The organism is Alteromonas profundi, assembly GCF_010500865.1.
Lineage (GTDB): Bacteria > Pseudomonadota > Gammaproteobacteria > Enterobacterales > Alteromonadaceae > Alteromonas > Alteromonas profundi.
The window spans coordinates 115,343-159,615 of the sequence record NZ_JAAAWN010000009.1 but is presented as its reverse complement, the minus strand read 5'-3'; the positions used below and the strand labels follow the sequence as shown (position 1 = coordinate 159,615).

37 protein-coding genes and 1 pseudogene (1 of these 38 cut by a window edge) are annotated in these 44,273 nt (G+C 43.9%); 26 read left to right on the top strand and 12 right to left on the bottom strand.

Annotation, left to right across the window (positions count from 1 at the left end):
- From GTH32_RS08995 to GTH32_RS08985, 3 genes are all read left to right on the top strand, one after another.
- Positions 1 to 301 (top strand): group II intron maturase-specific domain-containing protein (locus tag GTH32_RS08995; RefSeq protein WP_281360029.1); only part of this gene is annotated, 301 nt, incomplete at its 5' end.
- Between the two features lie 137 nt (positions 302 to 438).
- Positions 439 to 1,299, top strand: coding sequence for a 23S rRNA pseudouridine(2604) synthase RluF (rluF, locus tag GTH32_RS08990; RefSeq protein ID WP_163084903.1), 861 nt, complete (start codon positions 439 to 441; stop codon positions 1,297 to 1,299).
- 245 nt (positions 1,300 to 1,544) lie between these two features.
- Positions 1,545 to 3,878 carry a bifunctional diguanylate cyclase/phosphodiesterase gene (locus GTH32_RS08985; RefSeq protein WP_163084901.1) on the top strand — a complete coding sequence of 778 codons (2,334 nt, stop codon included), beginning with the start codon at positions 1,545 to 1,547 and terminating at the stop codon, positions 3,876 to 3,878.
- 162 nt (positions 3,879 to 4,040) lie between these two features.
- Here the strand turns inward: GTH32_RS08985 and GTH32_RS08980 are convergent, their stop codons facing one another.
- From GTH32_RS08980 to GTH32_RS08970, 3 genes are all read right to left on the bottom strand, one after another.
- Positions 4,041 to 5,384, bottom strand: a complete 1,344-nt coding sequence (locus tag GTH32_RS08980) for a DEAD/DEAH box helicase (RefSeq protein ID WP_163084899.1) — start codon at positions 5,382 to 5,384, stop codon at positions 4,041 to 4,043.
- Between the two features lie 90 nt (positions 5,385 to 5,474).
- Positions 5,475 to 6,131: a CoA transferase subunit B gene (locus GTH32_RS08975; protein WP_163084897.1), complete on the bottom strand. Its 657-nt coding sequence runs from the start codon at positions 6,129 to 6,131 to the stop codon at positions 5,475 to 5,477.
- On the bottom strand, positions 6,131 to 6,838 hold the full coding sequence (locus tag GTH32_RS08970; protein ID WP_163084895.1) for a CoA transferase subunit A: 708 nt from the start codon (positions 6,836 to 6,838) through the stop codon (positions 6,131 to 6,133). Before GTH32_RS08970 ends, GTH32_RS08975 begins: the two co-directional genes overlap by 1 nt.
- 106 nt (positions 6,839 to 6,944) lie before the next feature.
- Between GTH32_RS08970 and GTH32_RS08965 the strand changes: the two genes are divergently transcribed.
- Positions 6,945 to 7,829, top strand: coding sequence for a LysR family transcriptional regulator (locus GTH32_RS08965; RefSeq protein WP_163084893.1), 885 nt, complete (start codon positions 6,945 to 6,947; stop codon positions 7,827 to 7,829).
- Between the two features lie 77 nt (positions 7,830 to 7,906).
- Here GTH32_RS08965 and GTH32_RS08960 read toward each other — a convergent pair whose 3' ends face one another.
- From GTH32_RS08960 to GTH32_RS08945, 4 genes are all read right to left on the bottom strand, one after another.
- Positions 7,907 to 9,028 (bottom strand): YcbK family protein, encoded by a 1,122-nt coding sequence (locus tag GTH32_RS08960; RefSeq protein ID WP_246223195.1) that lies wholly within the window; start codon positions 9,026 to 9,028, stop codon positions 7,907 to 7,909.
- Between the two features lie 16 nt (positions 9,029 to 9,044).
- Positions 9,045 to 10,385, bottom strand: coding sequence for a L,D-transpeptidase family protein (locus GTH32_RS08955; protein ID WP_163084891.1), 1,341 nt, complete (start codon positions 10,383 to 10,385; stop codon positions 9,045 to 9,047).
- Between the two features lie 332 nt (positions 10,386 to 10,717).
- Positions 10,718 to 11,473 (bottom strand): hypothetical protein, encoded by a 756-nt coding sequence (locus GTH32_RS08950; RefSeq protein ID WP_163084889.1) that lies wholly within the window; start codon positions 11,471 to 11,473, stop codon positions 10,718 to 10,720.
- 79 nt (positions 11,474 to 11,552) lie between these two features.
- Positions 11,553 to 12,254, bottom strand: coding sequence for a sensor histidine kinase (locus GTH32_RS08945; protein WP_163084887.1), 702 nt, complete (start codon positions 12,252 to 12,254; stop codon positions 11,553 to 11,555).
- A gap of 245 nt (positions 12,255 to 12,499) precedes the next feature.
- On the opposite strand from GTH32_RS08945, the gene cysB reads away from it, so the two are divergent.
- Complete coding sequence (gene cysB, locus GTH32_RS08940; RefSeq protein ID WP_163084886.1) at positions 12,500 to 13,474, top strand: HTH-type transcriptional regulator CysB; 975 nt, start codon at positions 12,500 to 12,502, stop codon at positions 13,472 to 13,474.
- Positions 13,475 to 13,545: 71 nt separating this feature from the next.
- Here cysB and GTH32_RS08935 read toward each other — a convergent pair whose 3' ends face one another.
- Positions 13,546 to 14,919 (bottom strand): L-serine ammonia-lyase, encoded by a 1,374-nt coding sequence (locus GTH32_RS08935; RefSeq protein WP_163084885.1) that lies wholly within the window; start codon positions 14,917 to 14,919, stop codon positions 13,546 to 13,548.
- A gap of 164 nt (positions 14,920 to 15,083) precedes the next feature.
- On the opposite strand from GTH32_RS08935, the pseudogene GTH32_RS19495 reads away from it, so the two are divergent.
- The 5 genes and pseudogenes from GTH32_RS19495 to GTH32_RS08910 form a co-directional block, all read left to right on the top strand.
- Positions 15,084 to 15,233: pseudogene (locus GTH32_RS19495) on the top strand (IS66 family transposase); the annotation flags it as partial.
- Positions 15,234 to 15,387: 154 nt separating this feature from the next.
- Positions 15,388 to 15,762 (top strand): RHS repeat-associated core domain-containing protein, encoded by a 375-nt coding sequence (locus tag GTH32_RS19490; RefSeq protein ID WP_343033416.1) that lies wholly within the window; start codon positions 15,388 to 15,390, stop codon positions 15,760 to 15,762.
- 161 nt (positions 15,763 to 15,923) lie between these two features.
- Entirely contained in the window at positions 15,924 to 16,253 is a 330-nt protein-coding gene (locus GTH32_RS08920; protein ID WP_163084884.1) for a type II toxin-antitoxin system PrlF family antitoxin, read from the top strand.
- 20 nt (positions 16,254 to 16,273) lie between these two features.
- Positions 16,274 to 16,729, top strand: coding sequence for a type II toxin-antitoxin system YhaV family toxin (locus GTH32_RS08915; protein ID WP_163084918.1), 456 nt, complete (start codon positions 16,274 to 16,276; stop codon positions 16,727 to 16,729).
- Between the two features lie 58 nt (positions 16,730 to 16,787).
- Positions 16,788 to 17,306: a colicin E5-related ribonuclease gene (locus tag GTH32_RS08910; protein ID WP_203565424.1), complete on the top strand. Its 519-nt coding sequence runs from the start codon at positions 16,788 to 16,790 to the stop codon at positions 17,304 to 17,306.
- Between the two features lie 595 nt (positions 17,307 to 17,901).
- Here GTH32_RS08910 and GTH32_RS08905 read toward each other — a convergent pair.
- Positions 17,902 to 18,474: a CoA pyrophosphatase gene (locus GTH32_RS08905; RefSeq protein WP_163084883.1), complete on the bottom strand. Its 573-nt coding sequence runs from the start codon at positions 18,472 to 18,474 to the stop codon at positions 17,902 to 17,904.
- A gap of 5 nt (positions 18,475 to 18,479) precedes the next feature.
- Entirely contained in the window at positions 18,480 to 19,895 is a 1,416-nt protein-coding gene (gene pabB, locus GTH32_RS08900) for an aminodeoxychorismate synthase component I (RefSeq protein ID WP_163084882.1), read from the bottom strand.
- A gap of 180 nt (positions 19,896 to 20,075) precedes the next feature.
- Between pabB and GTH32_RS08895 the strand changes: the two genes are divergently transcribed.
- Together GTH32_RS08895 and GTH32_RS08890 are read left to right on the top strand one after the other, a co-directional pair.
- Positions 20,076 to 21,605, top strand: a complete 1,530-nt coding sequence (locus tag GTH32_RS08895) for a fumarate hydratase (RefSeq protein WP_163084881.1) — start codon at positions 20,076 to 20,078, stop codon at positions 21,603 to 21,605.
- A gap of 83 nt (positions 21,606 to 21,688) precedes the next feature.
- Positions 21,689 to 23,077 (top strand): DNA recombination protein RmuC, encoded by a 1,389-nt coding sequence (locus GTH32_RS08890; protein ID WP_163084880.1) that lies wholly within the window; start codon positions 21,689 to 21,691, stop codon positions 23,075 to 23,077.
- Here the strand turns inward: GTH32_RS08890 and GTH32_RS08885 are convergent.
- Positions 23,056 to 24,276 (bottom strand): GGDEF domain-containing protein, encoded by a 1,221-nt coding sequence (locus GTH32_RS08885; RefSeq protein WP_163084879.1) that lies wholly within the window; start codon positions 24,274 to 24,276, stop codon positions 23,056 to 23,058. The two genes, GTH32_RS08890 and GTH32_RS08885, sit on opposite strands and share 22 nt — an antisense overlap.
- A 226-nt stretch (positions 24,277 to 24,502) precedes the next feature.
- Positions 24,503 to 28,468 (bottom strand): S8 family serine peptidase, encoded by a 3,966-nt coding sequence (locus tag GTH32_RS08880; RefSeq protein ID WP_163084878.1) that lies wholly within the window; start codon positions 28,466 to 28,468, stop codon positions 24,503 to 24,505.
- Positions 28,469 to 29,001: 533 nt separating this feature from the next.
- Here GTH32_RS08880 and GTH32_RS08875 point away from each other — a divergent pair.
- The 14 genes from GTH32_RS08875 to GTH32_RS08810 form a co-directional block, all read left to right on the top strand.
- Positions 29,002 to 30,189: a thiamine pyrophosphate-dependent enzyme gene (locus tag GTH32_RS08875; RefSeq protein WP_163084877.1), complete on the top strand. Its 1,188-nt coding sequence runs from the start codon at positions 29,002 to 29,004 to the stop codon at positions 30,187 to 30,189.
- Entirely contained in the window at positions 30,189 to 31,166 is a 978-nt protein-coding gene (locus GTH32_RS08870; protein ID WP_163084876.1) for an alpha-ketoacid dehydrogenase subunit beta, read from the top strand. Before GTH32_RS08875 ends, GTH32_RS08870 begins: the two co-directional genes overlap by 1 nt.
- Positions 31,167 to 31,180: 14 nt before the next feature.
- Complete coding sequence (locus GTH32_RS08865) at positions 31,181 to 32,839, top strand: dihydrolipoyllysine-residue acetyltransferase (protein ID WP_163084875.1); 1,659 nt, start codon at positions 31,181 to 31,183, stop codon at positions 32,837 to 32,839.
- A gap of 109 nt (positions 32,840 to 32,948) precedes the next feature.
- Positions 32,949 to 33,800 (top strand): 23S rRNA (adenine(2030)-N(6))-methyltransferase RlmJ, encoded by an 852-nt coding sequence (locus tag GTH32_RS08860; protein ID WP_163084874.1) that lies wholly within the window; start codon positions 32,949 to 32,951, stop codon positions 33,798 to 33,800.
- Positions 33,801 to 33,802: 2 nt separating this feature from the next.
- Positions 33,803 to 35,656: a protein kinase domain-containing protein gene (locus tag GTH32_RS08855; RefSeq protein ID WP_163084873.1), complete on the top strand. Its 1,854-nt coding sequence runs from the start codon at positions 33,803 to 33,805 to the stop codon at positions 35,654 to 35,656.
- A complete protein-coding gene (locus tag GTH32_RS08850) occupies positions 35,649 to 36,521 on the top strand; it encodes an acyl-CoA thioesterase domain-containing protein (protein WP_163084872.1) in 873 nt (290 codons plus the stop codon). The genes GTH32_RS08855 and GTH32_RS08850 overlap by 8 nt, the downstream gene beginning before the upstream one ends.
- Before the next feature lie 4 nt (positions 36,522 to 36,525).
- Positions 36,526 to 37,047 carry a gamma carbonic anhydrase family protein gene (locus GTH32_RS08845; RefSeq protein ID WP_163084871.1) on the top strand — a complete coding sequence of 174 codons (522 nt, stop codon included), beginning with the start codon at positions 36,526 to 36,528 and terminating at the stop codon, positions 37,045 to 37,047.
- 516 nt (positions 37,048 to 37,563) lie between these two features.
- The gene (locus GTH32_RS08840) at positions 37,564 to 38,685 is read left to right on the top strand and encodes a pyridoxal-phosphate-dependent aminotransferase family protein (protein WP_246223193.1); all 1,122 of its coding nucleotides are present in this window, start codon (positions 37,564 to 37,566) and stop codon (positions 38,683 to 38,685) included.
- 198 nt (positions 38,686 to 38,883) lie between these two features.
- Positions 38,884 to 39,576: an SIMPL domain-containing protein gene (locus GTH32_RS08835; protein ID WP_163084870.1), complete on the top strand. Its 693-nt coding sequence runs from the start codon at positions 38,884 to 38,886 to the stop codon at positions 39,574 to 39,576.
- A 12-nt stretch (positions 39,577 to 39,588) separates the two neighbouring features.
- Positions 39,589 to 40,050, top strand: a complete 462-nt coding sequence (locus GTH32_RS08830; RefSeq protein WP_163084869.1) for a GAF domain-containing protein — start codon at positions 39,589 to 39,591, stop codon at positions 40,048 to 40,050.
- Complete coding sequence (locus GTH32_RS08825) at positions 40,047 to 40,337, top strand: hypothetical protein (protein ID WP_163084868.1); 291 nt, start codon at positions 40,047 to 40,049, stop codon at positions 40,335 to 40,337. The genes GTH32_RS08830 and GTH32_RS08825 overlap by 4 nt, the downstream gene beginning before the upstream one ends.
- Before the next feature lie 17 nt (positions 40,338 to 40,354).
- On the top strand, positions 40,355 to 41,023 hold the full coding sequence (gene proQ, locus GTH32_RS08820) for an RNA chaperone ProQ (RefSeq protein WP_163084867.1): 669 nt from the start codon (positions 40,355 to 40,357) through the stop codon (positions 41,021 to 41,023).
- A gap of 2 nt (positions 41,024 to 41,025) precedes the next feature.
- Positions 41,026 to 43,068: a carboxy terminal-processing peptidase gene (gene prc / locus GTH32_RS08815; RefSeq protein WP_163084866.1), complete on the top strand. Its 2,043-nt coding sequence runs from the start codon at positions 41,026 to 41,028 to the stop codon at positions 43,066 to 43,068.
- Positions 43,069 to 43,152: 84 nt separating this feature from the next.
- Positions 43,153 to 44,273 carry the 5' portion of a sodium-dependent transporter gene (locus GTH32_RS08810; protein ID WP_163084865.1) on the top strand. Its footprint extends 214 nt past the window's final position, so 1,121 of the gene's 1,335 nt are visible here — the first part of the coding sequence; its start codon is at positions 43,153 to 43,155; its stop codon lies beyond the right edge, outside the window.

Here is a 44,273-nt window from a genome sequence, read left to right as displayed (position 1 = left end):
GTTTAGTCACTACTTCAAGATAGCCAATGCGAGCAGGGCATTTAAGCAAATAGCGAGCTGGCTAAGGCGCCGCTTGCGCAGCATCCAACTTAAGTTATGGAAGAAGGCGAGCCGCCTCCATCGCTGGTTAAGACAGCATGGTTATAAAGGTAAGTTCGCTCACATCAACATGACGAGTTGGTGCAGTGCGCGAAGTCCCTTAGCAAGCTACGCGATGCCAAACAGTTGGTTCGATGAACTCGGACTAATGAACTTGGAAAATGTTGCAACGGGATATGTGTTCAGCAATTACGCTAAATAGCTATGTACATGAGCCGTATACGAGGCCCGTATGTACGGTTCTGTGAGAGGGATGAGGCGGTAACGCCTCACCCTACTCGATATGTCAAATTTTCGTAAAATAGACGTCACCGATAAACACACAATACTAGGTAATACATGAGCGCAGAAAGCGGTAAGCGACTAAACAAGTACATTAGTGACACCGGATTATGCTCTCGCCGAGAAGCCGACAAGCTAATAGAGCAAAAACGGGTTACCGTGAACAATAAACCGCCCGAGTTGGGTACCAAAATTGGCCCTAACGACGAAGTGCGGGTAGACGGGAAGCGCGTGAACGCCGTGGCAAAGGATAAGTCCGATCGTGTTTACATCGTCTATAACAAACCAATCGGCATTACGTGTACTACCGAGCGTCATGTAAGAGGCAACATCATTGACGCCATAAAACATAAACAGCGCATTTTTCCAATAGGTCGTTTAGATAAACCCTCGGAAGGGTTAATCCTGTTAACCAGCGATGGTGACATCGTGAATAAAATTTTACGCGCTGAGAATGCTCACGATAAAGAATACGAAGTCACTGTTAACCAACCTATTAGCGAGCGTTTTTTACAACGTATGGCGCGCGGTGTGCCTATTCTTGGCACGGTAACAAAGCCATGTACAGTAAAGGCGAGAGGAAAGTTTTCCTTTACCATAATTTTAACCCAGGGCCTAAACCGCCAAATTCGTCGTATGTGTGAATTTTTAGGCTATGAAGTAACCAAGCTTAAGCGCACCCGTATTATGCATTTGTCGCTAGATAAATTACCCCCTGGTCAGTGGCGAAACCTCACAGAAAAAGAGTTATCTACGCTAAACGAAGCCGTGAGAACATCTTCTAAGACGGCTACAATAGACGAAACGAGCGCATTAAATAAAAACCCAGCGGTGCAAACACAACCGGCGAAGGAAAAGCTGTCTTTACAGCGCAGAGGGAAAGGTCATCAAGGTACTAATAAATTTAGCAAAAAGTGACAATATTACATTTAGTTACATTTAAATAAAGTAAGCATCTTGTGTGCCCCACGGATTTATTTTATTGCTAATAACAGGTGAAGTGTAAGGGTAAAAAGTGATATTGGAAAAAGCGCCAGGCATAGATTGTTTAGCAAATATGATTTATGCTTTCGAGTAAATTTAACGCGCAAATATTGCCACCACACTATACTTACTATCCATGGAATGAAACGTTGTAAGCGCTGATAAATAGGAACCTTGAGTTGAAAACGGCCGTAGTACATTATAACGAGGAAGCAAGGTTACGCGTTCTGCGTCGCTTAAACATATTAGATACGCCTAGCGAAGAGCGTTTTGATAGGATTACGCGCCTTGCGGCGCAATTGTTTAACTGTGAGCACGCTGGAATTAGTTTTTTCGATGCGAAGCGTCAGTGGTTTAAATCGCAAGTTAATATTACCACCACAGAAATCCCACACGTTGAGGCTATTTTCCCGCATATTTTTGAATGTGACGATGTGTGCATTATAGAAGATGCGCAGCGTAATCCAGAGGTTTTTCATAACCCATTTGTAATAGATGCCCCTTATATTCGCTTTTACGCGGGTATCAATATTGTTATTGATGGTCAGACAGTGGGCGCCTTAAGTGTATTCGATCCTGCCCCAAGCACGATAAACGAGGCGCAAAAATCCAGTTTACGGGATTTAGCTAAATTAGTAGAAAGCGAGCTAAAAAATGCTGAACTGACAAAGTTATCGTCTGAATTGCAATACAACCAGTCTCGCTTAGAAGAAGGGCAAAAGCTCACTCATTTACGCAGCGATATACTTGAAAAAATCGTCCAGTTTAAATCTCTTTCCTCGGTGTTAGACGACATGGTGCATGCCATTGAAGTTGAATACTTACACCAAAAATGCGCCATATTGTTATTAGAGGGCAACCACCTGCGTTTAGGCGCAGCGCCCTCGCTACCTGATTTCTATAATGAAGCGATAGATGGGCTTGAGATTGGTATAGGGAAGGGGTCATGTGGCACCACGGCCTTTACTAATGAACGCACGATTGTCGAAGATATTTCATGTCACCCTTATTGGGCCGCGTGGCGAGATATTGCCCTAAATGCAAGCTTACGTGCGTGCTGGTCACAGCCTATTCAAGGTGCTAACGGTGAGGTTTTAGGTACTTTCGCTATTTATCATGAACAACCCGCTATTCCGACCCGTGACGAACTTGTGCGCATCCAGCAACTCGCGCATATGGCGAGCATTGCTATTGAGCGCGAAAGGGCGAATGAAATTATATGGCGTCAAGCCAATTTTGATGGCCTCACAGAACTGCCTAACCGTAGCTTAATGGAAGCGCATTTAAAGCAAGCTATTTACGCTGCCGAGCGCACCAAAACTAAAGTCGTCGTGATGTTTTTAGATCTCGATAACTTTAAAGATATCAACGATACCCTAGGCCATGATACCGGCGACGAACTGCTTGTTGAATGCGCCAGACGAATAGAAGCGTGTCTAGGCGACAACGCTAAAGTGTCAAGGCTTGGCGGCGATGAGTTTGTGGTCGTTCTAGATAACCTTACTGAGTTTACCAGCGTCGAAAAAGTGGTTCAAAAAATGCTGGCCACATTATCTGAACCTTATTCGCTAAAAAGAGATAAGGTTCATACCTCTGCCAGCATCGGTATTACTGTTTATCCTGACGATGCAAAAGATATTACCAGTTTGCTCAAAAATGCCGATCAAGCGATGTACGGCGCCAAAGCGCTGGGGAAAAATAGTTTTCACTACTATACCAAAAGCATGCGCGACAAAGCGTTAAAGCGAATGACGTTATTAAAGGACTTGCGCTATGCTATTGGTCACCAGCAATTGTTTGTAGAGTATCAACCTATCGTTGATTTAGCCACGTCGAAGATAACCAAAGCGGAAGCATTAGTACGCTGGCAACATCCTAAGGACGGGCTTATTCGTCCTGATGAGTTTATCCCTATTTCCGAAGAGTCAGGGCTAATTGTCGATATTAGCAATTGGGTATTCCGCCAAGTTTGCGCAGATGTAGTCCACTGGCGCAAACAGTATTCAGCCGATTTGCAAATTAGTATTAACACTTCTCCAGTTCATTATGCTGATCAAGACTCGTGTATTACTAATTGGATCGACTATATGGAATCGCATCAGGTTCCAGCAGAAGCTATCTTATTAGAAATTACCGAAGGCCTTCTGATGTCGGGCGACGATAGCGTATCAAACAAACTGTTCCATTTTAAAAAGAATGGGGTAGGGATAGCATTAGACGACTTTGGTACCGGCTATTCTTCTATCTCTTATCTTAAAAAGTATCCTACCGACTACTTAAAAATAGACAAAGGGTTTGTTCAGTCAGTCACTGAAGTCACTAACGATAAAGTGTTGTGCGAAGCCATTATTGTAATGGCACAAAAGCTAGGGATTAATGTAGTGGCCGAAGGTATTGAAACAAAAGGTCAGTATGACATGCTTAAAAACATGGGCTGTCAATTTGGTCAAGGGTATTTATTTTCTAAGCCTTTAGGTAAGCAAGCGTTTAACGCGCTGTTGTCTCAGCAATAATGTGTAATGGGGCTTGCCCAACGGTTTGAACTGGCGATGATGCACGGCCTACACTAATAGGAAATGTAGGCCGACGTGCTAATTGTTACAGCAAAGACGATGAATAAGTATACGGTTGAGACGACAAATAACACTTAGCTATCTGCCATTAACGACACCCATTTATTCTTCAGACTGTGATTCATCATCGTCTGTGTGCGTCATACGGGGTTTACGCTTGATGGGGGCCATACCAATATCTTGCCCCGTCATGGTATCTACACGCTTAACTTTCTTTGCCGCTTGATTTGACGGGCCGTTATGCTTTTCGCCATTTTTTGCTTTATTGTCTTTAGGCTTTAATTTTGCGGGCTTTAAGCCTTTAAACTGCGCCGGATGAGCGCTATGCGCTTCACAAGCTAGTGCGTATTGCAGGTGCTCTTTTAAGGCGGTAAAGCTTTTCCAATCTCGTGGCCCTATTAATGAAAAGGCCTCGCCCTTTTGCCCTGCACGCCCTGTGCGGCCAATACGATGGATATATTCATCGGCATTTTTGGGTAAATCAAAGTTTATCACCAAGCCAACTTTGGAAAGATCTAGACCCCGAGAAGCCACATCTGTGGTCACTAACACTGAATACTGACCACGAGCGAATTCGCTCATAATGGCAGCGCGTTTGTTTTGGGGTAAATCGCCCCGTAGTGCGATGGCTTCTAAATTATCTTCGTTTAATAAGGCGGTTAGCCTATCGGTATCTTCTCGTGTGGCGGTAAATACAATAGCTTGGTTATAACTACGCTGCTTAATTTCATGGCAAAGTAGCGTGTCTTTGTGGGCTACATTATCGGCGAAGTAGCATTGCTGATTTATGTCGCCATGTTCTGCTGTGGCGCTGCCAACGCTAACCCGAACAGCAGACTTGGTTAGTTTGCCCGTCATATGATTAAGCTCAACGCTATCTAATGTGGCAGAAAACAACATAGTTTGACGTTTTCTGTGGTTGGCAAACTCATTAATCATTGATAGCTGGGGAGCGAAACCTAAATCCAACATACGATCCGCTTCATCAAATATCAGCAGTTCTAAACCATTTAAGAACACACTTTTATCACCAAGATGATCGGCAATACGTCCAGCGGTGCCGACAATAATGTGTGGGTTGCGTCTTAATGCCTTCACTTGATCATTATAGTTTTCGCCGCCTACTACTAAAGAGCAGCTTAAATTTAACCCCGTACAAAGCGTTTTAGCTTCAATGAAAACCTGTTTGGCAAGTTCACGGGTAGGGGCAAGAATTAACGCACGGGGATCTTGGCGGCTTAACGCTTTTTGTGACATCAAACGGTTTATAGCCGGCACGAGAAACGCAAAGGTTTTACCTGACCCTGTTTTAGATGACGCAATGATATCTTTACCTTGAAGGGCAGGTAATATGGTTCTTTCCTGGATCTCAGTCAACTCGGTAATATTTTTATTTTCGAGTTTGGTAATGATTTTATGATGAACGGGTAAGTCGGTAACTAACAAGATAGGGCCTCGTGATTAATAGCAAGCGCTATTATCCCTTAAACCTCGTTATTATGAAAGCGCGGTATCGCTTACCGCGCCTATATCCTATTACACCACCATTTCAGCAACCGTTTCAGGCACAATAAGTTTACCTTTGGTTTTCTGTTTAATCTCTTCTACAGACACCCCTGGCGCACGCTCTCGCAGAATAAAGGCGCCGTCAGATACTTCAAGTACCGCTAAATCGGTTATAATTCGGGTAATACAATTCACGCCCGTTAGCGGTAAAGTGCACGCGTCTAGCAACTTAGAATTTCCATGTTTATCGGTGTGGGTCATAGTAACGATAATATTCTTAGCCCCCGCTACAAGGTCCATTGCGCCGCCCATACCCTTAACAAGTTTGCCCGGAATCATCCAAGAAGCAATATTGCCATTTACATCCACTTCAAAGGCACCGAGCACGGTGAAATCTACATGACCACCTCTGATCATGGCAAAACTTTCAGCCGAATCAAAAATAGATGCCCCTGTAATCGCCGTTACCGTTTCTTTACCCGCATTTATCATATCAGGGTCAAGTTCCGCTTCTGTGGGATAGCGTCCCATGCCCAGAAGGCCATTTTCAGACTGCAACATAACGCTAATGTCATCGGGTACGTAATTAGCCGCAAGGGTAGGTATGCCGATACCTAAATTAACATAATCGCCATCCTTAAACTCTTGCGCCACTCGCATAGCAATTTGGTCTCTTGTTAACGCCATTATACATTCTCCTTTGCCACGACCCGACGCTCAATTCGTTTTTCAAATGTCCCCTTGATGACACGGTTTACATAAATACCTGGGGTATGTATTTCGCTCGGTGCAATCTCGCCAGGCTCAACAATTTCCTCCGCTTCAACCACGGTTATTTTGCCTGCTGTCGCGGCCATTGGATTAAAATTTTGCGCTGTGTGGCGATAAACACAATTACCAAAACGGTCGGCCTTCCATGCTTTAACAATAGCGAAGTCACCGGTTATCGATTCTTCTAAAATGTACGGTCTATCGTTAAATACCTTAACTTCTTTGCCTTCGCCTACTGGCGTACCATAACCGGTAGCTGTGTAGAAGGCAGGTATACCTGCGCCACCCGCTCGCATTTTTTCAGCAAGTGTACCTTGCGGGGTAAGCTCCACCTCAAGCTCACCGTTTAACAGCTGCCTTTCAAACAACGCATTTTCACCCACATAGGATGACACCATTTTTCTAATTTGCTTATCTTCGAGTAAAATACCTAAACCAAAACCATCCACACCGCAGTTATTCGATACTATGGTTAATTCCTTCACCGCCATGGTTTTTATATGTGAAATGAGCCCCTCTGGGATACCACATAGCCCAAAACCGCCCGCAATAATGGTCATACCATCCTCTAAACCCTGTAAGGCGCTCGCGTAATCTGTTACTACCTTGTCGAAACCCGACATAACATCTTCTCCGATCCACTTTTATTGTTAATAAAAAGTATCGCCAATGTAACTTGTTATGTAAAATTGAATTTAGTATGCAACTAATAAGTTTTATTTATTAATAATGAATATCTCGTACCGCCATCTCCAAGTGTTTATTCATATTGCCCACTCGGCGACGTTTGCAGAAGCTGCATTAAAGCTTCATATCACTCAGCCTGCGCTTTCCTCATCGATACAAAAAATGGAAGAACAATTAGGCGGAAAGCTGTTTTCAAGAAGCACTCGGCGGGTAGAGTTAACCCGTGAAGGGGAGGCACTATTGCCCAATGCTATCCGGATTATGCGGGATTGGGAGGAGACTTTTGGTGACATTCAAAATTTATTTGCGATGGCGAAAGGGCGTCTAACAATTGCGGCTATGCCGTCTTTTGCTGAAAGCTATCTACCCACACTACTATCTCGTTACCACACTATGGCACCAAATATAAATTTGCGCATTCTTGATGTTGTAATGGAACAGGTAATCAATGATGTGAGCAATGGCCGCGCGGAAATAGGGTTCACTTTTGAGCCTCAGCGTAAAGACGGCTTAACCTTTGAAGCGCTGTTTGACGATGAGTTCATGCTCGTCGTCAATCCCGCTCATCCGCTTGCTAAAAAGCACTCTATCGACTGGGCTTCTTGCATCGCCTATCCGTTTGTAATGATGAATAGAGGCTCGGCAGTACGACAATGGACTGAACGGCAACTTGAACACTATGGCGAGCCGATTATTGTGGCTGAGACTGGGCAGTTAGCTACGCTGGGCCAATTAATTAACCAAGGGCTGGGCATTTCTATTATGCCGTCGCTTTGTCGTTCACATATGGAAAATATTGGTTTGGTGTGTATGTCGTTTAACGATGATATTTTGATGAAGCGAGTGGGAATTGTAAAGCAATCAAAACGGGATCTATCGGTCGCTGCCCAGAAGCTATGGGAAGAAGCCTTGGCTCGCCCCCTCTGATCAAAATAACTTGATAGAGAGGAAGAGCCCTGCTTATCAAATACGAATTGGTTCACAGGTGTAACAGAGATAGGGGTTTAAGGCTTGCGCCAGCGGGCTTTAACGCCCCGCGTATCTATATGAATGAATGCGCCTCTATGAGATTTTGGCCCGTATACGCCAAGACCACCGATAAGGCCTTTATATACGCTTCGTTTATTTAACTCGCTTATCATTTTGGCCATCACATCGGCGTCTTTTATCGTGTGGTTTCCATCCCCGTTCAAATCATCCATGCGGTAATTTCCGTCGTTGTCTACAAAAATATCTGCGGCGTCACCATATACGTGTCGGCTAAATTTAACGTTACCAATAGCACGGTTATATTGCGGGGTACGGTAACCGCTCATAACTACCATGTTATCCACGGGTATATCATTTAAATTCAATTCGCGCCGAAGCATTTCAAGTTTCAGCATTAAGGGGCTACGTAGATAAACAAACTTAGGGAAACGCGTACCTTGTTTGCTGGTAAATTCCTTTAATTTAAAATGGGGAGACAAGTTAAGTTCCATATTGTCTTCATTAACTTCAATAAACCCTTCTGGCTCTATATACATATCCTTATTCTTAATTTCACTTTCTTTAGGGTAGGGGCCAATGTGATAGTACTTAAGTCGGCCACCCTCAACTTCATCTGCGGGGGTCATAATAAAGGCGTTAATCACCATTTCGACGTTCCCTTTGTCATCCCGTACTTCTAAACGCTTTTCCCCGGGGTTCTGTGGTGCAGTCCAATTCCATGTGCCTTTTTCAGCATGGGCTACCGACTGGTTATCAGCGAACAGTGCATACTGGGTGTTGGGCTGGGGGTAAATAACCTCTAGCTCAGTGGTTTCCCCCGGTAGCACAAACATTGAAAATACGCGATAAGGCGAAACAATATCGCCAATTTTCATGTTAATACCCGCGTCAGGTAACGCTGAATAGTTTTCAACAATCACTGGTTCGTGTGGGGCTGGGCTCACTTGGTTTCGCTTATCTGGGTGTGATACCTGGGTATTTTTGACCCCTTGAAGTTTGTCTTGCCCGTGACAGGCACCGACCACGCTAAGGCCTGCGCCAAACACCATTACCTTTATAAACGTTGAAAGCACGTTGGGTTTCGCGTTAAAAAAGAAACCTTTTGCAGTTAATCTATGGGTTAGGGAGCGTTTCATAATGCCGTCCTTATCGTTATAGCGATGCCACTTGAGCGATAGAATTGAGTTCTGCTTCGTCACGTTGGTATATATCGTCGCGAAAGTTTATTTTCCCCTTTTCGTCAGCCCAAGCTGTCCAATAGACCAGATGGATTGGTAGTGGGTCATCCAAATGAAAGGTTTTTGACTTTTGCATTTCACGGGCCATGCTTACCTGTTTAACTAGGCTACTTCCACGTTGGATCTCAGCGATAATTTCAACCAGAGAAAAGGGGTCTTCAAGTCGGATGCACCCATGGGAGGCAGCCCGCATGGGCTGATTAAACCAACCCTGATTAGGCGTATCGTGGACGTACACCGCATGGGGATTGGGAAATAGATACTTTACTTTTCCTAAAGGGTTGTTGTCGTTCGGAAGCTTTACTAAAAAGTGCTCGAATTCATAAGGTTTAATAGACGCCCAGTCAATGGTTGAAGGATCGATAAGTTCATCATCCACAAAACTGTTTTTTCGGATAACAATATTATTTTTCGTAAGATAGTCAGGATCGGCAGCAACTTTAGGCGCTATTTCCCTCGTAGCAATAGAAAGCGGTATACGCCACTCTGGATTAACCACAAACTTTTCTATTTTGTCGCTAAAAGAAGGGGTTTTCCAACTCGGTCGTCCTACAACAACCCCTTTGCTTGCTTTCACTTCGCCATTATCAATAAAACGCAGGCGGTATTCAGGAATGTTTACCAGCACAAAAGATTCACCAAGCTTAGATTTAAAATCTTGAATACGCGCAATATTTAACGCCAGTTTGTCACGCTTTTGTGCTGCACTAATATTCATCGCCGCTAACGTTTTTGTGCCCACCACACCATCAACTTTTAGGCCATGACGACGTTGAAAATCTTTCACTACTTTTTCAACCTCAGACGTGTATTCACATACTGCTTGCGTGTTTTCGTTAGTAACATTACAGCTGTTTACTAGTTCGGGGTATTCAAATAGAAGACGCGTGATAATTTTCGTCACTGCTTCTCCTTTATCCCCTTTGCGAAAAGCCCCCTCAAGGAAGATGGGCTGCCAGCCACCTTTTGCAGCGATGTTTGCATAACGCAACTTCGCTTCTCGAAGTTGCGCTATATGGCTTTCAATATGGGCGTATTGATAAGAGGAAATGGCGGATTGTGCTTGTGAGGCCAGCGAGGTTGCTGCTGGTGATGAGGCAGTAGGATCGGCATTGGCCCCCAACATTGGCAAGCTCAGGCCGGCAGCCATCATAACGTTTTTTGCTAACTTCGATAGCGAGGTGCGTTTAATTGTTTCATTCTTAGGCAGCGTGTAAGCGCTAAGATTTTCAAACATTTTTTGCATCTTATCCATGGCTCATAATCCTTATCAGTCTTGATACTAACGAGGGAGCAAAACTGGTGCCAGCGCAATAACAAAAAATAAGCTATTGAAATTATTGCATTATTTAAGTTTGCACCAATAAAAGAGCGGACGAGAAAAAACCACTAATGTGTAGCATTTAGCACAGGGCGGTAATTTTGAAATGTGAAAAATGAACAGCGAAAGGCGCAAAAATTACAAAACTTATGGAAAGAAGCCTCCTCTAAGTATTTGAATTAATGACACAGATGAAGGCTATAGATATATTTAAGAGGAGATAGAGAACGCCTTTTATAGGTGTACGAAGGGGCGAAGAAAAAGCGTTACCACTTCTTCTTAGGAGCAAACAACTCATCTAGTTCGTCCCGTTCTTCCTCTTGCTTTTTCGCTCGGTCTTTAGCGTTAACATTTTTAAGGTTACTTTGAATTTCCTCTAACCATTCGTTTATTGACGCTAAACGCCCTTGAGCGTATTCGTCTTTTTGTGCCTGGTTTTCTAATGCCGTTTTCGCTTTCTCATAGTACTGTCTTGCCGAACCTAACATATTTGTTTGGTGCGCCGAACGACCGCGCTTAATTAAGGTTTCAACATTTACCTTTATTTGTAAGCGTTCTAATTGTTTTTCTTCTTCAATAAAGGTTTTAGAATCTATTTTTCCGCGACTATGCTCTGAGCGAAGCAAGACACGTAGCTTCTTCACGGCCTGTATGTATTGAATAATTTGCTTGTCGTTGTCTGGAAGTACGAATTCGTTTATTTGGCCCGTATTGTCAGTCGCATCATTACTTTGTTGCTCTAAATCGCTAATGCGCTGTTTTATTTCTGGTGTACTGTTTAGTTCGTAAATTACTTTTAGCGCATTTAACACACGGTTGTGCAAAATCTTTGTGAGTCGAGGAGAGGTGGGGATATTCGCCGCCGCCATAATAACGATTTCAGCTTCTTCTACAATGGCCCGTTGTTTTGCAAGTTCAGCACGTCGTTCAGCGTTTATTTTTTCACGCTGTTGCTGTATCGCGTTAATAAAAATTGCTGCGATAAGTAATACGACTATGAGAATTATTATTGTCACGTACATGCGCGTAGTTCCATTTATAACTGAGTTTATTTCATCTACCTAATACCGCGAGCTATCCGCACGCTGCGATTGGCCAATATTACGGTATTTTTACTTCAAATACACTTCCACCTAGACATCCTCCATTAGAAAGAGAAATGCTACCTCGTTCATCGCCCTGCGAATGTGCATCGGCAATAAGACGAGCAAAGAATAAACCTAACCCAGTGCGGCCTTGGCTTAGCTGAAAGTCTGCCAAATCTTCATGGCTTTTTTCTAACATGGCGGGCGGATAACCGCTCCCATCGTCTTCAATTTTTATGCTTAAAATATCGCCCTCAGTAATGGCACTTATATGAATTTTTGCCGTACCATAACGAAGCGCGTTTACCAGTACATCGTTAACTAACAAATAGATAAGTTCTCTGTCTAAATACCAACTAAGTTCAGGTGCTACACAAACCGTAACGTCAATCCGTTTTTGTTCAACGTAGAGTCGATTTGAATCAACCACATCAGACAGTAAATCTGCCACAAAACATTCGTCAACATTAATCGGCAAGCGCTCTAATTCGGCGCGATAAAGCGAAAGAATTTGAACTAAATTTGTATTAAGCCGCGACGCTTCATAATGCACGTTAGCTACTTGCTCACGGGCCTCACTATTGTGGGAAGGCAATTCGCGGGCAAGATTTTCGATTGACTGTATAAGTAGAAAAAGTGAATTTTTCATATCGTGGACAGCAGCAGCCAGTACCGAAGAAAAGTCTACCGGTGAACTGAGTTTATTTTTTACAGTCATTTTTCTATGAGCCTTGCATTTTTATTAGTGGGGCATAGCAATATACGAGAGATATTGTAAGTCCTCTAAATAAAACAAATACTTGGTATCTTATAAGAGGTTAGTATCACTTATTTCGCCACTAAATGCCCACTATTTTCACGATTATTATGGCCTTTTTGTAATAGCAGGTAGCAAAAATCAGTGGTTTTGGTTATAACGGTAGGGGTATAGTAGTGGGCTAACAACGAGGAACGGTGTTTTACATGAAATTACAACAGTTACGGTACATAGTTGAAGTACTCAATAATAATTTGAATGTCTCTGCTACGGCAGAAAGCTTATATACTTCACAGCCAGGTATCAGCAAGCAAGTTCGTATGTTAGAAGATGAACTAGGCGTTCAAATTTTTGGCCGTAGCGGAAAACACCTCACCCATGTAACTGATGCCGGGCAAGACGTTATCAATATTTCTCGCGAAATTTTAGCAAAAGTGGAAAGCATTAAAGCGGTAGCACGTGAGCATACGTTACCCGACCAAGGTAAACTTAATATTGCCACTACCCATACGCAGGCCCGCTATGCATTGCCTGATGTCATTCAAGGGTTTATGACAAAGTACCCTAAAGTTTCACTGCATATGCATCAAGGCACTCCTTCGCAAATTAGTGACTTAGCAGCAAAAGGCGAAGCTGATTTTGCTATAGCCACCGAAGCGCTTCACCTATACAACGACCTTGTAATGCTTCCATGCTATCACTGGAACCGCAGTGTTATCGTTAATAAAGACCACCCACTGTCTAAAAAGGGAAAAATTGATATTAGCGATATCGCCAAATATCCATTGGTTACTTATGTGTTTGGTTTTACCGGGCGCTCTGAACTCGATCATGCCTTTGAACGGGCTAACTTAACGCCAAAAATTGTTTTTACCGCTACGGATGCTGATGTTATTAAAACTTACGTACGCTTAGGCGTGGGAATAGGCGTTATTGCGTCGATGGCAGTGAATGAAGAACTTGATGACGATTTGGTAAAAATAGACGCTAGCCATCTTTTTGAATACAGCACGACAAAAATAGGCTTTCGTAAGGGCTCATTTCTGCGTAGCTACATGTTTGATTTTATTGAGCGGTTTGCGCCTCACTTAACAAAAGATAAGGTTGAGAAGGCAATGATGCTCAAAAATAACGACGAAGTAGAAAGAATGTTCAAGGGCGTAACCTTGCCAGTGAAGTAGCAAAACGTCACCGTGTTTTGCACGTTATTAAGCATTAAATACAAGGACGGCTTGCCCGTCCTTGTTCACATCTAACATTCGATAATGTTTACCGCTAACCCCCCGCGGGCAGTTTCTTTATATTTTGTCTTCATATCGTTACCGGTATCGCGCATGGTTTTTATTACTTTATCTAAAGATACTTTGTGCTCACCGGTACCGCGTAACGCTAAACGCGAAGCATTAATTGCTTTTATTGCCCCCATCGCATTTCGCTCAATGCAAGGCACTTGAACAAGACCGCCCACCGGATCGCAGGTTAGCCCTAAATTGTGTTCCATGCCAATTTCAGCTGCGTTTTCAACCGCTAATACAGTTCCCCCCATAATTTCAGCAAGGGCACCCGCGGCCATTGAGCAGGCAACACCAACTTCGCCTTGACACCCCACCTCAGCACCTGAAATGGACGCGTTTTCTTTATAAAGAATACCAATTGCACCAGCGGTTAACAGGAACCGGCTTGCAACTTCTTCATCTACAGGGCGGATAAACTTATCTACGTATTGAAGTACCGCAGGCAGAATACCGGCTGCGCCATTCGTTGGAGCTGTTACCACACGTCCGCCTGCGGCGTTTTCTTCATTTACCGCTAGCGCAAAAAGATTTACCCAATCCATGGTTTGCATAGGATCGTTAGTGTGTTCTGTTTGTAAGCGTCGATACAAAGCTGGCGCACGTCTGATAACTTTTAACCCGCCGGGCAAAATACCTTCGCTTTCAATGCCTCGCTGAATGCATGCCTTCATTGCTAACCAAATTTCGTGAAGTTTTTGTTTGACTTCGTGGGTGGGTCTAAACGTGGCTTCGTTTTTCAACATAATTCCGCTAATGCTCAACCCATTGTTTTTACACTGGGCAAGCAGGTCAGCAGCGGTTTTAAATGGAAAAGGAACGTTAGCTTGTACCGCAGCGGCATGAGTTTTCGCTGCGTCAAACTCTTCATCCTTGATGATGAAGCCGCCCCCAATGCTATAGTACGTTTGCTCTGCAACTAACTCATCACCTGCATAGGCATAAAACGTGAGGGCGTTAGCATGTTTAGGCAGTGTTTTTCTGCGATGGAAAATAATCGCGTTTTTATTGGGAAAGGGAATGACGTTTTCGCCATTTAGCGCTAACTGTTCACTGTTTTTAATTTCTTCTAGTAGCGGCTCAATTTTATCAACATCCACCGATTCAGGGTGTTCGCCACACAAACCTAAAATCACCGCTTTGCCCGTTCCATGTCCAATACCAGTTTGGCCTAGCGAGCCGAACAATTCTACTTTAACCCTGCTGATGGTAGAAAATTGCGTGCTATCTGCTGCTAGATTGTGTGCAAATTCGGCTGCTGCACGCATAGGGCCCACCGTGTGGGAGCTTGAGGGGCCTATGCCTACGCTGAACATATCAAAAACACTAATCATAAGGTTACATATAGTTAATCAACAATAGGGTGATGATGCATGTAGATGGACAAAGTCTCAATACAAAAATGCTAATCTTAAAATTAGAAATGCTAATGAGATGTAAAGCTTGTTTATTTTTTGGGCCGCCATCGATAAAATAACTATTGCCGTAGAGTCCAGCGCGCTACATCACCAAGCAAGAAAAAAGCTTACCTTTAATCAATCAGCTTTACACATGGCTAACTAAACCAGTCCAGCAAGTGCTACCGAAAACCAAATTAGACGAAGCAATACAATACAACTTGAACCAATGGGAAAAACTCGCGCGGTATTAACACCTTATCTCTATACAATAGCGGTCTGCCCAATACTAAAAAGAGTAATGGTAATGTAGCAGTGCACAACCAATACCATTGGGATAGCAACGTAAAGCGCAATAGGTATGGACCTTAAGGTGCCGCATGAGGAAGTTCTCCTGACGACGAAATTGGTTACACAGGGCATAAGCAAGATACCGATATCGGGTTGATTTATATGCAGGCACGATACTATGATCCAGTTATCGGTCGTTTCTATTCCAATGACCCTATTGGATTCCGTGATGTGCATAGCTTTAACCGTTACGCTTATGCGAATAATAAGCCATATAAGTATACAGAGCCTGATGGTCGAGATGCAGTTTCGGTTCAGATTGAGTATAACCTACCTTCAGCTATTTCTATGCTAAATACTTCTAGCTTTGTAACTGACACTCTGGGCGTGACAATTCCAGAGGGCTTCAATGTAAGTGCCACGGTTTCTTTTCCGGGCTTATCAGATAATGGAAAATGGGGACTTGGAGGTAGTTTCAATGCAGTATGAATCGCGCACCAAGCTTGCTGAGGTTTATGGTAAGTCCCATCCTTCCGCGTTAAGCAACATGAGTATTTTCAAGCTAACACAGAGTAGGTAATGCATTTGCATTACCTCTTCATTCATACTAAAATCAAAACTAATGACAGAAGTAAAAGGTAGAGGTTGTTATGGCACAAGTTGCTTTAGAAACTGAATCAACATTGACAGACCGTTTTCAAACCACCGTGCCTAGTCCTGTTCGTAAGGCATTGCACTTAGGTAAGAAAGACAAAATTAAATACGCGATACAGTCTGATGGCAGTGTTGTTATTTCGCGTGTAGCAGCGCAAGAAAGTGACCCTGTGCTTGGGGAATTCTTATCGTTCATAGCACGTGATATGCAGGCTCACCCAGAGAGGCTAGAACCGTTATCAGCAAGTATGCGTGAAAGCGTTGATGCGTTAGTTCAAGGTGTTGAGATTGACTTAGATGCTCCGTTGTTGGATGAGGACGAGTAAGTTTGCAAAAAACGATACCAATGGTCGTAAATAGTTGGACACTTTACACTCATCCATTGTTTAAAGAGCAGTACCTTAGTCTTAAATCACAAGTTGAGGCTTCACGTAAGAAAGATTCAAAAGGCTACCTTAAAAAGAATGCCACGAAACGATTAGCTGCTATTCAAAGGCTAATCTTCGAATTAATACCACATGACCCTACCAGCGCTGAATTTCGCCAAGGAAATACATTAGGTGATGATAACAAGCACTGGTTTAGGGCAAAGTTCTTCCAACAATACCGTTTGTTTTTTCGTTATCACCTAGAGTCGAAGGTCATCGTGTATGCTTGGGTTAATGACGAGAAAAATAAACGAGCATACGGTAGCAAGACCGATGCTTACAAAGTGTTCGAAAAGATGTTAGCGTCTGGTCATCCTCCTGAGGGATGGGAAGATCTTTTAAAAGCAGCCAAGGACGAATTGCTCTCTCCATAAGCGAACCGATTGTTTTTCCACAAGAAAGTAGTCTGGATCGTATTTCCGATTATTTTATATGCAGGCACGATACTATGATCCAGTCATAGGTCGTTTTTATTCGAATGATCCTGTTGATGCCGCATTTTTCATTTCGCAAGGAAAGATACAAGGGTTTAACAGGTACGCTTATGCTGCTAATAACCCTTATAAGTATGTTGACCCTGATGGTAAGAATTGGGCTTTAGCTGCTGTTGCAGGTACATTTGTTTGTGGTCCTGTCTGTGGTGGGATTGCTGGATTGGCAGTAGGATCAGGTGGCTCATATCTAACTATACAAGCGATTAATCATTTTAATGAGTCATCAGACGGTAATGTTAAAATTGACGATAAAATCAAAGATCAATTGGGTGACAGAGGTTGGACAGAAGATGAAGTGAATGACTTGGTTGGTAACACCGAGCCAACAGGTGAGTCTACTGATAATAGAAGACCAAATAAGACTCCTGATGGAAAAGGTAGAAATGATCCCGCATTTGTTTACGGTTCAAAGGATGGTGGATCACACTGCGTTTATTGTTTCTTTGCAAAAGGTTGAAGAATAAATTGAGTAATAGTTTTTGAATCCAAAGCCTCGCACTCGCGGGGCTTTGTTTTTTGCTGGCTATTGGAATTTTGTTTTCAAGGCTATTTGAGCGCCTCAATGAAAAAATCCGTTTGGTGCCAAATTCAATTGGGTGATCTGCGCAGGGGAAAAGCCGTGCCGATTTTGATGTACTGATATAGCTGCCCGGTGAAAATCGGTAAGTCTCAACTTCTTCGCAAGTGCCCCAGAGGATTTTGCCGATCAATTCCTCATCATCAAAAACAGAAACAATGTACCAATCTTTAACCGTAGTACATCATGATGTAAGCCCTGTGACAATTTACGATGATAATAGAAAGAATTCAGTTTAAAACATACTGAAAGCATGGATCTAATCCGTAGTTTTTTACCTGAAATTAGCACTGGTGATAGACCGCTGTTAAGCTAACAGTCGGCAGATTACGGATATTGCAACCTATTAAGTTCACGTTTATTAATTATGGTTTTTGGTCGATTTAAATCTATCTCTAATAGAATCATGCGATAGATTTAAAGACGCTGTGGCGTTACTGGTAGCTGGGAACATAAAAGCGAGAAAGCCCCATAACTAGGGATGAATATGATGAGAAAGGTTTCGTAATATGGCAGCGGTAGCGCCCCAGATCATTTTGTCCTGCCAAGGAATAAAATAAATAGGAAAGGATGCATTACCGCGGTGAGATGTGTGAATGAGGTGGTTTTTCCGGTTAAGTACATGAGCTAAAGGGACCTCAAAGGCACTTTCTACTTCATTAGCGTCTAAAACAACTTGAAAATTAGGTTTAACAAAGCCAATAACAGGCGCAATATTATAGCGACTTATTGTCCGATACGAAGGAAGCATTCCTACTACCTCCACATTTTCGTAGGGTAAACCAATTTCTTCATTTGCTTCTCGTAGGGCGGCGTCAAACACGTTGTTATCTACCTCATCTACTGCGCCCCCTGGGAAACTAATTTGTCCAGGATGATGACGAAGATGATGAGCACGCTCGGTCAATAAAACCGATAGTTTGTTGCCATAGTCGAGCAAAGGGATAAGCACAGCGGCGGGCCTTCCTGCCGCCGTTAGCGGGAAATCGGGCTCTCTGTAAGGTTGCCTTAAATGATGGAACTGTGCTAAAAACTCACTTCGGGTCACGCTATTTATCCAAACTTATCTTCGAGTACCGGCAATATTTTAGATACCTTATCTAGGGTTTCTTGATATTCTTCATGGGCCTTTGAATCTAACACAATACCCCCGCCAGCCCAGCAATGCAGTTGGTTGTTTTCAGCCAATAGTGTGCGAATACAAATGCTAGAGTCAAGATCGCTACGACTGCCCATATAAAAAATACTGCCACAATAAATATTGCGCCTGTGAACTTCTAATTCATCAATAATTTCCATTGCGCGAATTTTCGGGGCCCCCGTAATTGAACCACCAGGGAAAGCGGAAGCCAACAAATCAAGCGGTGTAGCATTATCGTTAAGTTCGCCTACAACAGTACTTACAAGATGATGTACCGCTTCATAACTTTCTAACGCAAAAAGATGGGGCACGTCTACTGAATGAGGCTTGCAGTGCTTCGATATATCGTTGCGCAGCAAATCTACAATCATAAGATTTTCCGCTCTGTCTTTTTGCGCACTCAACAGCGCAGCGGCGCTTTCCGCGTCAGCGGCCGGATCAGTAAAGCGTGGGCGCGTGCCCTTTATGGGCTTTGTTTCCACCCGGCCCTCAGATACTTTTATAAATCTTTCCGGAGAAATACTAATAACTGTACTTTGGGGTAACTGAATATAGGCTGAAAAGGGCGCTTGATTGGCGTTTCGTAACGCCACATAAGCATCCCACACGTCACCGTTAAATTTTGCACTGAAGCGTTGCGCCATATTAACTTGGTAACAATCGCCTGCAATTAAGTATTTATTGATAGCATCGAGGCGTTGCGAATATTCAGCTGGGGATAAGTTAGACTGCCAGCCACATGTGAGGGCAAAGGGGACATGCTTATCCCGTCTAGCGTGGTTTTCTGCATCTAGGTTGGGAACATGAGTGCCGTCGGTGGAGCAATAGAATATCTCACCTGTGTGAGAATCTTCGATAAGTGAATGAAGATAGAGGCCTACTGCAAAATCTGGGGTTGCATAGTCATCTATGGCATTTGTCGGCAGCGCTTCATAATAGCGGCCAGTATCGTAACCAGCCATGCCCGCTACCCCTACCAAAAACGGTAATTGTTCACTTAAGCTATGGTTTTGCTTACTAATAGTTAGTTCAGCTACTTCACTATGAAGATACGCATTGGTTGCTTCAAAGGGGGAGAGGGGTAAACGTGTTGTATTGCCTGAGGTCATACATTGTAAGTGAGTTTCACCTCTTTTAGCGGTAATAACCTTAGCCGGCGACCACAACATTATATTAAAACGGCCATCACTTTTTGTGGAACCACATGTATCAAGCAGCATGGACCATGGTTGATTTGCAATACGTGCAAATATATCAACAAGACCGACGCCTTTCTCGCGCGGCTTATAATGGCTTATGGTGATAGTTAGGGGATTTGCGGGGGCCATGCTAATTTCGACTCTACACTCGCTATTCTAATTACAACAATTACAACGCAAACTAAACTACAACACCGCCTGTAATGCGCTAAAGACTGGTGGTTTTCCGTGGTGCGTTGCACTTAGATGCGCTAGTATACGCTTTTTTAGCAAGCTAAGACCACGAAAGCCAAATAAAAAGAGGATGTCATGACCGTTATCCGTCAACAAGACTTCATTGACAGCATTGAAGATTCCCTACAATTCATTTCTTATTATCACCCCATCGACTATGTAAAAGCCGTTGAAGAAGCGTATAACCGAGAGCAGAGCCAAGCGGCAAAAGATGCTATGGCTCAAATTCTTATTAATTCTAGAATGTCGGCCGAAGGTAAGCGCCCTTTATGTCAAGACACAGGTATCGTTACCTGCTTTGTAAAAGTGGGAATGGGCGTTACTTGGGATAAAACCGATATGACAGTGCAGGAAATGGTTGATGAGGGGACTCGTCGTGCTTACCTGAACCCTGACAACCCCCTACGGGCATCTATTGTTGCAGACCCTGCTGGCGCGCGTAAAAACACCAAAGATAATACGCCCGCTGTTGTACATATAGACATGGTGCCAGGTGATAAAATTGAAGTCATGATTGCGGCAAAAGGCGGTGGCTCTGAAAATAAATCTAAAATGGTAATGCTAAATCCAAGCGATGATATTGCTGAATGGGTAGTAAAAACGCTTCCCACAATGGGGGCTGGTTGGTGCCCGCCAGGCATGCTGGGCATAGGCATTGGCGGCACAGCAGAAAAAGCTGCCGTGTTGGCGAAAGAAAGCCTAATGGACCCTGTGGATATCCAAGAGTTAATGGAGCGTGGCGCAGAGACGACCGATGAAAAGCTTCGTTTAGATATCTTTGATAAAGTAAATCGTCTTGGCATTGGTGCGCAAGGTTTAGGTGGGTTAACCACTGTGGTAGATGTGAAAATTAAATCATTACCAACCCATGCTGCTTCTAAGCCAGTTGCGATGATCCCTAACTGTGCAGCCACCCGTCACGCGCACTTCTATTTAGATGGTTCTGGGCCTGCTGAACTTACGCCGCCTAAATTAGAAGACTGGCCTGAAGTTACGTGGGAAGTGGGTGAAAACACCCGTCGCGTAAATCTTGATGATGTCACTAAAGAAGACATTCAAGAATGGAAGGTTGGGGAAACCGTATTGCTATCGGGTAAAATGCTCACAGGCCGTGATGCGGCCCACAAGCGCATTCAAACCATGATGGCCAATGGTGAAGGGCTACCCGAGGGTGTTGATTTAACGAACCGCTTTATCTACTACGTTGGGCCGGTAGATGCCGTGGGTGATGAAGTAGTGGGCCCAGCGGGGCCAACTACAGCAACCCGTATGGACAAATTTACTGATATGATGCTAGAAGAAACTGGCCTTATTGGAATGATAGGTAAAGCTGAACGCGGCCCTGCGACGGTTGAATCTATTGCGAAACACAAGGCAGTATACTTAATGGCGGTAGGTGGCGCGGCCTACTTAGTATCTAAAGCAATTAAGAAGTCGCGGGTTGTAGCGTTTGAAGATTTAGGCATGGAAGCTATCTATGAATTTGAAGTAGAAGATATGCCTGTGACGGTTGCGGTTGATAGTACAGGTGCTAATGCACATAAAACCGGCCCGGCGATTTGGAAAGCAAAAATTGAAGATTTAGACGCAACCTTGTCTAAATAATCATAATTTCGTTGTAAAAACAGGTGCCAATGGCACCTGTTTTTGTTTATAGTGCTGTATAAAATAACAGTGCAGCGATCCTTATGATATTTGACGTTTCCAATCCCTATATTCTTGTAACCTTTTCGGGCTTTATCTTCCTTTTATGCGCATTATTTATCCAAACCAGAAACGTAGCAAGACTACGCCAGCGACTTAATGAGTGCGAAGCCACGATTGAGCAAAGTAAGCAGCGTGAGATTACGCAGCAACATCACATTGGTGTGCTTAACGAAAAGGCAGCCCAATACAATAGACTGGTGGAAGAAAAAAACGCCCTTAACGAGACCTATCAAGCACTGCAGCAAAGTTACACCAAAGTGGTGGCCAAAAGTGAAGCGCAAAGCGCGCGACTCGATGCACTAATGCAAAACCATGAAGAGAAGATGGCATTGATGAACAGTGCTGAACAACGCTTACAATCCCAATTTGAAAATCTTGCAAATAAAATATTTGAAGAAAAAAACGCCTCCTATCACACCCAGAGTAAGCAAAATATCGAAGCAGTATTAGCCCCCTTTAAAACCCAATTAGAAGGTTTTAAGCAGCAAATCTCTGAACAACATATTCGTGAAGGGAAGGAAAGAGCGTCGCTTAAAACAGAGATTTTAGGTTTAAAAGAGCTCAATCAGAAGATAACGCAAGAAGCCGCTGCACTCACCAATGCGCTAAAGGGCGACAATAAGAAGCAGGGTAATTGGGGTGAAGTGATATTAGAGCGAATACTAAAAGAATCGGGGCTTCGAGAAGGGCACGAATTTGAAACCCAGGTTTCGGCACAGTCTGAACACGGTAAGCGTTTACAACCTGACGTCGTGGTACATTTGCCCAACGATAAAGATGTCATTATTGATGCGAAGGTAAGTTTGTCAGCCTATGAGCGCTATTATAATGAAGATGACAGTGAGTTACGTAAGCAATATTTACGAGAGCATGTAAATTCCATAAAGGGCCATATTAAGGGGCTGGGTGCCAAAGATTATCAAGCCATTGCTAGTCTTAGAACCCTAGATTATGTGCTGTTATTTATCCCTATTGAAGCCGCGTTTTTATTGGCTATAGAAGAAGAGCCCGACTTAGTTTCATTGGCGCTAAACCAAAATATTATGCTGGTTAGCCCCACTAATCTGCTTGTGGCGCTAAGAACAATTAATAATATTTGGCAATACGAATATCAACATCAAAACGCACAGCACATAGCCGAGCAGGCAGCCAAACTTTACGACAAATTCGTTGGCTTTGTGGGTGATGTTGAAAAACTCGGTAAATCTATAGATACCGCACATGCTCACTATGAAGGGGCAATTAGCAAATTAACAAGCGGGCGCGGTAATATAGTTCGGCAGCTTGAAAAGTTCAGAGAGATGGGAGTACAGCCTAATAAGCGACTTTCTAATACTGGGCTTAAGAACTACGCAAAGGAAGCAGAGTAGGCGATGGTTCTATTTCTTCCACTTCGCTTAGCGTGATAGAGCGCGCGGTCAGCCCGAGAAAGTAACTGATCGATACTTGTGGCGTTCATGGCAGTTTCACACCCTATGCTTAACGTTAATGGGGCTACACCCTCTCGCCAAGGGGTTTGGGCAAAGTGTTGGCAAATGGCTGAAGCCCGTTCCAGCGCAGTTTCGTGGCAAGTATTGGTTAAAATAATAATAAACTCTTCACCGCCGAAGCGCGCGCAATAATCATCCTCTCTTACTAACTGTGCAAGGTTTTTCGAAACAAAGGTTAGCGCGGCATCGCCAGCGTCATGGCCGAATTCGTCGTTAATGTGCTTGAAATGGTCAACATCTACCATAAGTACGCTGAAATTAGCCTCAGGCTGTGCTTTGTTCTTCGCGTTCACTTTTTTCAGCTCCCGTTGTAGCTGAAATTTACGCCACTCAATTTGCAGCATTTTTTTAATAGCACGGCGATTGAGTAACCCTGTTAATTGGTCATGTTCAGCAAGAAAAGTAATCTTTAATACTAAACGCATAATAGCCGCGGTCATGGCGGTAGCGTTAATCAACACCACTAATCCCACTGCCACCCATAAATACACATCAAGCCCTATGTCAAGGGCGCAATAGGAATGACTTTCCATTGAAAAATGGGCGATATATGCAGCGCTTGAAAAAAACACGACAGCGATAAACACATAGTCGGGAAGGCTCAATAAAAAAGACGACACGTGACTAAATTCTTTTCTCAACTCTAACTGTTTTATACGGGTTCCATTATAAAACACCGCCGCGGTTAAACAGGCCACTAAGGCAAGAACAATAGGCAAAGAACGGGGGTTATAGCTTGCAATAAAGATAGCAATAGCGGCAAAAATAAAGGTTAACCATAACGCACTTTTATTGCGTTGATGACGAAACAATATTCGCACGCCACTTTGATATAAAAGTGCAAAGAAAAACAGCGCTAAGTGACTGACAAGCCAAGTTATCTCACCTGTGAAAGGGGTAAGCCATTGATAGCCGAAAAAGTAACAAAAAATAACCCCGTTCGCCAACGCAAAACGCTTACTGGCAAGGCGGTAGAGCCGTAGGGGGGTAGCCATTAATGACCAGGTTAATGTTGCTACTCCTGCAAGAAGCGCTATTACATTAAGTAACTTAACACTAGGTACTAAAAGCAAATCCATCGTAATTTCCGTGTAAGAAAGCCTGAGTCAGTCCATAACCAAACGAGTATGTAAAATTTGTGTGAAAACATATTACTTTTGCATAACATTTACACGTTGTCTATACATTGTGCAATTTCATGCACGTTTTTGTGAAGCTATACTTCTATTTTCGCCCCCCTTATATAAGAAGGCCGCTTAAAGTTAAGCGGCCTTTTTTCTTCGTTTTGTTAAAAAGCTATATGTCTTAGCTAGCTTTACGTCTGCGTAAGAACGCAAATGGCGTTAGCAATAATGCTAACCAACCCATAGAGCCACCATTCTTATCTTTCACCTGAATATTCACTGTCTCTGTTGTGGTATCGATACCATCAGTAGCGGTAACGACAAGAGAAATTGACGGTGAGGTTTCATGGCTAGGCGCGGTGCCTGAATAGCTTGTAGTCTGCATACCTTCAATAGTGATGGTTACATCATCACCATCTGCATCAGTCGCCGACGCAGTAATAGAGTAATCTTCACCTTCATCCACAGAGGACGGAGCAGACACGCTAATTACCGGAGCGTCTTGAACGCCTGCTACAGCCACATTTACAGTAGCCTCGCCGATAACGTCACCACCAGAGGTTTCCTCACCAACAACAACAGTTTCAGTGGCTACGGTATATTTAAAGCTGTCCTCACCGAAGAAATCTGGGTTAGGTGAGTAGGTAACAGTACCGTCTTCACTTACCTCGACACTACCGTTAGCTGGTTCTTGAGAAATAACGATAGAAGCAGGGTCTAACGGTTCTTTATCAATAGTAATGGGTGTGAAGCTTCGGTAGTTACCCGACAGCGACGACATAGTGAAGCTATTGATAATAAGGCTGTCTTCATCGTTAGCCAGAACGTTGGCGTTGATGCTGGCATCTTCATTCACGCTAAGCATATCATCCATATATTCGCTAACTGGCAATACTGTACCTTCATAGCTAATAGACAGTTCTTCACCTGCGGTAGAACCAAGTACGAACTCATCCCCTTCAACAGGTAGTGTACCTTGCAGGCCGTTTTCAGTCAGTGCACCTAAGGTAACCCCTACTGAGCCGGCGATATTTTCGGCCCCCGATACTGTCACATATTCTGGGTCACTCATCTCTCCATATACATAGTAGAAGTCTTGCGTAGTGTAATCGTACCAAATTTGGAAGTTAAAGCTGGTACCAGGGATATCCCATAACTGCGCATCCGCCCATTCGATTACAAGTAACGTACCACCACCTAATAGAGCAGCGTACATATTACCAGCACCTGCATCACCGGCATCGGTGCCGGCCAAATCGAAATCTGTCCAGTATGGCGCAAGAATATTATTGGGCTCACTACGGTTAGGTAGCAACTCAGCGAATGGTGTAGATACGCTTCCTGATGAAGTACCCATGGAAATAAAGCCGTTGGAGGAAATTTGCATCGACGTATATGTCGTTCCAAGGTATTCCATTGCCGGCAAGCCAGTAAGGGTAATAGAAGTATCGTCACAAGTGGCACTACACGTTAATGGCGTTACGCCTAGCAGCGCCATGGGCAAGTACCCACCGGTAAGCGTTGTCGATATTGTCGCGTCTTCGGTTAGTGACATTGTTGCTGTATTAAGTGCGCCTTCCCAATATAAACTATTACTTTCGGCATCGTAACTAACCGGCTGTTGATTACCGTTTTTAGTCGCTGAGATTGACGCAGGGTTAATTTCGTACTTATTATCAATTTCGCCAGTAATACTGATCATGCCAGTGAGGTCTTGGTTACTTGCATACGCCTCAGTAACCACTGTTTCACCTTCACTTGCCACGCTAGCGCTTACCGCAGTATTAAATAACGTAGGGTCATCACTACTGATTGGATATATTGCAATGGGGATGAAATAATCGGTAGTTGTATCATCACCGTCTGTCCAGTTAATTCCTCCAAACGACCATTCTCCCGTCGAAGCGGTAGTAACATCTACTGAAACTGTAATTTCCGCAGAAGCACCGGCGGCTAGCGTAGCCATGTCAGGCGTTACCGACGCAGAAATAGCCGGGTCGTTAAACATTGCAGTAGCATCAACAGACACATCTGCATCACTGGTGTTCGTTACAGTAATTGACATGTCACAGGTAAGGAAACAGTCAGCTTCAACCATAGACAAGTCACTGTAGGTAAGCTCAACTGTGCTCGCACGAGGTAAATCTAAGCGACCCGCTCCCATATCAAAATTATCTGCAGGGGTTAGCGCATCTTCTTTTAACACATCGCGAATAGAAGAGGTAACCAACGCACTTTTAATTTGATCGGCTGTCCAGTCAGGGTGCATTTGTTTAATTAATGCAGCCGCGCCAGCTACGTGAGGCGACGCCATAGAGGTACCACTTTTGAACGAGAAGTTCTCATCTATATTCCCTGGCGCATCTGGAGATTCACCAGAAAAGATATTATTACCAGGGGCAGCAATATTAGGCTTTAAGAACGTAGGGTCGCCATTCGGCCCACGAGAACTGAAATCGGCCATAATATCAGCTAAATCTGGCGACGTAGTGCGAACGATTTCTGAACCAATGGTTACATTTACCGGTTCATCAGATTCTGCCGCAAGGTTGGCAAGTGCAATACCAGGGGTAGCCGGTAGCATTAACGAAGGAATTGTTTGATCAGGGCTTAAGCCGCCCATTAAAATAGGCGCTTCACCACGACCTTCTGAATTGAAAACCAATACTGCAGTGGCACCAGCATCTTGTGCGTTTTGTACCTTATCTACAAATCCACATGTACCACGACTAATTAACGCAATAGCCCCGTTGAAAACTGTGTTATCTGCATAGGCTGAACAACCTTCGAAGTTATCTGCATCAATTTCGCCGGCATAAATAACCGGTGCGGTAATGGCTGATTCTATAACTACAGCAGTGTTGCCCACAGAAAATAGGGCGGGAATACTGCCAATAGTGGTGTCACCTTCAATGGTAACTTCGTTGGCAAATAAACGGTCTGTGGTAGTGGCAGCAACCGTAAGTACGTCATCAGAGCAACCCGGGCACCCGATGCTGGTTTCTACTGGGCCGTCATTGCCCGCAGCAAAAACGGTAACAACACCCGCATCTTTCATTGCTGCAAATACGTCTTCATACACCGAGCCTTCGGGACTGCCGCCTGGGCCGCCGCCCCAGGAGTTATTAACAATGTCCGCGCCATCAAGCAATGAAGCTTCTAACATAGACAATAGCATAGAGGAGGCGCCACTTGATGAGGTCGGATCGGCCGGTGTTGCAAATAGGCCTTTATAAACCATTAGTTGTGCCGCGGGTGCTACACCTGAAATTTCAGCCGTCGCGCCATCTCGCTCTGCTGTCACGCCATAGTTACCTACAGCAGTTCCCGCCACGTGAGTACCGTGACCATTAAAGCCAAGAGGGCTATCATATTCGCCTTCAACTACGTCAAAGCCAGCCACGATTTCGGCGCTTCTGGCAACAATTAGTTTGTTATTACAAAAATCAGCAACTTCAGAACAGTAATCGTCGGTAGGCAGGGTATCTGGGTCAGGCGCTTCAAAATTTTCGCCACTAAACAATAGGTTTTCTGGGCGAATACCGCTATCTACAACCGCTACTCTAACACCTGCGCCAGCGTTTTCCTTTCCGCCTAATTGTTCCCATGTCTCAATAGCACCAATTAGATCAAGGCTTGCATCCATTTGTGCGTGGTGAATAGTATCAGGGTAAACCGCTTTTACGTTTGAAAGTGAGGACAGCTTATCTAATGCCGTTTTTGAGATTAAACCGGCGATACCGTTAAATGATGCCGTATAAGACATATCCGCTGCGAACGAAGGGTCAAACGATTGTATAGTTGAAATTAATGATTGCTGTTGCGCTTTCAAAAACGCGCCATATTCCTTCGCCGCACTAGACTGGAAATTAACTTTTTTAGATTTTTGCGCAGCCATGCTGCTCATACTTGGGTTAACACCACTAAACTGCGCCATAGGGGCGTCTTGCAATTGTATGATGACACGCACCTGATCGTTAGAAACTTCAATTGCATTCGCTAAGATATTCTTCTTATCAAAGGCTGCTTCTATCGCATTGTGCTGCTCTACAGAATGCCCGCTGAGTTGCGTATTAACTGCATATGCACCAAAAGCAGAGCCCGCTAATGATGCCGCAATTACCGTACTTAATAGCGTTTTTTTCATATTTTGTTCTCTTGTTAAAGTTCCCTGGAACCCCGTGAATAATTATTTAAATTTCCTTTTACTCTTTTTGCCATAGTAATAAGGAAGAGTGATTTTTCGGGGCTGTTTCTATTTCTAGCACAATTTTTTAGGCTTTGTAATGTCTTATAATGAATTAAATGTAATACACAATTTGTTACATTTAGACACACTTTACTATTTAAATAGTGCGTTTATTTCTATTCAACAATTCGTGTTCAAAATTAACCCTATTTTTGGTAATTTAATTACATGATTAGGTTTAAATTAAGCGTAGTATAGCGGTTACATAAGAATGAAAAGACAAACCTTTTATACGCTTAAATTTAGCATGTCATTAACATAAACGTTCGGTTTTAGGACGCCTATCTCGGTAAGAAACAGAAGTTAGAATATTTATCACGAAAGCCCAGAGTTCTCGACACTAAATAGCAAGGTCACGCCCCTACATTTCTACTAGCATAGTTATTACATAGTTTTGAAAGAAACCGTCACAATGTTTCGGGGAGAAAAACGTGAAAGACAGAAATCATCTGGCTCAAGTTAAAACAATAAATAGAGTCAATATTATCGAAAATGGGATTATTGATATTCCCATGCTGCAAATTCTTGATGAAAATGGAGCCTTGGTAGATGAGGCGACTATCCCAGAAATATCAAAGGAAGTAGCATTAAAAATTTACGACACTATGGAATATATTCGGGTATTAGATGACCGAATGATTGCAGCGCAGCGTCAAGGTAGAATTAGCTTTTATTTAGCCAGTACGGGCGAAGAGGCTGCAGCAGTGGCAAGTGCCGCGGCGTTGGGTGATGACGATTTAATTATGTCGCAATACCGCGAACAAGGTGCACTCGCGTATCGGGGATACACCACCGATCAATTCATGAACCAGATGTTTAGCAATAAAGCTGACCCTAACAAGGGCAGGCAAATGCCCATTCATTATGGCGATAAAGCGCTTAACTTTATGACCATTTCGTCTCCTCTTGGTACCCAAATTCCCCAAGCATCAGGCTACGCATATGGCCAAAAGATGGCCGGTAAAGATGCCATTACTATTTGTTATTTTGGCGAAGGCGCAGCTTCTGAAGGCGACTTTCATGCAGGTTTAAATATGGCTGCGGTACTCAACTGCCCGGTTATTTTCTTTTGCCGCAATAACGGCTACGCCATTTCAACGCCTTCGGAAGAGCAGTTCGCCGGGGACGGTATTGCCTCTCGTGGATTAGGCTATGGTGTTAAAACTATACGCGTAGATGGTAACGATCCATTAGCCGTGTATGGTGCAACGCAAGAAGCAAGGAAAATAGCCATTACACAAAAATGCCCTGTATTAATTGAGGCCATGACATACCGTTTAGCCGCCCATTCTACCTCTGATGATCCAACCGGGTATCGTTCTAAAGATGAAGAAGATAAGTGGCGTGCGAAAGACCCAATCGTTCGATTAGCAAAATGGCTCGATAGTAAAGGGTGGTTTGACGAAGCGAAGAACAAACAAAAAGTAGAACAAGCTCGTCTTGATGTACTTGCATCTATGAAAAAGTGCGAAAAAACAGATATCTGCGATGTGGATGAAATTGTCACCGACGTGTATCACGAGCTTCCTTGGCACTTAAAAGAGCAACTTGATGGCCTTAAACAACATATAAAAAAATACCCCGAAAAGTACCCTAAGACGTCAGGGAGAGTAAAGTAATGGCTAAGATGAACTTACTTCAGGCAATAAATAATGCGCTGATCACTGCAATGACAGAGAACGAAAAAGTAATGACATTTGGTGAAGACGTTGGCCATTTTGGTGGCGTCTTTCGTGCGACCAGTCATTTACAAGAAAAGTTTGGAAAAGGACGCTGTTTTAATACGCCATTAACCGAACAGGGTATTATTGGGTTTGCCAATGGACTAGCAGCCCAGGGCTCCGTACCCGTGGCTGAGATTCAGTTTGGCGATTATATTTTCCCCGCCTTCGACCAAATTGTTAACGAAACCGCAAAATGGCGCTATCGTTCTGGTGGCCAGTTCGATGTGGGTAGTCTAACTATTCGTACACCATACGGCGGCGGTATTGCCGGCGGTTTATACCATAGCCAATCCCCTGAAGCCTTTTTTGCCCATTGCCCGGGTCTTAAAATTGTTGTTCCTCGCGATCCGTATCAAGCCAAAGGACTTTTACTTGCTTCCATTCGTGATAAAGACCCGGTTCTATTTATGGAGCCAAAACGTCTCTACCGGGCTTCTGTCGCTGATGTTCCAGAAGAAGATTACGAACTTCCGCTTGGCAAAGCAGACCTAGTACAGCAGGGAAGTGACATCACATTACTCGGGTGGGGCGCCCAAATAGAGGTACTCCAAAAGGCTGCTGAAATGGCCCTTAATGACGGCGTTTCGTGTGAAATTATCGACTTACGTAGCATTTTGCCTTGGGATGCACACACCGTTGCCGCTTCTGTTATGAAAACCGGGCGTTTATTGATAAACCATGAAGCACCACAAACAGGCGGCTTCGCTAGCGAGATTGCGGCTACTATACAAGATAAGTGCTTTTTATATTTAGAGGCGCCTATTGCACGGGTGTGTGGTTTAGATACACCTTACCCACTTGCCCATGAAAAGGAATATATGCCAGACGAAACCAAAACGTACGAAGCGATTAAACGTACGCTGCATTATTAAAGGGGAATATAAAAATGTCGATTGAGTTTATTTTACCCGATATTGGTGAAGGTATCGTTGAGTGTGAACTATTGGAATGGTTGGTGAAAGAAGGTGACACCATTGAGGAAGATCAACCCGTTGCCGAAGTCATGACCGATAAAGCGACCGTACAGATCCCTGCCATGCATGCCGGTACTGTGACAAAGTTGTTCTACAATGAAGGGGATATTGCCAAAGTGCATGCCCCATTGTTTGAAATGCAAGTAGCAGGCGAAACGAATTTTAGTGAGAGTACGGACAAACCTGTTCCTACGCAAAAAGAAGAAGCGTCACTTTCACTTCCCAACGCATCTACCAACACCCACGTTGAAGACTTTATCCTACCAGATATCGGAGAGGGGATTGTGGAATGCGAAATAGTAAAATGGAATGTTCAGCAGGGCGAAGAAATAGTAGAAGATCAGAGTGTGGTTGAAGTCATGACCGATAAAGCCGTGGTGGAAATACCTGCCAAACACTCTGGTATTGTGCACACCTTGTATTATAAGCAAGGGGATATTGCAAAAGTGCATAGCCCATTATTTGCGCTTGAAAGGGCAGGTGAAGGTGCAGAACAAAGCCACAACAACGATAGTACAACCACAAAGCAAAACCCGGTTAAAAAGGGCGACGCTAATAGCGACAAAAGTAATGCGAGAATCGATACCGGAAAATGGCAAGAGGGAAGCTTTGAAGCCCCCGTTAGTATACCCGGAAAAGTACTTGCAAGCCCTGCGGTGCGGCGTATCGCCCAAGAGCACTCCATAGAACTAGCAAGCGTGAAAGGGTCGGGGAAAAAAGGGCGTATTCTTAAAAAAGACTTAGCCGAGTTGACACAAAAAACCGCTCATCAATCAACGAATGATGTGCGTAACAAGCAGGCGACAAACGTAGAGATCGCGCAATCGCAAGCCCTTTGGTCCCCGTCTTTTGCGGGAGAAAGCGGCAAGACAAGAACGGAAAAAGTGCGCGGCATTCAAGCGGCAATGGCAAAACAAATGTCGGTCTCTGTTTTCACTATTCCCCACTTTAGTGTAAGTGATGAGCTTGAAATGGATAACCTAATAGCGCTAAGGAAAACCCTAAAGCCAGCGTTTGAAGCACAGGATGTAAAGCTTAGCTTTATGCCGTTTTTCATTAAGGCCATGTCACTTGCACTCAATGAGTTTCCTATTATAAATAGCCAATTAAACGACGATGCAGATGAAATTACCTATTTTCACGATCATAATATTGGTTTCGCAGTAGACTCAAAAATCGGTTTGTTAGTACCGAATATTAAACAGGTTCAACACTGTTCACTATTTGATATTGCGCAGCAAATGCAAACGATTATTGAACAAGCGCGAAACGGCCGGGTAGGCAATGAACACCTGAAAGGCGGTACCATTAGCATCTCTAATATAGGTGCCATTGGGGGTATCAATGCCGCGCCAGTTATCAATAAGCCAGAAGCCGCCATTGTTGCCCTTGGTAAAAGCCAACGCCTTCCGCGTTTTGACGAAAAGGGAGAGGTAATAGCGAAAAATATTATGATGATTAATTGGTCTGGTGACCATAGAATTATTGACGGCGCTACCATGGTGAAATTCAATAATTTGTGGATGTCATATCTTCAGCAGCCGGAAAAAATGCTGATGTACTTGAAATAGTAAGCAACCCCTGATGCTGAACTTGTCACGCCTACGCGTCAGGGGTTAATATGGCACATTGTTAACACTAATTAATAAGCGGACTATCCGCTTTAGAAAATGGTAAATTGTGCTTAGTTATCAACATGCTTTTCACGCTGGCAATCATGCCGATGTCATTAAACACCTATCCTGGATGGGTGTACTTAATCACTTAAAAAAGAAAAACAAACCTTTCACCTTATTCGATACGCACAGTGGGGCAGGCGAATATGATTTAGGCGACGAACTGGCGAGCAAAAATAAAGAGTTTGAATCCGGCGTGGTGAAGATAGCCTCAGTAGCCACTACTGATGATTTGCTCAGTGAATACATTGCCCTTTGTCAGTCATTTCTAGCAGAGAATAAGTACATGGGCTCGCCGCTTTTAAGTGCGATGTTAAAGCGGGATATGGATAGTGCGCATTTAATGGAATTGCACCCAGGGGAATATGAAAAGCTATGCCGGGCTATTAACCCTCGTAAATTTAGCGCTTGTCATCTTCATCATCGTGATGGGTTTGAAGGGCTAAAAGCATTAACGCCACCGAAACCCAACCGTGGGGCCATACTCATCGACCCCCCTTATGAACGTATTGAAGAATACACAGACGTTGTGAACGCTATTGAACGCGTACTAGGAAGGTGGAAACAAGCACATATAGTACTGTGGTACCCTTTATTGTCGGCACGGGCTGAGAAAAAGGCCGAAGCAAGCCTAGTCATGCGCGAACAGCTGGCCGAACTGGGTATACCGTGTTTTAAGGCCGAACTCGAAGTTGTGGAAAACACCCCTGATAGCGGTATGTATGGTTCTGGTGTGTTTGTATTAAACCCGCCTTGGCAACTGGACGTTAACGTATCGAAGGCAATAACGGAGATTGTTCCTTACCTTGGCGATAACGCGCACTTTTCCCTTGATTGGGTGGTTGACGACCAATAGCCATGTCTGATCCTACTGGCATCAAACACTTTTATATTCCCGAAGAGCAGTCTATCTATCTGCTCTCTCACGCCGATGCCAAAAAGCTCAAAGATTGGGTGGCTTTGTGTAGCGAACAGCTGGTTAGCCTAGGCTATCGCGACCCTATTTTACTGGGAAAAGGCGCCTTTGGTTTTGCTTTTTCAGGTATAGCGCCAAATGGCGACGCCCACGTATTTAAGTTTTCCCGTATAAACCTTCCACAACATGTTCAAGATCGATTGGAAGAAGAGGGCTTTATGCTTTCTCACGTAAAGCACCCTTATGTGCCTGCATTTATCGAATTTCAGCAAATTGGTAAACAGTCTATCTTAGTGATGGAGCGAGCGGAGGGCGCGGATCTTGAAAAGGTAAGCCTCAAATATGGCCCATTGCCACCGCGTATTGTTATCAAAATAGCCGTTCAACTTGGGGAATTACTTCAAGCGCTACGCGACTTCACTTTCCAAGGCGTAGAAAAACCCATTGTTCATGGTGATATTAAGCCGTCTAATTTAGTGTGGGATGAAGATAGCGAAACTATTGGGCTCATTGATTGGGGGTCGTCGGTTTTTGCACAAATAGACGCCAGCGGTCAATTTGTCGGTAATAACGTAATGGATCTTATGTCCGGCGAATTGCAGCAAACTAACGCTCGACTCGGTGACGTATATTTTATTGGTGAAGAGCAGCTAAATGGCGCGTTATCGTCTCCGCGTTTCGATGAACAGGGTATGGCCAGTACCTTATACGCGCTAGCTTCTGGCCAATCTTGTCGTTATGGGCATAAGGTGATACGCCCTTCGTCCTTAGGTTTACCTAAAATGCTGGCGGATATTTTAGAATACATGTTAAGCGACTGTGCAGATAAACGCAGACAGGGCGGCGACTATTTTCTTAAACACTTACACGTATTACGGCAAATGGTGTTTGCCCCAGATAAACCATGGGAATACCAGGCAGCTATTCCCACCTGGGTTATCGACGACGACGTAGATATAGAAACGGTAGTATACAGTTCAAGAAAATCGTATCTACGCCAACAAATCAACTTACAAGATTCGCCGTTACGTTATATTGATGATGCGCAGTTCGACCGCTACTATAAAAACTTTCTAGAGGGAATGGGTGACACCGAAAAAGCCTTTGTGTCTGCTATTAGTCGTCTAGGCCATTATCCTGTGGTAGGCGGTATGGCAATTCGCTGGGAACCTAACGGAGTTTATGTCGACTCCAGCCTGAATTTATACGATCCCAATCTAAAGCCGGCCTTTGATCTTGCAGTTAATAATGTAATTAATCTTGCCCGTGCTATTCATAAAGCGGGGGTATTTAAGTGCTGTATGTTTAACGCTAAAAATACCCTTCATATAGAACGTTTGTCACAATCCCAGCCTTTTGAACCGAAAAGCGACTGCGTTATTCCATTTGAGCTCTCTCGCATATCTGTGCCAGAAGATCAAAGCCGTACCCATTCTTATTTTGAAGATGGCGATGATCCAGATGAATTGCTAAAACTACCTGAGGCGATGATCAGTATCATAAAATCACTAAACGCGATACATCACACTGGCTGTATTATTTTTGAAGCGCTACCCACCCACCTTAAGATACATAGTTACTATACTCTTCTAGATCATAGTAAGAAGCATGAATTTACTTCGCTTTTAAAACAGTTAGTGGCAGAAATACCCACTATTTCTGGCTTAGGTATTTCCGGCTTTATGAAATTACCGTATAAAGATACACGCTTTTTCGAACACAGGGCCTATGTTCCTGAAAAGTATTACCCAAGAAACCCAAGAGCCAATCAACAAGAGAAAGAACAGTATGTCTGAAGTTAAATTATCATCCCTTTTTCATTTAGAAACCGTAGAGCAGGGCCTCTATCGGGGAGAAAGTTGGGATTTAGGCTTCCGCGCATTGTTTGGCGGTCAGGTGTTAGGGCAAGCATTAGCAGCCGCTTATGAAACGGTTGAAAGCAATCGCGTTGTACACTCATTTCACACTTATTTTTTATTGCCCGGCGATGCAAAAAAACCTGTGGTATACGATGTTGAAGTCGTGCGTGACGGACGTAGCTTTTCAGCTCGCCGGGTGAAAGCGATTCAAGATGGCCGCAATATATTCTATATGACTGCGTCATTTCAGGTGCCAGAAGACGGTATGCACCATCAAGCCCCTGAGATGCCCGATGTACCTTTGCCGCAAGACGTGCAGTCAGACATTGAATTTTACGAAGCTAACTTTGATAAAATAGCCCGGCCTATGCGAGAAGCACTTAGCTACCACAGACCTGTCGACATCCGCACTATAGATGCTGCTAACTCTTATCAAGCGAGCAAACGGCCCCCCACGCGCTATATTTGGATGCGCGCGCGAAACAATCAACTTAGCGATCAACTCTCGCTGCACCAAGCAGCCCTTGCATATGCCTCAGACTATCATTTTCTCAGCACGTCGCTGCAACCCCACGGTATTGCAGTAACCGATAAATCGCTGCGTATCGCGACCATCGATCATGCTATGTGGTTTCACCGCCCCGTGAATTTTAATGAATGGCTGCTGTATGCAATGGAGAGTCCGTTCAGTGGCGGAGCCCGTGGAATTGTGAAAGGGCAGATTTTTAACCAGCAAGGCGAGCTTATAGCCTCTACAATGCAGGAAGGTTTAATGCGTCAAGTGGGCGAAAAAAAGGAGTGACGATATGCACTATCAACTAGGCACCTTAGCACCTACGTTGCATCAAGATAGCTTTATTGCGCCTGGTGCACATGTCATCGGTGATGTCACACTAAAGGCGCAAAGTAGCGTGTGGTTTAACGTGGTTATCCGCGGTGATATGGATGGCATAACCGTAGGCGAACGCAGTAATGTGCAAGATGGGAGTGTGTTACATACAGATACCGGCATCGCTCTAACGATAGGCACTGGGGTTACCGTGGGACACAAAGCAATGCTGCACGGCTGTACAATTGGTGATTTCTCACTAATTGGTATTAATGCGGTGGTACTTAACGGCGCGAAAATTGGTAAATACTGTATTATAGGCGCCAATGCACTTATCACTGAGAATATGGAAATTCCAGATTATAGCTTGGTGGTGGGCTCCCCGGGTAAGGTTATACGCCAGTTAGATGTAAGTGTAGAAGCCAAATTAGAAGCATCGGCTGCACACTACGTGGCTAACGCGCAGAACTACGCAAAGCAATTAATCCCCTTAGGCTAACAATCGCGCTACACGTTCGTGAATAATTTGGCGGTCTGCACGTTAAAAATAACAGGACCCACTCACTTTTATGAGCAACGCACATAAAAAATGCCCAGAACCAAAGTTCTGGGCCTAGGGGAATGGCTCATTGCTGAGCCGTGCGCTAACTGAGAAACAGTTTCAGCAAGAAACTGTTAAGAAACCTTTCAACTTATCGATATTATAGTGCACCTTTGTTTATTTTATAAACAGTTTTTTAGGTAAAAATGGCTTTTCGCCCACCGGTTTTTTTAATTCTGACTAAAACCACTTTAATTTCAATACGATTCTAGCTGGTCAGATGTTTGCAGATTGGCGTAATTAATGCGCATAAGCAGTAGCGTTTATATGTTAGCGAGGCATATTTGCAAAACACCATTCTGAATGTATTTTCTTTTTCATATTCATTTTATTTATATTCAAAACAGCCGGTTGTACCTTGTGGTTAAGACTGTAAGAATGCAGAAAACCCCAAACGCAGTGAACGAGGATTTCATGACTAAGCTTTCTACTTTTTTGCCCCCTGAAAGAACCTTAATGGGGCCCGGCCCATCCGATGTGCCGCCGAGAATTTTAAACGCCATGGCACGCCCGACGCTTGGCCATTTAGATCCTTTATTCATCGGATTAATGGATGAAACGAAAAAACTGCTCCAATATGCATTTCAAACACAGAATCCGCTAACGATGCCGGTATCTGCCCCAGGCTCTGCAGGAATGGAGGCGTGCTTCGTTAATTTGATTGAACCAGGCGATAAGGTGTTGGTGTGTATTAATGGCGTATTTGGCAACCGAATGGTTGAAAACGTCGAGCGCTGCGGCGGTAAGGCTATTGTTATCAAAGACGAATGGGGGACCCAAACCGATTTAAATAAAGTTGAAGATGCGCTTAAAGCCCAGCCTGATATTAAGATACTGGCGTTTGTTCACGCGGAAACCTCAACCGGCGTTAGAAACGAAGCCAAGACGCTTTGTGAGCTTGCTGCAAAGCATGATTGTTTGACCATAGTAGATGCGGTAACGTCACTTGGCGGCATCGAACTTAAGGTGGATGAGTGGGGCATAGATGCGGTGTATTCGGGCTCACAAAAATGTTTAAGCTGTGTTCCTGGCATCTCGCCTGTTTCGTTTAGCGAACGCGCTGTAAAGGTTATCCAAAATCGCAGTACAAAGGTACAAAGTTGGTTTTTAGATATGAATTTAATTGTGGGGTATTGGGGGGCAGGCAACAAGCGTGCGTATCACCATACAGCGCCGGTTAACAGCATGTATGCTATGTACGAGTCGCTATTGATGCTCAAAGAAGAGGGATTAGAAAACGCTTGGCAGCGGCATCAAACAGGTCACAACGAATTAGCTAAAGGTTTAGCATCGCTGGGGCTAAGCCTAGCTGTAGACGAAAATTATCGCTTGCCGCAATTAAATGTAGTGCGCATACCTAAGGGCGTAGATGACGGTGAAATTAGGCAGCGCCTATTGAGCGAGTTTAATTTAGAAATTGGCGCTGGCTTGGGCGATTTTGCAGGCAAAGTTTGGCGTATAGGCTTAATGGGTTACGCCTGTAAGCCCCGAAATATAGACCACTGTATTGCTGCGCTAAAAAAAGTACTAAATTAAATCATAGGCGCAACTCGCTTGCGTACAACGTGTATTTGTAGGGGAGGGCAACGGACCACCTTCCCCTTATATTTAGTCATTTCACCATGCAAATGTGTATTCCCCCCCTCTCTAGGCTATTATCAAACCTATTAACGTGTTCACCTGCTGTTCAGCATTGCGGGTTTATGGTTGAAATTCAATTACAAAGGAGTACGTATGAAATTATCTCGCTATGTTTTAGGTGTTATTGCCTCCAGTTTTTTGGCTTTTTGTCATGTCTCTCAGGCACAGACTCAGGAACCCCTTATTCATGTGCAAGGGTCAGGTGCAACCTCTATTACACCTAACGCTTACACAGTCACCCTTGTAATGGAAGCGCACGGCGAAAACGTGGCACCACTAAATCAAATCTTAAGCGCAGAAATGCGTTCCGTTATTAGCTTCTTATTAAAGCAAGACATAAAACAAAGTAACATTCAATCGATGCAAGTAAGGCTAAACCCGCGCTATACCAATACACCACAGGGCAGGCAGCAAGATGGCTTTACATTAAGCCGTGAAATTGTAGTTACAGATACCGACATTGAAAACTATGACAGAGTGTTGGATGGCGTACTAAAGCGCGGTGTCGATAGAATTCAACAATTTAATTTTGTTAGCGCTGGCGAAAATAACGCCTATCAAACGGCGTTAATAGCAGCGGTAGCCGATGCGAAAGCGCGTGCAACCTTATTAGCCAAGGAATTAGGGGTAGAAGTGGGTGAAGTGGTTGCAATCTCTGAATCTGGTGGCAATATGCCCGTTCCGGTTATGCGTGCAGATGCCTTCGCGAAAGAATCGGTGACTTCCTTACCGGGTCAAAAAACCGTTGAGGCGCGCATAAATGTAAGTTTTCGTATTATTCAATAGCAGGGTAACCGCTTGAAAAAAGAACACTACGCCCAGTTAGTTAACCAAGCTCAAAGCTTGGTTTCTGGCGAGCACGACCTTATTGCCAATATGGCAAATATTAGTGCACTGTTATATAACCAGCTTGATGATGTAAATTGGGCTGGTTTTTATTTTTATAAAGAATCGCAGCTTGTGCTTGGTCCATTCCAAGGACAGCCAGCGTGCATCCGTATCCCTATGGGGAAGGGGGTGTGTGGAACCGCAGCGCAAACCCGCACTGTACAAAGAATTGATGATGTTCACGGGTTTGATGGTCACATAGCCTGTGACGCTGCTTCAAACTCTGAAATCGTCATTCCCTTGGTTATTAATGATACGCTCGTTGGCGTACTCGACATTGATAGCCCTCGCTTCGCCCGATTTGATGAGGAAGATGAGTCGGGACTTTGTAAAATTGCTGATATACTTATTCAATCTCAACAGTCGTTATGAAATACAGCGTTGATATTCATGTAGTACTATCTACCTATGAAGACATGAATGACTTTCATGATGACCCTGATGAAGCGTCAGAACGTCTGAATTTCATTCTTCATGCAATGTATGATAGAGCAGAAGATGATATTGAGACCTTGCGTCTTGAGCAATTGTTGCACCACGTATGGGAATCTTGGCAACAAGATAGCCATTTGTTAGAAATTGATGATGACGAATTACTCGATTGGGTTGACCACACGCTGGCAACTTGGGATGATGACAGTAATGATGAAATCTCGTAGATAATTTAGAAAGTTTAATGGAATCACCACAGAAGTTTACCAATAGTAAGGAAGTTATCGCTTTCCTTGCAGAAACCTTTCCGAAATGTTTTAGCACTGAAGGTGAGGCTCGCCCACTTAAGATCGGCATTTTTCAAGATTTAGCAGAACGGTTAGACAAAGAGGAGCGAGTCAGTAAGACCTTGTTACGCTCAACCCTTCGTCATTACACCAACAGCTGGCGTTACCTTTACAGCATTAAAGAAGGCGCACATCGCGTAAATCTTGATGGTGAAGAAGGTGAAGCGATTGAAAAAGATCACGCTGAACATGCACAAAAACAGCTAGAAGAAAGCAAGGCGAAGGCAGCTGAAAAGCGTAAAGCAAAGCAGGCCCAACAACCTCGCGCTAAAGAAAAAAGACAATTTTCACGTCCAAAAGGTGAAAAATCTGCAACTTTAGGCTCTACTGATAACAAGCAGGGAACTAAACCGAAAAATAGCAGACCAAACAAGACACCACCCGCAAAACTGACTGATGATGATTTGCAGCAGGGTACAAAAGTGACGGTTAAGCTAGGCAAAACTCCCATGCCAGCCGTTATTACTGAAGTTGCCAAAGACGGTATCCATGTTCAGTTAGACACCGGCATGGTAGTTAAAGTAAATACAGATGCTTTACGTTTGGCACGTTCCAAGAGGTCGTAAATATGAAAGATATCCTTCGAATTTCTATTGCTAGTGCATTCCTTACCGTAGGGGTAGGCGCAGGCGCGGTAACTACCACGCCCGATGTTGATGAACTACCTATTTTGCAACAGGAAACGCAGCATAGCGTTGCTGCTAAGCGAGTAAGCGCACTGTTTACCCGTGCACACTACAAAGAAATATCGTTGGATGATGCGCTTTCAGCACGAATTTATCAAAAGTTCGTCGATTCATTGGATCACAACAAGCAAGTGCTTTTATTGTCAGATGTTGTTGCGTTTGAAAAATACCGCACGGCATTTGACGATGCATTAAACAAAGGCAACCTGTCTATCGCCTATGACATGTATAACGTCTCCGCAAAACGTAGAGTTGAGCGTTATGAGTATGCCTTATCCTTGTTAGAACAGGGGCCCTTTGATTTTGAGAAAGCTGACGACAAATTCTATTACGATCGCGAAGAGGCTGACTGGCCTAAAAGCAAACAAGAGTTAGATGAAATTTGGCGCCAACGGGTTAAGTACGATGCGTTAAACCTTATTCTTGCGGACAAAACGTGGGAAGAAGCCAAAGAGTTGTTAGAAAAACGCTATAAGCGTGCCATTAAGCGCACTAAACAAGCGAAAAGCGAGGATGTTTTCCAAACTGCGATGAACGCCTTTGCGCGAACTGTAGAAGCCCATACTAGCTATTTATCACCTAGAAATGCCGATCGTTTCCAAATGGAAATGAACTTGTCATTCGAAGGTATTGGTGCAGTGTTACAAAGCGAAGAAGACTACACGGTCATTAAAAGTGTTGTCCCTGGCGGCCCCGCTGATCAATCGGGTGCGCTAAAACCAGAAGATAAAATTATCGGCGTTGCCCAAGACGATGACGAATTTGTTGATGTGGTAGGGTGGCGATTAGATGAAGTAGTTGAACTTATTAAAGGCCCTAAAGGCAGTACCGTTCGCTTACAGGTTCAAAAAGGCGTAACCGAAGGTAAAACTACGTCTGTTGTTAGCCTTACCCGTGACAAAATTAAGTTAGAAGATCGCGCTGCCAGTTCTGAGGTGTATGTTCCTGATACAGGCCCTCACGCTAATGAGCCTTTAGGCGTAATTACCATTCCTAGCTTTTATAACAATTTACACGCTGATGTAGCAAAAGAGATTGAAAAGCTTAAGGCGCAAAATGTAAAAGGCGTTATTGTCGATTTACGTGGTAACGGCGGGGGCTCTTTAACAGAAGCCACCTTGCTAACGGGCTTATTTATAGAAAAAGGGCCAGTGGTTCAAATTCGTTATGGCCAAGATAAAGTTAGTGTAAACCGTGATACTGATGGCGCCGTGGCTTACGACGGCCCGCTAACGGTATTAGTAGATAGGTATAGTGCGTCAGCATCAGAGATTTTTGCCGCTGCGATGCAAGATTATAACCGTGCACTTATTGTCGGTGAACAAACCTTCGGTAAAGGCACAGTGCAGCAACATCGTGGACTCGGTAAAATCTATGACCTCTACGACAATCCTTTAGGTAGCGTACAGTTCACCATAGCTAAGTTCTACCGCATCAATGGTGGCAGTACTCAGCATAAAGGTGTAGTGCCAGATATCTTATACCCATCAGCTGTCGACCCTGAAGAGTGGGGTGAGAGCAAAGCAGAAAATGCCTTGCCTTGGGATAGTATTAAGCGCGCAAACTACACAACCTTCGCTGATGGCCAAGGGGCGTTAGATGTTCTTACTGCAAAGCATAATAAACGCATTATGCAGAGCCCAGAATTCTCATATATCTATGAAGATATTGACGAGTATAAAGAAAACAAAGACAAGAACTTTATTTCTCTTGTTAAGTCTGAGCGAGAAGCTGATAAAGAAGAAGCGGAAGCAAAAGCACTTGCGCGTGCCAACGAACGTTTACAGCGTTTAGGCTTAGAAACAGTTGCATCACTGGATGACTTACCTGAAGATATGGACGAGTTAGATCCCTTCTTAGATGAAGCGGCGAACATTACGTTCGATATGATTGAAACCGGCAGGTATGCAATAACAACAAATTAAAGATTGTCGTAGAAAGGGCTGGTCCATGGCCAGCCCTTTTTTTGTGTCTGGCAATCCTATACAACAATAATAAAGGGAAACATCATGGCTATTAGAGGCGAATTTTCCTCTCGAATAGGGTTTGTATTGGCCGCGGCAGGGTCAGCAGTAGGGCTAGGTAATATATGGGGGTTTCCCACAAAAGTAGCAAGTAACGGCGGTGCCGCTTTTGTGCTGGTATACTTGTTACTGGCATTCGTATTAGCTTACCCAGTATTAATGGCAGAATTAATTATTGGTCGCAGCACACGCGCAAACATGGTCGACGCTCTGGGCAAAATTTCCGGAAACTTTGTAGGCCGGGCCACAGGGATTTGGGGGTGCGTCACCGTATCTCTTATTCTTGCATTCTATGCCATTGTCGGCGGATGGATGCTCGTTTACGTGGTTGATGCGTTGGCGCGTTTGTTAGGTTTAACTGCCGCTAGCGACTGGCTACTTACCGACTCGGTTACGCGTAACGTATTATTTTGTTTGTTTTTCATGGCCTTAACTGCTTTTATTGTGGTCGGCGGCGTAAAAGCTGGTATTGAAAAATGGTCGGTTCGGTTAATGCCAACACTGGTCCTTCTTATTATTGCGTTAATTATATATGTTAGTTTTCAGCCCGGCGCTATAGAGGGTTGGAGCGCATACCTTGTGCCTGATTTTTCTCGCGTACTCGACCCAGACTTACTGATTAACGCTATGGGACAGGCGTTCTTTTCTATGTCCCTTGGGGTAGGTACTATGCTTGTATATGGTTCTTATCTTAGTAAGCAAGAAAACCTTCCCACCATAGGCGCATCAGTAGCGTTAGTAGATATTGGCGTTGCTGTTATTGCCGGCATGCTGATTATTCCTTCTATGTATGTTGCGTTAAATAATGGTGTGGAAATTTTCACCCCAGAGGGTGCGCTCATTCAAGGGGATAGTCTTATATTTAAAGTGTTGCCCGCACTATTTGATACCATTGGTAGCGTAGGTATATTCGTTGCTTTCGTGTTCTTTGCACTTATGGCAATTGCAGCGGTAACCTCATCTATTTCAATGTTAGAAGTTCCCGTGGCTTATATGGTGGAGAGCAGAGGCCTTATCCGTAAAAAAGCGGTTGTGGTAATGGCTACCATCATCTTTGCCCTTAGTTGTATTATCATTTTTAACTTCGGTACGCTTTTTGGCTTTGT

Bases quoted from the DNA above. Each gene is read 5' to 3' on its own strand.
- rluF (WP_163084903.1), top strand. From the start codon at position 439: ATGAGCGCAGAAAGCGGTAAGCGACTAAACAAGTACATTAGTGACACC.
- GTH32_RS08975 (WP_163084897.1), bottom strand. From the start codon at position 6,131: ATGGCGTTAACAAGAGACCAAATTGCTATGCGAGTGGCGCAAGAGTTT.
- GTH32_RS08970 (WP_163084895.1), bottom strand. From the start codon at position 6,838: ATGTCGGGTTTCGACAAGGTAGTAACAGATTACGCGAGCGCCTTACAG.
- GTH32_RS08965 (WP_163084893.1), top strand. From the start codon at position 6,945: ATGAATATCTCGTACCGCCATCTCCAAGTGTTTATTCATATTGCCCAC.
- GTH32_RS08960 (WP_246223195.1), bottom strand. From the start codon at position 9,028: ATGAAACGCTCCCTAACCCATAGATTAACTGCAAAAGGTTTCTTTTTT.
- GTH32_RS08955 (WP_163084891.1), bottom strand. From the start codon at position 10,385: ATGGATAAGATGCAAAAAATGTTTGAAAATCTTAGCGCTTACACGCTG.
- GTH32_RS08950 (WP_163084889.1), bottom strand. From the start codon at position 11,473: ATGTACGTGACAATAATAATTCTCATAGTCGTATTACTTATCGCAGCA.
- GTH32_RS08945 (WP_163084887.1), bottom strand. From the start codon at position 12,254: ATGACTGTAAAAAATAAACTCAGTTCACCGGTAGACTTTTCTTCGGTA.
- cysB (WP_163084886.1), top strand. From the start codon at position 12,500: ATGAAATTACAACAGTTACGGTACATAGTTGAAGTACTCAATAATAAT.
- GTH32_RS08935 (WP_163084885.1), bottom strand. From the start codon at position 14,919: ATGATTAGTGTTTTTGATATGTTCAGCGTAGGCATAGGCCCCTCAAGC.
- GTH32_RS08920 (WP_163084884.1), top strand. From the start codon at position 15,924: ATGGCACAAGTTGCTTTAGAAACTGAATCAACATTGACAGACCGTTTT.
- GTH32_RS08915 (WP_163084918.1), top strand. From the start codon at position 16,274: ATGGTCGTAAATAGTTGGACACTTTACACTCATCCATTGTTTAAAGAG.
- GTH32_RS08910 (WP_203565424.1), top strand. From the start codon at position 16,788: ATGCAGGCACGATACTATGATCCAGTCATAGGTCGTTTTTATTCGAAT.
- pabB (WP_163084882.1), bottom strand. From the start codon at position 19,895: ATGGCCCCCGCAAATCCCCTAACTATCACCATAAGCCATTATAAGCCG.
- GTH32_RS08895 (WP_163084881.1), top strand. From the start codon at position 20,076: ATGACCGTTATCCGTCAACAAGACTTCATTGACAGCATTGAAGATTCC.
- GTH32_RS08890 (WP_163084880.1), top strand. From the start codon at position 21,689: ATGATATTTGACGTTTCCAATCCCTATATTCTTGTAACCTTTTCGGGC.
- GTH32_RS08885 (WP_163084879.1), bottom strand. From the start codon at position 24,276: ATGGATTTGCTTTTAGTACCTAGTGTTAAGTTACTTAATGTAATAGCG.
- GTH32_RS08880 (WP_163084878.1), bottom strand. From the start codon at position 28,468: ATGAAAAAAACGCTATTAAGTACGGTAATTGCGGCATCATTAGCGGGC.
- GTH32_RS08870 (WP_163084876.1), top strand. From the start codon at position 30,189: ATGGCTAAGATGAACTTACTTCAGGCAATAAATAATGCGCTGATCACT.
- GTH32_RS08865 (WP_163084875.1), top strand. From the start codon at position 31,181: ATGTCGATTGAGTTTATTTTACCCGATATTGGTGAAGGTATCGTTGAG.
- GTH32_RS08855 (WP_163084873.1), top strand. From the start codon at position 33,803: ATGTCTGATCCTACTGGCATCAAACACTTTTATATTCCCGAAGAGCAG.
- GTH32_RS08850 (WP_163084872.1), top strand. From the start codon at position 35,649: ATGTCTGAAGTTAAATTATCATCCCTTTTTCATTTAGAAACCGTAGAG.
- GTH32_RS08845 (WP_163084871.1), top strand. From the start codon at position 36,526: ATGCACTATCAACTAGGCACCTTAGCACCTACGTTGCATCAAGATAGC.
- GTH32_RS08840 (WP_246223193.1), top strand. From the start codon at position 37,564: ATGACTAAGCTTTCTACTTTTTTGCCCCCTGAAAGAACCTTAATGGGG.
- GTH32_RS08835 (WP_163084870.1), top strand. From the start codon at position 38,884: ATGAAATTATCTCGCTATGTTTTAGGTGTTATTGCCTCCAGTTTTTTG.
- GTH32_RS08825 (WP_163084868.1), top strand. From the start codon at position 40,047: ATGAAATACAGCGTTGATATTCATGTAGTACTATCTACCTATGAAGAC.
- proQ (WP_163084867.1), top strand. From the start codon at position 40,355: ATGGAATCACCACAGAAGTTTACCAATAGTAAGGAAGTTATCGCTTTC.
- prc (WP_163084866.1), top strand. From the start codon at position 41,026: ATGAAAGATATCCTTCGAATTTCTATTGCTAGTGCATTCCTTACCGTA.